The sequence below is a fragment of the Seinonella peptonophila genome, assembly GCF_900129355.1.
GTDB classification, from domain to species: Bacteria; Bacillota; Bacilli; order Thermoactinomycetales; family Thermoactinomycetaceae; genus Seinonella; species Seinonella peptonophila.
Genome location: NZ_FQVL01000010.1, coordinates 57,672 through 103,710 on the forward strand (window position 1 = coordinate 57,672; position 46,039 = coordinate 103,710).

55 protein-coding genes and 2 pseudogenes are annotated in these 46,039 nt (G+C 37.6%); 33 read left to right on the forward strand and 24 right to left on the reverse strand.

What is annotated here, in order from left to right; genetic code table 11:
* Nucleotides 1-597 precede the first annotated feature (597 nt).
* Both BUB71_RS14255 and BUB71_RS14260 read left to right on the forward strand, forming a co-directional pair.
* Complete coding sequence (locus BUB71_RS14255; protein WP_073155975.1) at nucleotides 598-996, forward strand: hypothetical protein; 399 nt, start codon at nucleotides 598-600, stop codon at nucleotides 994-996.
* A 255-nt stretch (nucleotides 997-1,251) separates the two neighbouring features.
* A complete protein-coding gene (locus tag BUB71_RS14260) occupies nucleotides 1,252-2,304 on the forward strand; it encodes a YifB family Mg chelatase-like AAA ATPase (RefSeq protein WP_073155978.1) in 1,053 nt (350 codons plus the stop codon).
* Here BUB71_RS14260 and BUB71_RS14265 read toward each other — a convergent pair.
* Nucleotides 2,288-3,838 carry a recombinase family protein gene (locus tag BUB71_RS14265; RefSeq protein WP_073155980.1) on the reverse strand — a complete coding sequence of 517 codons (1,551 nt, stop codon included), beginning with the start codon at nucleotides 3,836-3,838 and terminating at the stop codon, nucleotides 2,288-2,290. The two genes, BUB71_RS14260 and BUB71_RS14265, sit on opposite strands and share 17 nt — an antisense overlap.
* 158 nt (nucleotides 3,839-3,996) lie before the next feature.
* Here BUB71_RS14265 and BUB71_RS20305 point away from each other — a divergent pair, with 158 nt between their 5' ends.
* Entirely contained in the window at nucleotides 3,997-4,188 is a 192-nt protein-coding gene (locus BUB71_RS20305; protein WP_084731605.1) for a DUF433 domain-containing protein, read from the forward strand.
* An 81-nt stretch (nucleotides 4,189-4,269) separates the two neighbouring features.
* Here the strand turns inward: BUB71_RS20305 and BUB71_RS14275 are convergent, their stop codons facing one another.
* Complete coding sequence (locus BUB71_RS14275) at nucleotides 4,270-4,545, reverse strand: hypothetical protein (RefSeq protein ID WP_073155983.1); 276 nt, start codon at nucleotides 4,543-4,545, stop codon at nucleotides 4,270-4,272.
* 204 nt (nucleotides 4,546-4,749) lie between these two features.
* Between BUB71_RS14275 and BUB71_RS14280 the strand changes: the two genes are divergently transcribed.
* The 4 genes from BUB71_RS14280 (at nucleotide 4,750) to BUB71_RS18885 (ending at nucleotide 7,225) form a co-directional block, all read left to right on the forward strand.
* Nucleotides 4,750-5,238 carry a sigma factor-like helix-turn-helix DNA-binding protein gene (locus tag BUB71_RS14280; RefSeq protein ID WP_073155986.1) on the forward strand — a complete coding sequence of 163 codons (489 nt, stop codon included), beginning with the start codon at nucleotides 4,750-4,752 and terminating at the stop codon, nucleotides 5,236-5,238.
* 107 nt (nucleotides 5,239-5,345) lie between these two features.
* Entirely contained in the window at nucleotides 5,346-5,999 is a 654-nt protein-coding gene (locus BUB71_RS14285) for a hypothetical protein (protein ID WP_073155990.1), read from the forward strand.
* Between the two features lie 107 nt (nucleotides 6,000-6,106).
* Nucleotides 6,107-6,853 carry a hypothetical protein gene (locus BUB71_RS14290; RefSeq protein ID WP_139279121.1) on the forward strand — a complete coding sequence of 249 codons (747 nt, stop codon included), beginning with the start codon at nucleotides 6,107-6,109 and terminating at the stop codon, nucleotides 6,851-6,853.
* 231 nt (nucleotides 6,854-7,084) lie between these two features.
* A complete protein-coding gene (locus BUB71_RS18885; RefSeq protein ID WP_175552376.1) occupies nucleotides 7,085-7,225 on the forward strand; it encodes a terminase small subunit in 141 nt (46 codons plus the stop codon).
* Between the two features lie 59 nt (nucleotides 7,226-7,284).
* On the opposite strand, the gene BUB71_RS19655 is transcribed toward BUB71_RS18885, so the two are convergent.
* The gene (locus BUB71_RS19655) at nucleotides 7,285-7,425 is read right to left on the reverse strand and encodes a hypothetical protein (protein ID WP_175552377.1); all 141 of its coding nucleotides are present in this window, start codon (nucleotides 7,423-7,425) and stop codon (nucleotides 7,285-7,287) included.
* A 420-nt stretch (nucleotides 7,426-7,845) separates the two neighbouring features.
* The gene (locus BUB71_RS19180) at nucleotides 7,846-8,031 is read right to left on the reverse strand and encodes a hypothetical protein (protein WP_139279122.1); all 186 of its coding nucleotides are present in this window, start codon (nucleotides 8,029-8,031) and stop codon (nucleotides 7,846-7,848) included.
* 677 nt (nucleotides 8,032-8,708) lie between these two features.
* Between BUB71_RS19180 and BUB71_RS18890 the strand changes: the two genes are divergently transcribed.
* Complete coding sequence (locus BUB71_RS18890) at nucleotides 8,709-8,849, forward strand: terminase small subunit (RefSeq protein WP_175552378.1); 141 nt, start codon at nucleotides 8,709-8,711, stop codon at nucleotides 8,847-8,849.
* Nucleotides 8,850-8,995: 146 nt separating this feature from the next.
* Here the strand turns inward: BUB71_RS18890 and BUB71_RS19660 are convergent, their stop codons facing one another.
* Nucleotides 8,996-9,136, reverse strand: a complete 141-nt coding sequence (locus BUB71_RS19660) for a hypothetical protein (RefSeq protein ID WP_175552379.1) — start codon at nucleotides 9,134-9,136, stop codon at nucleotides 8,996-8,998.
* 713 nt (nucleotides 9,137-9,849) lie between these two features.
* On the opposite strand from BUB71_RS19660, the gene BUB71_RS18895 reads away from it, so the two are divergent.
* Together BUB71_RS18895 and BUB71_RS14320 are read left to right on the forward strand one after the other, a co-directional pair.
* Nucleotides 9,850-9,999, forward strand: a complete 150-nt coding sequence (locus tag BUB71_RS18895; protein WP_175552380.1) for a terminase small subunit — start codon at nucleotides 9,850-9,852, stop codon at nucleotides 9,997-9,999.
* A gap of 71 nt (nucleotides 10,000-10,070) precedes the next feature.
* Nucleotides 10,071-10,616: a hypothetical protein gene (locus BUB71_RS14320; protein ID WP_073156006.1), complete on the forward strand. Its 546-nt coding sequence runs from the start codon at nucleotides 10,071-10,073 to the stop codon at nucleotides 10,614-10,616.
* A gap of 59 nt (nucleotides 10,617-10,675) precedes the next feature.
* Here the strand turns inward: BUB71_RS14320 and BUB71_RS14325 are convergent, their stop codons facing one another.
* The 3 genes from BUB71_RS14325 to BUB71_RS19670 all read right to left on the reverse strand — a co-directional run bounded on the left by BUB71_RS14325 (nucleotide 10,676) and on the right by BUB71_RS19670 (nucleotide 11,397).
* Entirely contained in the window at nucleotides 10,676-10,891 is a 216-nt protein-coding gene (locus BUB71_RS14325) for a helix-turn-helix domain-containing protein (RefSeq protein WP_073156009.1), read from the reverse strand.
* A 67-nt stretch (nucleotides 10,892-10,958) separates the two neighbouring features.
* On the reverse strand, nucleotides 10,959-11,135 hold the full coding sequence (locus tag BUB71_RS19665) for a hypothetical protein (RefSeq protein WP_175552381.1): 177 nt from the start codon (nucleotides 11,133-11,135) through the stop codon (nucleotides 10,959-10,961).
* A 97-nt stretch (nucleotides 11,136-11,232) separates the two neighbouring features.
* Nucleotides 11,233-11,397, reverse strand: coding sequence for a hypothetical protein (locus BUB71_RS19670; protein WP_175552382.1), 165 nt, complete (start codon nucleotides 11,395-11,397; stop codon nucleotides 11,233-11,235).
* A 594-nt stretch (nucleotides 11,398-11,991) separates the two neighbouring features.
* Here BUB71_RS19670 and BUB71_RS14335 point away from each other — a divergent pair.
* The 7 genes and pseudogenes from BUB71_RS14335 to BUB71_RS14365 all read left to right on the forward strand — a co-directional run bounded on the left by BUB71_RS14335 (nucleotide 11,992) and on the right by BUB71_RS14365 (nucleotide 15,692).
* Nucleotides 11,992-12,312: an HNH endonuclease gene (locus tag BUB71_RS14335; RefSeq protein WP_073156016.1), complete on the forward strand. Its 321-nt coding sequence runs from the start codon at nucleotides 11,992-11,994 to the stop codon at nucleotides 12,310-12,312.
* A gap of 129 nt (nucleotides 12,313-12,441) precedes the next feature.
* Entirely contained in the window at nucleotides 12,442-12,795 is a 354-nt protein-coding gene (locus tag BUB71_RS14340) for a P27 family phage terminase small subunit (RefSeq protein WP_073156020.1), read from the forward strand.
* Nucleotides 12,776-13,468 (forward strand): annotated as a pseudogene (locus tag BUB71_RS14345) (terminase large subunit domain-containing protein); the annotation flags it as partial. The gene BUB71_RS14340 and the pseudogene BUB71_RS14345, both read left to right, overlap by 20 nt.
* Nucleotides 13,469-13,737: 269 nt before the next feature.
* Entirely contained in the window at nucleotides 13,738-14,130 is a 393-nt protein-coding gene (locus tag BUB71_RS19185) for a hypothetical protein (protein ID WP_139279123.1), read from the forward strand.
* Between the two features lie 19 nt (nucleotides 14,131-14,149).
* Nucleotides 14,150-14,548, forward strand: a complete 399-nt coding sequence (locus tag BUB71_RS14355) for a phage holin family protein (RefSeq protein WP_245815645.1) — start codon at nucleotides 14,150-14,152, stop codon at nucleotides 14,546-14,548.
* 135 nt (nucleotides 14,549-14,683) lie between these two features.
* Entirely contained in the window at nucleotides 14,684-15,313 is a 630-nt protein-coding gene (locus BUB71_RS14360) for a peptidoglycan recognition protein family protein (RefSeq protein WP_084731592.1), read from the forward strand.
* On the forward strand, nucleotides 15,300-15,692 hold the full coding sequence (locus BUB71_RS14365) for a hypothetical protein (protein ID WP_073156032.1): 393 nt from the start codon (nucleotides 15,300-15,302) through the stop codon (nucleotides 15,690-15,692). Before BUB71_RS14360 ends, BUB71_RS14365 begins: the two co-directional genes overlap by 14 nt.
* A gap of 516 nt (nucleotides 15,693-16,208) precedes the next feature.
* Here the strand turns inward: BUB71_RS14365 and BUB71_RS14370 are convergent.
* Both BUB71_RS14370 and BUB71_RS14375 read right to left on the reverse strand, forming a co-directional pair.
* Nucleotides 16,209-16,871 (reverse strand): tetratricopeptide repeat protein, encoded by a 663-nt coding sequence (locus BUB71_RS14370; protein ID WP_073156037.1) that lies wholly within the window; start codon nucleotides 16,869-16,871, stop codon nucleotides 16,209-16,211.
* 2 nt (nucleotides 16,872-16,873) lie between these two features.
* Nucleotides 16,874-17,362, reverse strand: coding sequence for a helix-turn-helix domain-containing protein (locus BUB71_RS14375; RefSeq protein WP_073156041.1), 489 nt, complete (start codon nucleotides 17,360-17,362; stop codon nucleotides 16,874-16,876).
* A gap of 177 nt (nucleotides 17,363-17,539) precedes the next feature.
* Here BUB71_RS14375 and BUB71_RS19675 point away from each other — a divergent pair, with 177 nt between their 5' ends.
* The 3 genes from BUB71_RS19675 to BUB71_RS14390 all read left to right on the forward strand — a co-directional run bounded on the left by BUB71_RS19675 (nucleotide 17,540) and on the right by BUB71_RS14390 (nucleotide 19,044).
* Complete coding sequence (locus BUB71_RS19675) at nucleotides 17,540-17,707, forward strand: hypothetical protein (RefSeq protein WP_175552383.1); 168 nt, start codon at nucleotides 17,540-17,542, stop codon at nucleotides 17,705-17,707.
* The gene (locus tag BUB71_RS14380) at nucleotides 17,704-17,913 is read left to right on the forward strand and encodes a hypothetical protein (protein WP_073156044.1); all 210 of its coding nucleotides are present in this window, start codon (nucleotides 17,704-17,706) and stop codon (nucleotides 17,911-17,913) included. Before BUB71_RS19675 ends, BUB71_RS14380 begins: the two co-directional genes overlap by 4 nt.
* Nucleotides 17,914-18,468: 555 nt before the next feature.
* Nucleotides 18,469-19,044 carry a hypothetical protein gene (locus BUB71_RS14390; RefSeq protein ID WP_073156051.1) on the forward strand — a complete coding sequence of 192 codons (576 nt, stop codon included), beginning with the start codon at nucleotides 18,469-18,471 and terminating at the stop codon, nucleotides 19,042-19,044.
* A 121-nt stretch (nucleotides 19,045-19,165) separates the two neighbouring features.
* Here the strand turns inward: BUB71_RS14390 and BUB71_RS14395 are convergent, their stop codons facing one another.
* Both BUB71_RS14395 and BUB71_RS14400 read right to left on the reverse strand, forming a co-directional pair.
* The gene (locus BUB71_RS14395) at nucleotides 19,166-19,549 is read right to left on the reverse strand and encodes a hypothetical protein (protein WP_073156055.1); all 384 of its coding nucleotides are present in this window, start codon (nucleotides 19,547-19,549) and stop codon (nucleotides 19,166-19,168) included.
* Nucleotides 19,550-19,657: 108 nt separating this feature from the next.
* Nucleotides 19,658-19,924 (reverse strand): hypothetical protein, encoded by a 267-nt coding sequence (locus BUB71_RS14400; protein ID WP_073156058.1) that lies wholly within the window; start codon nucleotides 19,922-19,924, stop codon nucleotides 19,658-19,660.
* A 232-nt stretch (nucleotides 19,925-20,156) separates the two neighbouring features.
* On the opposite strand from BUB71_RS14400, the gene BUB71_RS14405 reads away from it, so the two are divergent.
* Nucleotides 20,157-20,426, forward strand: coding sequence for a hypothetical protein (locus tag BUB71_RS14405; protein ID WP_073156062.1), 270 nt, complete (start codon nucleotides 20,157-20,159; stop codon nucleotides 20,424-20,426).
* A gap of 13 nt (nucleotides 20,427-20,439) precedes the next feature.
* On the opposite strand, the pseudogene BUB71_RS20025 reads toward BUB71_RS14405, so the two are convergent.
* Both BUB71_RS20025 and BUB71_RS14415 read right to left on the reverse strand, forming a co-directional pair.
* Nucleotides 20,440-20,619: pseudogene (locus tag BUB71_RS20025) on the reverse strand (excalibur calcium-binding domain-containing protein); the annotation flags it as partial.
* Nucleotides 20,620-21,175: 556 nt separating this feature from the next.
* Entirely contained in the window at nucleotides 21,176-21,532 is a 357-nt protein-coding gene (locus tag BUB71_RS14415; protein WP_073156065.1) for a peptidase inhibitor family I36 protein, read from the reverse strand.
* A 221-nt stretch (nucleotides 21,533-21,753) separates the two neighbouring features.
* Between BUB71_RS14415 and BUB71_RS14420 the strand changes: the two genes are divergently transcribed.
* Nucleotides 21,754-21,969, forward strand: coding sequence for a hypothetical protein (locus tag BUB71_RS14420; protein ID WP_073156069.1), 216 nt, complete (start codon nucleotides 21,754-21,756; stop codon nucleotides 21,967-21,969).
* Nucleotides 21,970-22,239: 270 nt separating this feature from the next.
* A complete protein-coding gene (locus tag BUB71_RS19195; RefSeq protein WP_139279124.1) occupies nucleotides 22,240-22,428 on the forward strand; it encodes a hypothetical protein in 189 nt (62 codons plus the stop codon).
* Between the two features lie 341 nt (nucleotides 22,429-22,769).
* Here the strand turns inward: BUB71_RS19195 and BUB71_RS19200 are convergent, their stop codons facing one another.
* A complete protein-coding gene (locus BUB71_RS19200) occupies nucleotides 22,770-23,123 on the reverse strand; it encodes a hypothetical protein (protein WP_139279125.1) in 354 nt (117 codons plus the stop codon).
* A gap of 274 nt (nucleotides 23,124-23,397) precedes the next feature.
* Nucleotides 23,398-23,754 carry a beta/gamma crystallin-related protein gene (locus BUB71_RS14430; protein WP_073156078.1) on the reverse strand — a complete coding sequence of 119 codons (357 nt, stop codon included), beginning with the start codon at nucleotides 23,752-23,754 and terminating at the stop codon, nucleotides 23,398-23,400.
* Between the two features lie 243 nt (nucleotides 23,755-23,997).
* Between BUB71_RS14430 and BUB71_RS19205 the strand changes: the two genes are divergently transcribed.
* Nucleotides 23,998-24,231 (forward strand): hypothetical protein, encoded by a 234-nt coding sequence (locus tag BUB71_RS19205; protein ID WP_139279126.1) that lies wholly within the window; start codon nucleotides 23,998-24,000, stop codon nucleotides 24,229-24,231.
* Nucleotides 24,232-24,721: 490 nt separating this feature from the next.
* Here BUB71_RS19205 and BUB71_RS14445 read toward each other — a convergent pair whose 3' ends face one another.
* Nucleotides 24,722-25,615 carry an ROK family protein gene (locus BUB71_RS14445; protein ID WP_073156091.1) on the reverse strand — a complete coding sequence of 298 codons (894 nt, stop codon included), beginning with the start codon at nucleotides 25,613-25,615 and terminating at the stop codon, nucleotides 24,722-24,724.
* A gap of 369 nt (nucleotides 25,616-25,984) precedes the next feature.
* On the opposite strand from BUB71_RS14445, the gene BUB71_RS14450 reads away from it, so the two are divergent.
* The 3 genes from BUB71_RS14450 to BUB71_RS14460 all read left to right on the forward strand — a co-directional run bounded on the left by BUB71_RS14450 (nucleotide 25,985) and on the right by BUB71_RS14460 (nucleotide 29,835).
* Nucleotides 25,985-26,413 (forward strand): reverse transcriptase domain-containing protein, encoded by a 429-nt coding sequence (locus BUB71_RS14450; RefSeq protein ID WP_073156094.1) that lies wholly within the window; start codon nucleotides 25,985-25,987, stop codon nucleotides 26,411-26,413.
* Between the two features lie 384 nt (nucleotides 26,414-26,797).
* On the forward strand, nucleotides 26,798-29,419 hold the full coding sequence (gene ppsA, locus BUB71_RS14455) for a phosphoenolpyruvate synthase (protein ID WP_073156098.1): 2,622 nt from the start codon (nucleotides 26,798-26,800) through the stop codon (nucleotides 29,417-29,419).
* Between the two features lie 164 nt (nucleotides 29,420-29,583).
* Nucleotides 29,584-29,835, forward strand: a complete 252-nt coding sequence (locus BUB71_RS14460) for a hypothetical protein (protein ID WP_073156102.1) — start codon at nucleotides 29,584-29,586, stop codon at nucleotides 29,833-29,835.
* Between the two features lie 1,300 nt (nucleotides 29,836-31,135).
* Here the strand turns inward: BUB71_RS14460 and manA are convergent.
* Together manA and BUB71_RS14480 are read right to left on the reverse strand one after the other, a co-directional pair.
* Nucleotides 31,136-32,095 carry a mannose-6-phosphate isomerase, class I gene (gene manA / locus BUB71_RS14475; protein WP_175552384.1) on the reverse strand — a complete coding sequence of 320 codons (960 nt, stop codon included), beginning with the start codon at nucleotides 32,093-32,095 and terminating at the stop codon, nucleotides 31,136-31,138.
* A 76-nt stretch (nucleotides 32,096-32,171) separates the two neighbouring features.
* On the reverse strand, nucleotides 32,172-32,882 hold the full coding sequence (locus tag BUB71_RS14480; RefSeq protein ID WP_245815646.1) for a GntR family transcriptional regulator: 711 nt from the start codon (nucleotides 32,880-32,882) through the stop codon (nucleotides 32,172-32,174).
* Between the two features lie 207 nt (nucleotides 32,883-33,089).
* Between BUB71_RS14480 and BUB71_RS14485 the strand changes: the two genes are divergently transcribed.
* The 6 genes from BUB71_RS14485 (at nucleotide 33,090) to BUB71_RS19685 (ending at nucleotide 39,778) form a co-directional block, all read left to right on the forward strand.
* A complete protein-coding gene (locus tag BUB71_RS14485; RefSeq protein ID WP_073156124.1) occupies nucleotides 33,090-34,823 on the forward strand; it encodes a class I mannose-6-phosphate isomerase in 1,734 nt (577 codons plus the stop codon).
* Between the two features lie 116 nt (nucleotides 34,824-34,939).
* The gene (locus BUB71_RS14490; protein ID WP_073156128.1) at nucleotides 34,940-37,606 is read left to right on the forward strand and encodes a glycoside hydrolase family 38 N-terminal domain-containing protein; all 2,667 of its coding nucleotides are present in this window, start codon (nucleotides 34,940-34,942) and stop codon (nucleotides 37,604-37,606) included.
* A 13-nt stretch (nucleotides 37,607-37,619) separates the two neighbouring features.
* A complete protein-coding gene (locus BUB71_RS14495; RefSeq protein ID WP_073156131.1) occupies nucleotides 37,620-37,943 on the forward strand; it encodes a PTS fructose transporter subunit IIB in 324 nt (107 codons plus the stop codon).
* Nucleotides 37,944-37,962: 19 nt separating this feature from the next.
* Nucleotides 37,963-39,009 (forward strand): PTS fructose transporter subunit IIC, encoded by a 1,047-nt coding sequence (locus tag BUB71_RS14500; protein WP_073156134.1) that lies wholly within the window; start codon nucleotides 37,963-37,965, stop codon nucleotides 39,007-39,009.
* Between the two features lie 23 nt (nucleotides 39,010-39,032).
* Complete coding sequence (locus BUB71_RS14505) at nucleotides 39,033-39,476, forward strand: PTS sugar transporter subunit IIA (protein ID WP_073156138.1); 444 nt, start codon at nucleotides 39,033-39,035, stop codon at nucleotides 39,474-39,476.
* A 164-nt stretch (nucleotides 39,477-39,640) separates the two neighbouring features.
* Complete coding sequence (locus BUB71_RS19685) at nucleotides 39,641-39,778, forward strand: hypothetical protein (RefSeq protein ID WP_175552385.1); 138 nt, start codon at nucleotides 39,641-39,643, stop codon at nucleotides 39,776-39,778.
* Between the two features lie 643 nt (nucleotides 39,779-40,421).
* Here BUB71_RS19685 and BUB71_RS14510 read toward each other — a convergent pair.
* The 5 genes from BUB71_RS14510 to BUB71_RS14530 form a co-directional block, all read right to left on the reverse strand.
* Complete coding sequence (locus BUB71_RS14510; protein ID WP_073156141.1) at nucleotides 40,422-40,844, reverse strand: hypothetical protein; 423 nt, start codon at nucleotides 40,842-40,844, stop codon at nucleotides 40,422-40,424.
* 480 nt (nucleotides 40,845-41,324) lie between these two features.
* On the reverse strand, nucleotides 41,325-43,139 hold the full coding sequence (locus tag BUB71_RS14515; RefSeq protein WP_073156145.1) for an FtsX-like permease family protein: 1,815 nt from the start codon (nucleotides 43,137-43,139) through the stop codon (nucleotides 41,325-41,327).
* On the reverse strand, nucleotides 43,136-43,885 hold the full coding sequence (locus BUB71_RS14520) for an ABC transporter ATP-binding protein (RefSeq protein ID WP_073156148.1): 750 nt from the start codon (nucleotides 43,883-43,885) through the stop codon (nucleotides 43,136-43,138). The genes BUB71_RS14515 and BUB71_RS14520 overlap by 4 nt, the downstream gene beginning before the upstream one ends.
* 96 nt (nucleotides 43,886-43,981) lie before the next feature.
* Nucleotides 43,982-44,986: a sensor histidine kinase gene (locus BUB71_RS14525; RefSeq protein WP_073156153.1), complete on the reverse strand. Its 1,005-nt coding sequence runs from the start codon at nucleotides 44,984-44,986 to the stop codon at nucleotides 43,982-43,984.
* Nucleotides 44,967-45,683 (reverse strand): response regulator transcription factor, encoded by a 717-nt coding sequence (locus BUB71_RS14530; RefSeq protein ID WP_073156156.1) that lies wholly within the window; start codon nucleotides 45,681-45,683, stop codon nucleotides 44,967-44,969. The genes BUB71_RS14525 and BUB71_RS14530 overlap by 20 nt, the downstream gene beginning before the upstream one ends.
* Between the last annotated feature and the right edge of the window lie 356 nt (nucleotides 45,684-46,039).

Consider the following 46,039-nt stretch of genomic DNA (forward strand, 5'->3'; position numbering starts at 1 on the left):
TGCGGGGATGTTTAGAACCATTTTTTTTGTTAGAATAGTTGTAGCTCTTTGAAAACTGAAGATATGGGGTTGTTGCTGGAAAGGGTCAGTAACGTAAAATCTTCAACCACCCAGCTCACCGAAGTTGCGAAAACCAAGCGAAAGTAGGGAGCATAGCAGAGCATACTTTGTTTTCACCGCTGGGACGGCGGGTAGAGCCTGCTAAGATAACTGGACGTTGGTCTGGTGTTCGCAGGAATCTACCACCTCTATAGGTGGTAGTAGTTCAAATTAGCTGCCTTTACTTCAAGAATTGAATCTTAGACTGCTATCTTTAACAATACGTTATTTAGGCTAGTTTTTAAACCAGATAAGTAAGCATGTTGAATCCACACTCTCTTTAATCAAAATATCTGCTTCTTTAAGATCCGTTTGCTTACCTTAAATCTGATTTCCTAAATGAATACTTCCCTATTCATACAATTTAGTATAAACTAAATATATAGAAGCTGGTTAAATCACTGTTAATGGTTCAATTACTCTAACCTCACCATTAAATTTATTTGACCTATTTTTTTTGTGAACGGTTACATTACAAACAACTAGGAGGAAGTCAGAATGGGATTCAAGAAGATCACAGTATTATTTTTTGGCTTGCTTTTTGCGTTGCTAGTAGTACCTTTTTCATCAGCATTTGCAGATACGACATTGCTATGGTCCGGAGGTGTAACATATAACTCCGATCTTGATGCATATATTACACCTGTAGATAGTGCGCATGCCTCAGGAACTATACAAGTATGCAATACATCTAGTTTTGGAAGATGGTTTTATATCAAGGATCATGATCCAGATGGTTCAGATGAATATTTATATGATACCATGTCGTACCTTAGCCCAGGGTATTGCGGGTTATATTATATTCAAAATTTAGTAGATGGGACGAATGGGAAAGCCGAGATTTATCTTCAAACATCTAATAGTGGTAGCTCTTTCTCCATTTCCCAATATTATTGATAACAAAAACGACCTCTGATTTATTTCAGAGGTCTTCTTTTCTATGAACGAGAAAAAATATCAACTTTTTCCAAATCGAAAACCCATCTTAGTCCTTTTTGAGAGATTTGGTGGGGCTTTGGTGTTGTTGAAAGCAAACTAAATAAAAAGGTAACTAATGATAACATCCAACTGTATTTATCATGATGTTTATGAAGGAATATGACGAATCCTCACGAATTCCTTTATTTAGACTACTTTTTTGGGGCGATGTTTTTGTATAGTTGTCTACATAGTGCTACAAGTATTGGAATTGATGGTCTATTGGTCACAGTAGAGTTAGATATAAGTAATGGTTTACCTATGTTTGAAATTGTGGGGCTTCCTGATTCAGCGGTTCGAGAGGCAAAAGAACGTGTTCGCATCGGACTTAAAAATAGTGGATTTCAGTTTCCCTTACAGCGTATTACTGTGAATCTGGCGCCAGCAGATGTCAAAAAGGAGGGAACGATTTTTGATCTAGCAATTGCATTAAGTTTATTAGGTGCAAGTGAGCAACTAGAGATCAAAAACCTTCGGAAAACACTGGTGCTAGGAGAGTTAACATTAGATGGAAGATTACGCCCATTGTCAGGCGTATTGTCTATGGTGATGGAAGGAGTGCGACAAGGATTTACAACTGTCATCCTACCAGCTGAAAATGCTGAGGAAGCAAAATTAGTAGAAACGATGAATGTGATTCCTGCCGCACATCTGAAAGATGCAGTTCGATTTGTTCAATCTGAAGATACCCCTCACTTATGTGAAGTTGCAAGCTCAACAGAAGAGATAGAATCCTCTGTTGACTTTTCTGATGTGCAAGGATATTACCCTGTAAAAAGGGCAATGGAGGTGGCTGCTGCTGGAGGACATAACATACTACTTGTTGGACCTCCAGGTTCTGGAAAAACCATGCTCTCGAAAAGAATGGCATCAATTCTACCTGAAATGAATCGAGCAGAAGCACTTGAAGTGACTAAAATATATAGCGTAGCGGGATTAACCAAAAATCGAGGTCGACTTATTACCAAAAGACCTTTTCGTTCTCCGCATCATTCAGTCTCACCAGTTGGACTAGTCGGTGGTGGGTCCATTCCCAAACCAGGAGAAATCTCATTTGCCCACCGAGGCGTCTTATTTCTAGATGAAATGCCTGAATTTTCAAAAACAGCTTTAGAAGTAATCCGCCAACCTTTAGAAGATGGTGAGGTAACCATAAGCCGCGCACGAGCCACTTATACTTATCCTGCATCGATTCTTCTGGTCGGTTCGATTAATCCGTGTCCATGAGATTATCAATTATGGCATTTTGTCCAAAAAAAAATTCTGCTTGAACCTCAGCTTCTTTTTTTCCCCGATTGTTGATAGTTGTTTTTACAACGATTTTTTTTAGCAATGACTTTATTATTTCCCGACGTTCTTCGAAAGTCAATTCATTTTTAATTTTCGTTAATAAACGTTCTGCATTTTCAACCGAATGTAAATAGCTTATCTCAGATTTTAAAGCAAACTCAATGTCATTAAGAAGGTTTTCTAATTCTTCACGTTCTTTTTCAATCTTTCCGATTTGAGATGCAACATCATCGTAAGATATGATCTTTTTGCGGAATAAATCTAATATGTCCTGTTTTTCGTAATCTTTGCTTGCTAAGTTGTTTTGGATGAGTTCTTTTTCTGAAAGTAGATTTTTTTCTTTATCTAGGTGATGTTGATTTTTGGAAGCAGCAATTATGTCCAAGGCTTCACCAGGGTTACTAATAAATTTCAATATTTGATCCCATATCAACTTTTCAATCCATGCTTGTGGGATGTTTTTAGATGGACATTTCCCAAATACCGCTGAGTTGGGTTTACTCCCACAAACATAATATGCTTTAATTGGTCTTTTGTCTGCTGGATGTTTTTTCGTTCCTGACGAGTATGCCAATCCTGTATATCTTCGACCACATGTCCCACAAAAAATTAGTCCCTTGAGTAAATATTGCCTTCTAGCGTTTCGATTAGATTCGATAAAATTATCTTTTAACACCTGTTGAGCTTTTTCCCATTGTTCTTTAGTAATTATTGCAGGCACTTCTCTCGTAATAATTTCTCTATCTTTATTTGATCGTTTTCCATAGTTATGTACTCCTTTATAAGTGGTATTCTTAATGATATTACCAATTCTTGTAGGATGCCAACGACCAGATGTTTTTTGTTTGCGTTTTCCACGAGTGATACTTCGATTGTCTTTTACATATGAGGGTGGTATGCCAAGATCGTTTAAATGTTTAGCAACTTTTATGGTAGAGTAATTTTCATCAGCTATCAATCGAAAGATCAAGCGAATTATATCTGATTCACTCATATTTCCGATTATCGGCGCATCATTAATTTCTAAAAAGCCATCATCATTTACAAAATAACCGTAGGGAACAATACCTCCGAGCCATTTACCGAGTTTGGCAGCACGATTAGCACCATGCCACATTCGATCAAGTATATTAGACCTTTCTAAATCTGCAACACCAGCCAGTACAGTTAGCAGAAATCTTCCAGATGAATCAGAAGTATCAAACGGCTCGGTCATTGATTTGATTTTTGCACCAATCTTTTCGAGATCATGAACGGCGTTTAGTATCACCCTAGTAGACCTTCCTAGACGATCCAATTTATATATTAATAATAGTTCATATACTTTATTTTTAGCGTCTTCTAATGCCTTTGAACCAGCTTCTCTTTCCTCAAAAGGTATCGTACCACTAACTCCATCATCTCTGTAAAACTCCGCTATTTCTAATTGATGTAAGTTATACAGGCGATGTGAAGGGATTGGGTATGACATGGGAATGTAAGGCGCGTAAGGACGGTTTTAAGATGCTCTATAGCTGGCTAGAGGGCAATAACGATGCTCTTGCGCTCAAAGCTGATCGGAAAGAATGGCTGGTATGTATGCCATTAACAAAACTTCAGGAGCGTTTCAGACCTATTAAACCTCATCCAATGATATCAACTAATCCGAAGATATGTTCAGGTGATCCAATTATAAAAGGAATCAGAATAAGGGTTGCTGATATCTTAAAGTTTTTGAAAACTGGATTAACAATTGAAGAGATATGCGAAGATTACAATTTAACAAATGAGCAAATACATGAAGCTATCGATTATGTTGTTTCATTCCTAGACAGAAATTAAAAGGTCAAAAAAGATCAGCATACGAATTTTCGTACGCCAACCTTTTTTGATCATGAGGACTTTCTTTGCATTGTAGGGAACTTATCTGGGGAAGCGGATTGCTCGTCTCGACTCTATCTTCTTACGCCTCTGCTCTCTATTGTAGAATCCGATAGGGACTCCAACACCAGAACCGATTATCATTCCTATGATGCAGTCTTTGATTGTACTGAAAGGTTCATCGAGGTGGATTTTGGTGGGGACCAGCATATCAACGACTGTGTAGGTCACCAAACCAACGGCGACCATTCCGAGTTCGAAGAGGATGATGGAACGGTGACGACGGAAGAAGTTGAGGATACGACGAATCCTTCCCACAGTTGCCCTCCTGAGTGGTCGAAGAATCGGCTCAACATCAACTTTTTTGATGCTGCTGCCTCGGGAAGAGGTTATTTGTTTTTGGATAACAATTGCCCTGGTTACAGTTAAAGTATAGCAAATCAATATAAATAGAAAAATCCCTCCAATAGGGAGAGATAGAATATGTCCAATTCCTATTATACCATAGGAGGGATAAGTATTATGAATCAATTAATCAAAGAGTATAAAAATTCCCTTGAGAAAGTTCGATTAGCTAAAAAGCGAGTTCAAATAAAAGAAACTGAGGAACAAAAAGAGCAATATCGATTACTTTGTAGCATGGAACGGGATTTGCTATGGTCTATTCAATGGATGGAAACTGGAAGAAGACCAGGCAATAAACGAGGGGTTGAACGTCTAGCAGCATACCAACAAGAGATATCCTTTGATCCAATTTGGATCCAAAACTATGCTTATACTTCAACTGATGGGATGGTGGGTAGTCGGATCACTCAAACGGATCGTGAAAGGATTGATGAGGCATTGAGTTCACTTTCCCCACTTGAAAGAGAGGTATACTTGATGAGTCGTGGTCGGGGGATTTCTTACTCCGAAATTGCTATGATGATGAGTGTAAAAAAGGGCACAGTTCAAAAAATGTTGGAAAGGGCAGAAAAAAACTTAAAATGTTCAAAGAAGAAAAGTGTATAATTTGAAACCATACCCCTTTTCCGTATAATTAAAAAACAAAGGGGCTGATATGTATATTTCTTAATTTTCTTTTCGATCCTGTGCTTTGGAGAACTTTATTTGTAAGTATGGTTGGTACGGCTATTGTAGGAGGAGCATTTTCTATATTTTTTAATAAGAAATTAGAATCCTATAAATTTATCCTCAATAAGCAATTAGAAACATATAAGCAAGAATGGCAAGTTAAATTTCATAGTACTAGCCTGTATTTGTCGAAAAAACAAGAGGTCTATGCAAAAATGTACTCTAAAATCACAATAACTGTAGGTAACATATTTGATTTGAGAAGGTATCCTGACGTAAAATCTTTTCAAGATTTCAGCGAAAAGGATTTAATGGAATATATAAAAGAATATGTAACTGATGGAGTTGGTAAAGACATACAAAGAGTATTTAACGAGGGTGATAAAGAAAAAGCCGAAAGATTATTTAGTATCGCCAAAAAACAAACGATGTATAGTATAGCTTATCAAAGTATCTGTGGTTGTAATAACTTTTTCCTTGAAAACGAATTGTTTTTTTCAAAAGAGACAATCGAACTAATTAGTACAATAAATTCATATCTAAAAAAACTACACTCCAATTACTATCCTGAATATTATCAACATCCTGATAGTGGGATTGATCAAAGGATACTTCGAGAGGAAAATGATTCATACAAGGAAATTTTAATTAAAAGTGTAGATGAATTAAAAACATTAATGAGAGAAGAGCTAAGTTAATCTTTGTCTTACGAATGCCACCTATTTGTAGATGGAAAAATAAATGTTTCTACTTTTATAGATGAGGGAAAATCTTGCGTTGTAAGAGTAAAGAATGTGGAGGTAACATGTTGTCTAAACAACGCAAGATTTTTAATTTGTTATGGATTATTATAGGGGCTATATTATTGATCACAATTATTTCTGTTGTTATTTATCTTTGGTTGAGTAAGAACTATAGTGGTGAAGTTGATGCTGCAATTATCAATAGTTTTGGAGTTATAGTTACATTTATTGGCACGATTGGTGTAACCGCGTATATCAATATCCAGACCCAAAAAATGCAACTTCAAGCGATTCAGATACAGAAGGATATGACCGAACAATCCAATCGTCTGACAGAAAGTTTAACAATACATCAAAGTAGGTCTGTAATAAGAGATAAGATTTTGGAGAAAAGATTTGAGAAGTATCCAGAAATTTATAAAAAAGTACAGAATATAGGTTACTTTGTTGAAATTATAGGGTTAGAACCTTCCCCAAGCGAGAAAAGATTCAAAGATTTTATATTGCATTATGAAGAGTCTAAAAAAGAGTTAGATAAACTTATGTATGATTCCTCTTCATATTATATATCGAAGGAGGTAAAGAAACTTATACGAGATGCTTTTTTTATCATGAAGGACACTGTTTATCTAGAACTTTATAAAATTTCTACAGAAAAAATTGTTTCAGTTGATGAATGTTCCGAGGATCTTTGGAAAATAAGAGAAACTTTATGGAAAACAATTGCTAAAGAGATAGACATAGAAGTAATAGAAGAAGACATTAGAATATTAGGATTTAAGGAGATGGATAAAGGTAGTGGATATTGAAATAATTAATTAGTCATGTTCAGAAAGAATTTTGCACAAAGATTGCACTTTTGGTTTAATAATCCAGTGTAATATGGTATCAAGAGTCATAGGGTTTGTACGTATGCAATAAAAGAGATAGCGACAACATACCGCTATCTCTCTTTTTTGTTGTCTTCATGGACATATTCAAACGCTTCCTGAAGGGGTACATTAAGTAATAATATATAATTTTGGAGGTGGGTGAGACATGTGAAATTAAACCCAAAACAGCGAGCATTTGCAGATTATTACATTGAGCTAGGAAATGCAGAAAAGGCAACTGTAGCAAGTAAGATTGAACGTGCTGAAAGGAAATTGATTAAATTTAAACGAAAGAATTTGGTTGGATAACGCACATCAGGTGGGGAACGTTCCCCACCTGATTTTGTGCTGTTCTTCAGCGACTCACATCACTGGTCATCAGTTGAGTCATCCCCGAACACACGGTTGTACTCAGCGTCGAACTCTGCATGTTCTTCAACAGTTGCGGTTCCACTCAGAACCTTAACCGCTAAGTAAACGCCTCTGAACCTGGGTTCTGGCTTAGTCATGATCACCTCCTCACGAAGGCTCTAGCATGGATTGTACCAGTATCTCCTCTGTTGGGGAGTCGATCCAAACCTCCAATCGAATCGACCATGTGCAATGACAACTTTATTATAACAATTTGAAAAAAATGAGTAGTATGAGGTATGAATGCCACCTATATAGAAGGGAAAATCCTTCAATAATACAATACATAGTAATCACAGGGGATTATGTAGTGTGCATATGTTTACCAAGGATCGGAGGGCATCGCCTTAAATAGTCCGGTCGGCGGATGTATGTATCCGTTTTAATAGCCGCCATTCTCAGTAGACATGACTTGTTGTCGTGTTCAATGTTTGAGAGGGCGGTTTTATTATTGTAGTTTTGAATAAATGGAAGATCTGGTGGGGATTTTCTCCCCACCAGATCTCACGGAAGCCGTGCTAGTTGCTGTTCTTGTCGGGGGGGTTGTTCTGACCGCTCAGCAGCTTGTTGACCAGATGAGCTGTCGAGATCTCCTCGTCGGAGGCAGTGCCGTCCGCGAGCCTTCGAATCAGATCATCGAGAGGCATGTCGAGGATCTCCTTCGGGGTCGGCGGCTTCTTGTTCGGCGTGTTGTCGGTGGTCACACCGATCTCCCTTCTCTCCCTATGGGAGTAGCGAAAAAAATGCTGCTGTATCTAGGTTTGATCCCTTCTCAATGCTTCTAGATACAGTATATCGGTCTAAAAATCATTATACACAAAGATACATAATGGCACTATTGAATCGATCAGGGTGCTTTTATCATCATAGATCGATGGTGTAATGGCAACACGGCAGTCTCCAAAATTGCAATCAAGGGTTCGACGGTGGTTAAATCTTAATCAATCAGGCTGTGGACTTGTTGGCTCATATTGCTTGCCATTGAATCCACAGCCTGTTTTTTCTACAATCGAGAACCGCGGGTGCAGGGAGTCAGATCGTTAGTCAGAGATGACCTGATCGCCTCCAGACTGAGACTGGTAGACCCGACCGTGCCCCGATGCTCTGGCGGTCATGGTGATCTTCTTCGGACTCTTTCCGCCAGTTGTCTGATGAATCCTGGCGTCCCCACTAAAAGTGGGATCGCTTCTCTAATGAGAGCACCTGTACGGTTTCGACTATTTAAATTATAACATATAACCCTGATTTGAAGATGATACAGTTAACATACCTCAAAGAATCATTAGAAAATACAGTTTTACTATGTCAATTAAAATAAAATAAATTAATAAACCACTCGTTTCGGTGGTTTTTATTATGTATCTGGAGGTGGGTGAGACATGTGAAATTAAACCCAAAACAGCGAGCATTTGCAGATTATTACATTGAGCTAGGAAATGCAGAAAAGGCAACTGTAGCAAGTAAGATTGAACAAGAAAAGAAAAAGCTGATAAAATTTAAGCGACAGAATTTGGTTGGATAAAGCACGCCAGATGAGGATCTCTCCCCACCTGGTTTTGTGCATGATCTCAGCCGTTTAGACCATAAATGTTGTGCCCTCTTTTCGAACCTTTGAATAGTTTTTTGACTGAGGCTAATTGGTTAGGTGTAAGACATTGTCTTTATAGGTCAGGGTCTGGCATGGATGATGGTGTAGGTAGTCCCGTTGGGTCTCTGCCAGACTTCTGTCTCGTAGAAGATTCCATCTACTACATCATGGCTCGAATCGATCAGCACATCGTTAGGATCAGGGGTGATTTCATCTTCCATCGAAGCCTACTCCTAAGGCTCTAGCAGGAATAGCAAGAAGCTCCTCTTCTGAGGAGTCGATCGAAATCTCCAATCGAATCGACTATGTGCATGAACAATTTTATTATAACAATTTGAAAAAAAATGAGTAGTATGAGGTACGAATGCCACTTATACATAGAGGGATAAAGACAAAAAACACTACATATTGATTTCGGATTTATGTATTAAGAATCAAAAAGTATAGCCTTAAATAGTCTAATCGACTGATGTTCAGTGATAGAGGTAGCACTTAACTGTTTTACCTTTATTTGATTATAGAGATGAGAAAGGTTCTCCATGTACTTCATCTAATGTATAATCTAATTTGTCCAGCAATTTTCCGATTAAAAACCTTAACCGGAAATTGCAACATGCAGGGTTCAAAAGATCTTGCCTGAGCCAAAGGAGTAAATTGTGCAGCAGGCGAAAATAGTGCCTCAAGGACCTCCGAAAAAGAAACCGAGGACGCCAGGAGTCCCGAAGCGGAAGCCGACTGATCAACCGAAGCCGCCACAGGAGCCTCCAAGAAAGTGATCTAAGAGGCAATAGTTAAAAAGAATAGAGCAGAAAGGAAGCATCGTTTATTTCCTTTCTGCTCTATTCTTTTGACATGTTCAGATTCAAAGGAAATTATCCATGATATCCGTTGAAGCGGTTTTACTTTATTATGCAATTGGAGGTGGGTGAGACATGTGAAATTAACCCCGAAACAAAAGGCATTTGCCGATTATTACATCAAGCTTGGGAATGCAGAAAAGACAACTGTTGCAAGTAAGATTGAGCGTGCTGAAAGGAAGTTATTACAATTTCGATTATCTTGTGTGCATAGTTATGGGGATTGAAAATAAGAAATGTTCCCTATATTATTTTTGCCGAACGAATAATATTAAAAACTAGCTCAAGAGGTACTTTGATGGATTTAAAAAAAGTTTTAATGTTAATACTTTTGTTTTGTGCAATAGTTATAACAGCCTCAGTAGTATATGGAGTCATATTGTTTGCAAATTCGCAGGAACAAGACCAACAATTAAAGCATCAACAACAAATAAAGCAAAAACAGGTCGAAATGAAGCAAGTGCAGGTGGAGAAAGAGATTGAAAAGGAGAAAGAGCAAGTCATAGCATATTTTGAGAAAAGTGAACAATGGGAGTCCAAAATTAGCAATGCTTCATATGCAAAAGATTCCGAAGAAATGAAGATGGTAATTGATGAGATGGATAAATATCCGGTTCCTAAACCCGTATTAGTACAATATCATGATCCATTGAAGCAGATTGCAATCAATTCAATTGAACCAATAGAGAAATACAATCAAACAGTTGGCTTAATTGGGAATGGATCTCGTGAGGTTGCATATAATTACGGTTGGTCGTTAGGTAGGTTAAGACGCCTGGGAGAAGAATATCAGGCACTGATGGAGGTAAAGAAAATAGTTAAGAATAAATACTATAATCAATAATCTATATGAGGTACGAATGCCACCTATATATAACAGGGTAGGGTAGCGGCTACTAACCGCTACCCTTTTGGTGTAAAAAGCTCATTGATCGGTGTTTCAAGTAAGATTGACAATTTGATAGCCTTGCTCATGGGAATGTCCGCTTTATTGTTGATGTACTTGTTTAACATCTGATATTTGATTCCCAGTTGTTCAGCAAGCCAATAACGGTCAATCGGTTTTCCTTGCTCTTTTCTTTTTTGCAGTATTGAGCCTATATGACAGATATAATTCATATGAATTCACTCCTAATTATGATATATTAGAGAGTAGGGATTGCGAGTCCCTACTCAAATGTCTTTCCTAGTCGTCCTTACCGTTGCGAGCGTTGGGGCGACTTTTCATATACTCATCTAGGTGGACTAGTTCATCTTTGTGTGGAATGTAGACCTTGAGTTGATCATTTCTTCCGATGAGGACAATGAACTCTTCCCCTTTCACACGCCATGTGTACATGTATGTCATACGAGGGTTATACATGGTTTCACCTCCTTTCGGTTGGTGATTTGGGTTTTATCAGCTCCTTTCAATGTGGTATATTGGTGAGTAGGGAGTGTTGGCTCCCTACTCTAAGGTGTTAGTCGTCCAATGTGATGGTTGGGCGGCTTTGCTTTACGAGTAAGTCTTTTACTAGGTAGGTTCGTCCATCTGGTAGTTTGACGTGTGGTTCAGCGTTTATAACGATGATTTCAAATTCGGTTACTTCGTCAATTAAGAAAGAATAGTAGTCGTAGACCTTCACGTGATCACCTCCTTTCATGGTGATCTTTTTTGATTTTGTTATCATCTCCCCTCGTTTTGATATATTTATTATAACACAATGTATACTTGAAGTAAATATATATATACTAAAAATATATATTATATTTCGGAGTAGGAAACAAGGTTTCGATTCCCTTTCAATATGCCAAGATAATTTATGATCTGGAACTCTTCTATGTACTACAAATATTCTTCCTTTTTCGAATAAGACTGAGAAAGGGGGGGATTATATTGTCTGATACATACACTAAAAAGAATGTACCACATTGCCCTAACTGCAATTCTCAAAGAGTGCATCATGTTTCTAAGTGGTTGTGGCTAAGCATATGGATTTGTTTCTCATTAGTCTTATTGATTGTGTATGTGGGTCTAGTACTGTTAGCACTTACACCACTGTTATGGTGGTTGATTCCAAGCTACTGGATGTGTCGTAATTGTAAGACGACCACAAAGGATAAGCAGATGGTATTTAAGGATCTAGAGTTGCCCAGGGTACAAGGGAATGATTCTAGGTTCTTTAATAGGTAGAGTAGATCACATTTATGTGGTCTAATTTTTATGGGAAGTGTGATGTATGAAACAGGTAGATTCATTCTATAGAAGAAAAGCATGGCAGCAATGCAGGATACAAGTATTACAAAGAGATCATTATCTATGCCAGGTCTGTATTATCAAGGGGATCTATACACCTGCTGATGTAGTGCACCATATCGAACACCTGAAGGATCGACCAGACAAAGCATTAGATATGAGTAACTTACAGAGTGTATGTCACACCTGTCATAATCGTTTGCATCCAGAGAAAGGAAACAAACGTTACGATGGTAGTAAAAAGAAAAAAATAAAAACGAGCGTTCGTATTATCGAATCGAAGTCAAACATCGAGAGATGGTGAGAGAAATTCGACATCCCCCCTACCCTAGATTTTAAAAAAATGCGCTCAAAGAGACCGGCGAGTGTCCTTCGTTTACAGCACGGACTATTTTTTAAACGTAAGGGGGCTTAGAAAGTGAGGTGACCATCTATGTATAAACCAAAAAAGATCATCAAAAGAAAAGAAGCAAAAGCTATGTTTAAATTGATCGTGCAGGAGTTGGAGAAAGAATCTCAGCTAAATGACAGGACCATCTTAATTGTGGATAACATTACGCTGCTGGAGCAGTTAAAGCATGAGCATGTAGATGATATAAAAGAGCGTGGAGTTGTGGAACTCTTTAAAAATGGCTCGCAAGAGATGTTCCGTGAAAATAAGTCAGTCGATAAGATTCTCAAGATTGTGGAACAGCAAAGGAAACTACAAGCAGAACTCAAACTGACACCAGCTTCAGATAAGAGAGTAGCTGAGGTGGTGACGGTGGATGAGTTCGAAGACTTCTAAACTGCTGACCACTGATTACGCAAATCAAGCTGTAACGGAGAAAATTAAAGTTTCTAATAAGGTGCTTTTAGCCTGTAAAAGACATTTAAATGATCTAAAACGATCTGAAAATGATGATTTCCCTTATATTTTCGATGAAAAACTAGCATATAGACCCATTGAATTTATCGAGAAGTTCTGTAAGCCTTCTAAGGGTAGTTTTAAGCGTCTAGACCTGCAACCATGGCAACATTTTATCATTGGTTCTTTGTATGGCTGGGTGCATAAACAAACCAGGGCTCGACGATTTAAGGAGGGTCTTATTTTTGTTGGTCGTAAGAATGGTAAATCTACTATGGTTAGTGGCCTTGCTAATTATGGATGCTCCAAAGATGGGGAAAAAGGTGCAGATGTATTTCTACTAGCCAATAGTATGAAGCAGGCAAGAGTGGTATTTGACGAGTGTAAAAAGATGATTCAGTCATCGCCGTTCTTATCAAAACACTTTCGACCACTCAGAGATGTGATTCATTTTGATCGAGCTTTTTCTAAGATTGAACCGCAAGCATCTGACAGTGAAAAGCTGGATGGACTTAACACTCACTTAGCAATCTTCGATGAGATCCACGAGTACAAAGAGTATAAGCTCATCAATGTTATTAAAAACAGCACAGGTGCCCGACAGCAGCCACTTTTCAAGCGCTTTTTGAAACACCAGTAGGTGGTTCCATTCAAAAAAATGTGCGCTTTTTTATTTACTGTTATGACGCAAATGGGAACCAACTACCTAATCAATTCCACACTGAAGCCACTCCGCAAAGCTCAAACAAATATCTACTACAATACAGGATGACATTTTCACCAGGTACTACCAGAGCGAGAGTATACTTTCAAGTCAACTATGAATCCAATGTTACTAATGCTTTTAAATTGCATTGGGTTAGAGGCTACTATGATGATTACATGCTTGCATCGAGCATGTTGATGACTCCTGTCGATGTTTATAACATAGCAGCATCGCCAGAAGTGCAGCTAATTACTTTAACTGCTCCATTCAGTGGGACGTTAAATGCAGACACGATTTATACCGGCGGTGTGGTCACATTTGATAGACCATTTGGGAGCGGAGGAGTCCAAGGAACGGATTATCAAGTTATTTGTAATCTTTCACCCTTCGATTTTCCAGATTATAATTGTGTCGCGGCTTTTCCAACTTATAGCGGTTTTACGCTCAGGATCATGCCTATTAAAAACATAGTGTCTACTGGATCTCGAAATGCTTTAACTATGCGTGGATATGCATATAAGGCAAGTTATGTTGGGAGTAAAACATCATCATCATTAACAGCTATTTAGGAAAAAGGAGATACAAATAGTGGAAAATATATTAAAAACAATGGCGGGTGTCTTTGGGGCAGTCGCTTCTTACCTATGGGGTGGGTGGGAGATAGCGGTACAAATTCTGTTTGCTTTTGTTGTTATTGATTATATTTCAGGTATATTAGCGGCAGGAATTCGAGGGGAACTATCAAGCAATTTAGGTTTTAATGGAATCGCGAAAAAAGTCGCGATTTTTATTTTTGTCACTTTAGGGCATTTAGCTGATGTTTACTTAGGGGTTGTTAATGACCTATTTCGAGATGGGGTCATTACTTTTTTTATTGCTAATGAAGCGTTGTCTATAGTAGAGAATTGTGGGCGAATGGGTTTGCCTGTACCGCCGGTTCTCCACAGGATGATCGAGGCGTTGCGAAACAAAGGGGGAAATAAATAGATGAATATCATACAGAAATTGATTCCCACTAAATATAAGCGAATTCGTCCTGGAACGAAGCGCACGCCTCTATGGGTGACCGTGCATGAAACGGATAATTAGAGCAAAGGAGCAACCGCAGCAGCACACGCAAATTTGCTTTATAACGGCAATAATGAACGAGTCGCAAGTTGGCATTACACAGTTGACGAGAGCGGTATCTATCAAAGTGTACCTGACGATGAGGTTGCTTTTCATGCTGGTGATGGAGCCAATGGAACCGGGAATCGCTATAGCATTGGTGTGGAAATATGTGTAAATCATGACGGAAATTTCATCAAAGCGAAAGAAAATGCTGCTGCGCTTGTTCGGTATCTCATGGACAAGCATAAAATCGATATTAACCATGTGGTTCCTCATAACAAATGGAGCGGAAAAAATTGTCCTCGGCATATCCGCGCAGAGGGTTGGGACAAGTTTATCAATTTAATACAAGGGTCTTCCGTGGTTTCACCTAAGCCACAGACTTACGACAAAAACGCTAACTATCACCGATTACTCAAAGTAACCTCTCCTATGATGAAAGGTGAGGACATAAAACGAGTTCAAGTTCGCTTAAAATCAAAAGTAATAGATTCCATCTATGGCCCTAATACTAGAGAGGATGTTATGAGTTGGCAACGTGTTCACGATGAGAAAGGGAATGTCGTCAAAGCAGGCAAAGGATTAGATGTTGATGGGATTGTCGGACTATTGACCTGGAATGCTTTGTTTGGAACTAATTAAACAGTGCGAAGTCGCCAAATTTATGCTTTTATTAATAGTAAGAAAAGCTCATACGCAACCGGTCGACAAGTTCGAAAGGAGAGAAGTGGATCTTCTCGATTACATCGTAATTTTTTCCAGCCTCGTCGCCTTTACCTCTGGAATCCTTTTCTCATACGAGATGGGAAGAGAAACGGGTCACAAGATACAAAAACTGCTGAATGTTCCTCCACAGCTTCCTGATATATTGGGTCTGCTATACAGTCTCATGGCTTCTGGATTAATTATCGGTGGGCTGGTCGGGAATCTCATCGGTAAAATAGTCTTCGGACTGGTTATAGGTACGATTACTGGGATTCTCATCGGTCTCATCGTTGTAAGGAATAAGTGGGGGGACTAAGATCGATTCCTAGAAACTGCTTAATTCCAAAAAAAAAGAAGATGAAGGGAAGGAAAAAATTCCAAAAGTAGCCTACCTCTGCAAGTTCGAGGGAGTGGCTGCTTTTTGGTTTTTATAGAGAAAGAAGTACTCACTTGGAAGGCGTTGTTTGGGTGATAGTAATTATTATGAGTTCTTGGATTGATTATTTGCATTTGATATAATTAAATAATAAAAAGTCCCTAGTTTTGAAACTAGGGACAAAATTTCTATAGTGATGTTCAGATATATTAATTCTTATTAATTTTCTATCCTTCTGGTTCTGAAGGACCAGCTAAATATAATGCCATATTAATCACTCCCTTCTTTTAGTTGTTTGCACAATTTATGCAATTGTTTTACATAACCCACGTATTTTTCATCTGCTTCAAGGACCTCTAAACAGGTACATATATCTGTTAGGAGGTCTTTTTCCTCATGTAAAAACTTATGTTGATTAGCTATTCTTTGACCTTTTAAAAAGTGATACAAAGCTTCTTAATATTTACCTTGTTCTAGATACCATTGACCCATCACTGAATAAGATTCTGTTTGCCTAAGCTTATTATCACTTTGTTGACTAATTTTGAGAGACTTTTTCATGTATTTTTCAGCTTGTTCAAATTTGTTTTGTTTGATTAATAGAGAGCTTAGATTTGTGTATGCAAAAGAGAGATAATTATTATTTTCTACTCTCTGTTCTATACTGAGTGCAAGGCGATAATAGACTTCAGCATCTTCGGAATTACCTAAAGAATAATATATGATTCCCATTGTTGTCCAGAGCGTAAATAAGTGATCATAGGATTGATTAACTTGGGCAATTTCTATTCCCTCTTTTGTGTATTCTAAACCTTCCTCACGCAAACCGAGATTGTTTAGTACATTACCAAACACAATATACATTTGAGTAATCACAGAGTGACGAATAGGATGAGTGTTGCTATTTTGTTGTTGTGATTGGATTATTTTATTTCTTAAATTTTTAACAGCTCTTAGTGCTTTTTCATTTTGTTTCATTTTTTCTAGGTAGATAGCTTTGTTTAAAAGTAAATAATAATAATGATCTATTCGATCACCATCTAATACAAAAGTGCCAATTCCTTTTTTGGTCCAGTTTAAAGCTGAATCGAAATCACTATTTTTATAGTATGCAATCATTCCTAGAGTGTTGTAACATATCGGGATGATTTAGAGTATTTCCACTTTTGAACATCCTGTAATAGTTCTACGGATTCTAATATGGATTCTTGTGCCTCTTTCCATTTATCCTGTGCAAAAAAACATCGACCTTTTATGTAATGCATTACCGGCAATAAGGAAGAATGTTCTAATATCATATTTTCAATGTTATTAATTTGATTTAAAGCTATAGAAGGACTGGCAAATACTATAGGTTCTATTTCGAACATTCTTTTTTCGAGAAACCTTTCTTTTTCTTCCTCTTTAGATACTATGCCAAACAGTTTTTCAGCAATATTTAATGTCTTTGCATAGTGAATATATTTATCATCAGACACTGATGGAAAGCCGTTTTCCATATTAGATAAAGTTGTTTTGCCATATCCACTTATAGGCTCCATATCGATTAAACTTTTCCCGTGAGCTTTTCTAGTTTTACGCAAGATCGCTCCTATTTTTTCTTTATTCATTCTACACTCCTTTTCTATCCAGGAAATCATTAGTATTTTTCCAGGAAATTACTCTTTCGAAGAATCAGTTAAACCGAATTGTTTAAATTTACTGGAAATATTACAAATAATACAGTGTTTGTATAACTATTCTGAGGAGACCTATAATTGAGTTAACAAAGTAAGGAGCTGTTTTTCATGGACTTGAAAGCAATTACAGAATCTTTTTTGAAAGGCAAGAAAGAATTCGAAGAGAGACAGAAAAAGTCAAACTTACTAATAGACACTGATCATGTAAATGAAAAGAAAAATATAAATGACCAGAAGGAACACCCAAGAATTGTACAGGGAGAGGATGAGAATTGAAGAGAGAACACCCGCTCATAATGATTGAGCATCACAACGCTGATGAAATGAGTGAATTAATAGAAAGTATTATGCAAGCTGGTTTTAATCTGAAATTCCGTTGCGCTTTCGATATTGGTCTGAACAATGAGCGGTATGTATATGAAGTGATCGGGAATCCGGATAGCAAACAACATCTATTACCTACTATAAGCAAACAGAATTAAATAACTATCTTGGGTGGGATGAAGCTATCAAATTCATCGGTAATCCTGCTGTGGTGTCATACCGCACTGATGAGGAAGGGGATAGTGAGACGGATCAGTTTATCTAGATGCAAACTGTTATTATCAGGAGGGTCTACTATAGACCATATCATCAATTCTGATGATATGGGTGGGAAAGTATAGATATATAGATACATGCTAATAGACACGCCATAATTGCACTACCATACCTAAGTTGTCGGCAAAGTCAACAAAGGAGGGGTGTAGAGTGGCTAAAAAATTTACTATCAAGCTACTGAAACAATCGAACGGACCAGTACATCTACCAGGCTTATCTATGATGTCAAGTGATGGTGGCGATTGCCCACGTAGCGGATGTGATGGAAAGCTTCACAAAACCCGGGATGGCTACTTGTCATGTAACGAGTGTGGATACGAAGAATACGACGGTTAATGTAAAGTGCCCCGCGAAATCGGCGGGGTTTTTCTTTTAAAGGTAATCACACAGATATGTAGAAATATGGTATATACTTTGTGGGAAAGGTAGGAGATGACATGAGAACTATTGATGCATTTTTAAAAGCTTATAAACCTGCTTTCCTGGCGATTCCAGGCACCAGATCAGTCGGCGATAAACTACCATTGTTGATAGAAACATATTCACATATATACGAAGCAGATCATAATGAATATATATTTTTTCAATCAAACGAGCTAAAACAAGACTTTGCAAGTAAAACGTGTAAAATGCAATATATATCGCTCGATTTTGAAAAGGAACTAGGGAAGGTGCTCGGATTTCCAGATAAGGCAGTAGAATTTTTTATCACTAAGAAGCAAATAAAGAGGACACTAGGAGAACATTCAGCGGAGTATCTCAAGTTAAAGGAAAAACATATAGGATTACGTTATTGTGGGGTCCAATGTGCTGCTAGTATTGATGATTTGATCGAGAATGTAGAATGGCTGTGGGAGCGTTACCCATACCAAGAAGCTATTGAAGACGGTACTTATGTAAGAGTAAGAGAAGAGAGGCTAAGGATACCACACGGTAATACAGATCAGTTAGAAATGATAAAGGAATTGGCTTTGACTGGGGAGATATCAAAAATACATACATTGGTTTCTTAAATACATATAATTGGAACGTGAGCAATCCTTACCGCTCACTTTTTTTATGGAGAAAAAGCCAACCCTCTATTGGGCTGGCTTGCCATATTTTAGTTCATCATATATGTCATAGTCAATCAACTCATCGTCCAAAGCACAATCCGGGCAGTACCCTCTTATACTTGAATTCAATTCCTTGGTCAAATTGATCCCCACAGTCTTGACAAACTGAGTCTTTAATCGTTTTGATTCCACCATTATCTAAATCTATGCTAGGTTCTTCGGTCAATGGTTCCAATTTATCGCCTTCGTATACATCGTTTTCATAATTGTCTTTAGCTATCTTATAAAGATCACCGAAGAAGCGTTCGGCTTCATCTACTAGTTCTTCATCATTCTTCCAATACCGATAAGAAATAACATGTTCAAGAATTTCGATTATGTCATTTCTCTTTAATCCAGTATCGCGTAAACCCAGAATTACGGCGGACATATCACCTTTACTTATTTCTTTATTACTCATCATAGTTGCTCTCTCCTTGATGTTATAGTAGACCCCAATTGGGGTCTACATTATGTTACAATGACTATGTGATACTTAGCCCTTCAGATGCTTGCCGGCGTTGGAGGGCTTTTACTTTTTTTCAGCTTCGAAAAAGTCAAAGATTATAAATTTTGTACCGTTACCATTACCATGATTGTTGGGTTCAATCTTAACCTTAGGTGCTATAACCTCTGGTTTTGCTTCGACGATCTCTTCACCTTCTTCACATTCAGGGCAAGTGATGTATTCCGCAACCTCATCTCGTGGGAAAGTTTTTTTAGCTATTTCATCTGCTTTTTCTGGAGCTAATCCAGTATCAATCAGCTCAAAGTACAAGTCGTAATATTTGTTATTCATTTACAACGTAACGCGGGTTTATTGTTCTTTTTCTATCGTTGCAGCATTTGCATTTGACTTCTTTTTTTTCTGATTCGAACAGCTTAAATACCTGTTTCATCACAATCATCTCCTAAATGTTTGTGTGCTCCTCTTGACACTTCTGACTATACACTATCGGAAAAATAATGTCAACACTATAGTGAAAAAAAATTCATTTTAGTGTATAGTAATTATTAAGGAGATGATACAGATGTCAAAGAATATTGATCCAAACCTATTATTTACATTTGAGCCCTTTCGAATTTGGTTTACAACTAGCCATACCACAAAGAGGAAGATGCATGTACAGAAAGAACTAGGCTTTGGAACCAAAACAATGTCTAAAATTTGGGGAGATCAGTTTCCCATGAGGTCAGATATTATTGCGAAAATTTGTTTGACATACGACTTGAAACTAGATCAAGTGATGCGGATGAGAACGAAAGATGAGATAGAGAAATTGAAAGAATCCCTAGACTGAACTAGGGATTCAATTATTTTTCGCACGCTACTCCATCATGATCTCGATCCAAGGCTGATCTGTAGCCTGGGTCTCCTTTATAGAGTGGTGCTGCACCTGCTGCTTTTGCCGCTGAGCAATTTGAATAGTAAACAGTTTTAGGGCTAGCTGTTTTTTGTTCTTTTGAAGTGGTAGGGGTAGGGCTTTTTTTCTTAACGGGAGTAGTTGGTGTAATGGTTTTTTTTATTGGGTTTGGTTTAGGAGATGGATTGGGTGGAGGGGTTTGTGTTTTTGGTTTAGTAACTATCGGTTTGGAAATAGGTTTATTCACTACGATTTTTTTAACAAGCTTGGGTTTTTTAACTGTTGGGGTGTTAGGCTGAATGCTACTTTTATCCTTATATTTGTTGGGGTCGGGGTTGAAACTATCCGTTACCCCAAAAGCAACTGCAACCATAAAAAATAAAATAATGGACATGATTAATGCGATTTTACGGGTTACTGTCCATTGTGCATCAAACTTTTTTAAAATCCAATTTAAAAGTTTTGGAAATATTATACCAATGACACTGATGAGAAATAGGATAAATAGTAGAAGGGACACCAAAGCCATAAACATAAACAAAATTAACAACTCCTATGTATTATTCTATTATTATTTAATTCGTGCGATTGTTTGAATTTAGTGTATTTTTAAATATGGATGATCAGGGTAATCTTTGCAAAAAAAAACGCCTTGTTTGGCGTTAATTGATTAGGATCTAATCTACTTATCTTATTTGAACTGAGGAAACGACATCGTTCCAGTTTCCTGAACCAAGATCACGATTTCTAAAATCAGGATAGTTGTGTCCACCTTTTAAATGCCATTTGGCACCTTTGTAGTTAATGTGTTCGAATAAGGTAACCCCGTGACCTGCTGAAACTTTAGCCGATGATGCTAGATCATTCCAGTCATTGTTAACTAGAGTGTTATCATTGGAACAAAGTTTAATGGATCGTCCTTTGTAGTTGATGTGTTCATACAAAGTAATACATGACTTCTTATGCGTAGCAAACACAGATGTAGGTACAAGTAATGCACAAACTAACATTAAAGTAGATGATAGAGCTAAAAATCTTTTCATGGTACCATCTCCTTGTAGCTTATTTGTGTTCACGTATATTATAACAAAATCTGAATATTATGAATATAACTTTGAGTTATTCTTTTATCTTATCGTATGCCTCGGAGGAAGAATAGCACGCGGAATATCAGTGGCGTTAACTGATTCTTTTGCTATACTTAGCTTAACAAAGCAATGTCCACATGCACTCTCAGTAGTGCCTGAGTCCAGGGAGACTATCAATGTCCTTCACCCGCTTCATGATGATCATCGCGGCAACTTTGGTCACGATGATGCTCGGATCCTTGATCGGGGGCCTCGTCGCTGGCTGCATCGATATCTTCGAACTGTCGTCACTCGAGTGGTCTCATCTCGACTGGTATATTAACGGGGTCTATACCGGAGGCACCTTAGGTGCCCTGATCGGGATCGTTTGTGGTATCTCCATGAAAAAGTAGCTCTCGCAAGGGCTACACGAATCCATCGGGCACATCACGAACAAAATAGTAAGAACAAAATCAGGTAGATTCGGGTCGCAGCCGAGCGATCTCCTACCTGTTTTTGTTTTCTAAAAAAGAGCACAAGCATTCTAGATTGTGAGGATGCTTTTTTTGTGCATAGAAAAAACGCCTTGTGTGGCGTTAACTTGCTTTTTTGCTATAATTAGCTTAACAAAGCAATGTCCACGCGCACTATCAGTAGTGCCTGATCTCCAAAGGGAGTGAACAATGTCCTTCGTCGGTTTCTTGAAGGCTGTCGCGACGATCCTGATCTCGACCTTGATTGGGGGTATCTTCGGCGTGCTCGTCAACCTCTCGGATGAAGTGTCCCTCGACTCAGTTCTCACTGGATTCGGCAGTGGGGGTGCCCTGGGTTTCATCGTCGGGTTCTTCATCGGACTTTTCATGAAAAAGTAACTCCCGCAAGTGGGCTACACACAAGTCTTCATAAGTAGTCAACTTAGGACAAATAGTTATCAAAGAGCTTTACAAAACAGGTAGGTGCGGGTCGCAAGATCCCCTATCTGTTTTTGCTTTCGAAAAAAGGGCAAAAGCACTCTCGCTTGTGAGGGTGCTTTTAACTTGCTTTTTTCTCATCTTGTTTAACTCTTCTCGCAGTCCACTTTTTCGTGTGTGAGAGCTTTGCAAGTAGGGGATTTGTGTAATCTAATTTTCATATAAAAACACCAACAGCCCTCTTTTCCACTTCGACGAGGTGGAAAAGAGGGCTGTTTGGTATCAGGGGTGCGTTAACCGTGTTAACGGCGACGCATCACCACCTTGATGAGGTAGAGAACACTGAGTCCGATGGCGATTCCGACATATGCACCGATGAAGCAGCCGATGATGATGTAAGCGATGCCTTCGATGATGTTCACTTCAGGCATCTTGGTGATCCTGTAGAGGCTGTAAGTGCAGCCTAGATTGATAGTCTCACTAAAGATGATGAAGAAGATGGTGCAGGTTGTGATGGATGCCTTCTGGCTGTTCCGTCCGAGTAACTTCATACTGAACGAGCGCCCAACGGCTTTACGACCGATGAGCTGACCTAGCAAGGCACCCCAAAGGACGCTGAAAACCGTGTAAGCCAGAAAGAAGTAGATGAGAGACACCTGTTTTCCCCTCTGTGTGACTGCATCCCTGCAGTTCCGAATACTGCCGATAGCCTTACTCGGTCGCCCCAAAAGGGTTTCTGCTATTGATGCACGAACGAATACTAAGGCTTATAATCAAACTAACATATTGAAAAGGGATCGTCATCAGAAACATCTTAGAGCTGAAACATTTTTTCGATGTTAATATTTTTGTGCAAAAAGACGCCTTGTGTGGCGTTTGATAAGTCAATTAAAAATGACCTCCTGAATATCAGAAGGTCATTTTTTTAAATTATCGAATTCTCAAAGAGGATACAACATCGTTCCAGCTTCCATTCCCCAGTCTTATTTTTGTGAAGTCAGAGTAATTATGTCCACCTTTTAATTTTAATTTAGCGCCTTTATAATCGATGTGTTCATATAGCGTTACGCCATCACCTTTAGAAACTTTTGCGGACGACGCAATGTCATTCCAATTATCATTTACTAGATTTTTGTCGTTCCCACAAAGCTTGATAGATTTCCCTTTGAAGTTGATGTGTTCATACAAAGTAATACATGACTTCTTATGTGTAGCAAACACAGATGTAGGTGCAAGTAATGCACAAACTAACATTAAAGTAGATGATAGAGCTAAAAATCTTTTCATGGTACCATCTCCTTGTAGCTGATTTGTGTTCATGTATATTATAACAAAATCTGAATATTATGAATATACTATTCTGACTTTTCTTTTATCTTATTGTTATAAGTTGATAGAATAATGTTATTGATATTATGCAAAGAAAAAAATGTTGAGAGTGTCGTTAATTGATTTTTTGCTATACTTAGCTTAACAAGGCAATGTCCACACGCACTCTCAGTAGTGCCTGATTTCCAAAAGGAGTGTACAATGCACAATCGTGTCATTCTGGTCTCGATCGTGACCATCACCTGGACCCTGTTTGGGTGCCTCTTCGGAGGGCTGGTAGGGTATGTGGCTTCGATCATCGGCGTGAATGACCCCAACAGCATGCCAGAGGTCATCAGAACGATCGTTTTAAGTATCTCAGTCAATGGTCTCATTGGGGGCATCGGCATCATGAGATATTCCCGCAGATACTCCATCAACTCGAACTCAAAGTAAGATCAAAAGCAGGTAGGTGTGGGTCGCAGTCAAGCGATCCCCTACCTGCTTTTGTGTGCGAAAAAGAGCAAAAAGCACTCTCGCTTGTGAGGGTGCTTTTAACTTGCTTTTTTCTCAATATCTTGTTTAACTCAATAAAAATCCCCTCACCTACCCAAGTTCCAACATATGCAGCTTTCCATATATATTCACTGCGTCTCATTTCATCCACTTCATTATTGCACAAGCTCTAATGCATACAAGATTTAAAAATTAGTAGCTATCACTATCAGGGAGTTCGAATTAAGTGATTCCGTCTGGAAAATCTAAAATATTAATCACCCTTCTGCCACAATAAGAGATCTGTCAATCATAGTTTATGTCCTATTGATTGGCGGATTTTTTGTTTAAAAACGAAAAGGGGAATTTTAGCAGATGAAGAATCTTAGTCTGCATTCACGTTTTACCACATTGAGTGACTCTTGTTGCATGTTGGGGTTTTAAATGAAAGTTACTCAAAAATTCCTGTTAACAAAGCTGACCCCGTTGTACCGGTTTGTGCACCTAAGGTGGCGAGAGCCAACGGTGTTGATTGTTGGAGATAGGAATATACATATGAGTCGATTTGTGTAGTAAGTTTTGAAAGAATGTGCGGCTGAGATTGAATGACTCCTCCACCAAGGATAATGATGTTCGGGTTGACGGTCTGAATAATGTTTGCAATACCGATAGATAAATAGTTAATGGCATCATCTATGATTTGTTTGGCTATTGGATTTCCTTCATTTGCTAGTTGGAAAACAGTCTTAGCTCCATTCGCTACTTGTAATAGTTGAACCCCTCTTTTTCCAATGGCTTGCCCACTTGCTAAGGATTCTAAACTTCCGCGGTTTAAACCTGGTAGAAGGGGTCCATTCGATGATACAATCATGTTCCCAATCTCACCCGCGCAATTTTTTGCTCCTTTGATTAGCTGTCGATTTAAGACGTATCCTCCACCAATTCCAGTACTCACAGTAATATAGAAAACACTTTCCTCATTTTTGCCTGCCCCTAGACAAGCTTCTGCTAATGCAGCGACGTTTGCGTCGTTTTCTAAATAAACGGGTAGATCAAATGATTGTTGCAAAATTTCTACCAATGGAATTGCTGACCAACCTGGAAGGTTAGGTGGATTATGGATAATTCCATTATGTAAGGGACCTGGCGATCCAATCCCGATACCACTTATGGATTCACCCTCTGTCAGCGTATCAATCATTTTTTTTAAATCCGCAATGACCGCATCAGGACCGCGTTGAGCCAGAGTAGGCTGGTTCAATTCCTTCAGTATTTTTCCTGATTGATCTATCACACAACCTCGAAGTTGCGTTCCACCCAAATCGATACCAATTGCTTTTTTCATAATCTCTTCAACCCTTTCGTTGAAATAATGTTAAATGAATCGAGATGGAAAAATTATGGTCAGTGCAGCGCTCCGATTCAAGGATTCTCCATCTTCAGAAATAGAGATTGCTAAATTGGAAGAGATTATCTAAGAATCCCTTTCATTTATGAGTGGGAATTGGTCAAGAAACTACTTATTTTTCAAGTAGAGTGATCTTTCCGATAAAGACGCCACTGTTCAAAAGAGGCTTTACCAGTTTTCATATGTTATATCAGGGAGAAGATGAGAGGTGGTTTTGCAGCTCTTATTGATTCTTAGAAATGAAAGAAACAATCTACTCTGTTTTTCCAGCTGTCTAAACTTATCAAGTCCATCGGGTAATATAATATGATCGTCTTTGAAAAAAGGATATCTTTCTCCTTTTACAAAAAGTTCTTCAATCGTGTTCATCCTGACAAATTGATGGGTTTAGTCGCCCAAAAAGTCAAAGACAAAAGTATTCTTAAGATTATACATAACTATCTCAATGATGGGGTCATAATAAATGGAGTAAAAGTGAGAAATGAAGAGGGGGTTACACAAGGAGTCCTTCTAAGTCCGCTTCTTTTCAACATCATGCTCGAACAGCTTGATCGATTACTGGAAAAGCGTGGACACAAGTTCTTCCGCTATGCGGACGACTTCAACATCTATGTAAAATCAGAGAAAGCAGGCAATCACTTCATGCAATCCATGACCTCGTTCATAAACATGACAACATCGACATGTGACAAGGTTGTCATGTTCGGGTTATTTTGGTACTATAGAAAGAAATAACAATTATTTTCTGAAATACTATCGAGATATTTGGAGGTGGATAAATTTATCTTATTCTTTCACTCAACTAATATCAATGACCTGATCCTACAACCATTATGAAGTTTAAATCTTTTGAAGATCTAATCTCCCTATAAAAGAAGGAACTAAGCATGCAAAAGATACTTTTTTATAATTTGAGTGATAGTAAGATACAGAAAATCTTTGATGCCGCAGTACAAGCATTTTAAACCCGTCGTAATTCAGATTGTCAAAATTGCAAAACTACAAAGAGGTAGTTTCTATCAATATTTTAACGATAAAGATGATATCTACCTTTATGTACTTTGAACTATTACCACCTGTAATAGAAAAGAAAATTGCCATTTTTAGGAGAGATATAGTATGAGTTCCTATGTGCTTCATTTTCAAGAGATCGAAAAATCTCAACTTTTGCTGGTAGGAGGGAAAGGGTTAAATTTAGGGGAATTATCAAGAATTCAAGGAATCCAAGTGCCGGAAGGATTTTGTGTTACGACCAAGGCATATCAAAGAGTGATCGAACAAAACAAAGAGTTTCAGGGATTGTTGAATCAATTAGCACTTCTAAAAATAGAAGATCAGGATAAAATCAGTGAAATTAGCGGTAGGATCCGAGAAACCATTGAAAATATAGAAATTCCTTCAGAAATTACTAAAGCTGTTGTACAATATCTATCGCAGTTTGGTGAAGAACATGCTTATGCTGTACGTTCCAGTGCAACGGCTGAAGATTTACCAACAGCCTCCTTTGCCGGTCAGCAAGATACGTATTTGAACATCATCGGGGGAGAGGCAATTTTGCGACATATCAGTAAATGTTGGGCTTCCCTCTTTACGGATCGCGCTGTTATCTACCGAATGCAAAATGAATTTGACCACAATCTAGTTCGCCTATCTGTTGTCGTCCAACGTATGGTTTTTCCACAGGCTTCCGGGATTCTATTCACTGCTGATCCTATTACTTTCAACCGAAAGATACTATCCATTGATGCCAGTTTTGGACTTGGTGAAGCGCTTGTCTCTGGCTTGGTGTCTGCTGATAATTATAAGGTGAGAGAGGGGAAAATTATTGAGAAAACAATCTCTCCCAAGAAATTGGCCATTTATGCATTAAAAGAAGGTGGAACGGTCGAGCAGAAGATAGAGAATGATCAACAGAATTTGCAAACACTGACAGATAAACAGATTTTACAACTGGAATACTTAGGTAGAAAAATAGAGTCTTATTTTGGTTGTCCACAGGATATTGAATGGTGTATGGATGGAGATGAATTCTATATTGTACAAAGTCGTCCTGTTACCACATTATACCCTGTTCCAGAAGTGAGCGATGGAAAAACACATATTTTTTTATCTTATGGCCATAAGCAAATGATGACCGAAGCGATTAAACCATTAGGTATTTCATTCCTTGAATTTTTAGGTGGTAATATTCCATTTCGAAAAGTGGGTGGAAGGTTGTTTGTGGATATCACACACGAACTGGCCTCATCGATATGGCAAAGAATATTACCTAATACGTTGGGGCAAAGCGATCCATTAGTGAAAAGCGCTCTCTTAAATTTAATCAAAAGGGATGATCTTATAAAATCATTGCCTCAAGGTAAAAAGGCTTTCACACAGATGGATGGACTATCATGGAATCTTCCTTATCATGCGATAAAAATTTATCAACAAAACGATCCAACGATCATTCAACAAATTATTTCACAAAATGAGATATCTATTAATGATCTTCGGCAAAGAATTTCAAAAGTATCAGGAGAGGATTTGTTTGCATTTATTTTAGAAGATCATAAACAGCTAAAAAAAATCTTGGCTGATCCACAAAGTATGGGAATACTCATGATTGGATTTTACGCCACTTATTGGATTAATAATAAAATGGAAAAATGGTTGGGGGAAAAGAATGCAGCAGATATACTCTCACAATCGGTTCCCAATAATATCACTTCCGAAATGGGTCTTGAACTTTTGGATGTAGCAGATGTAGTACGACAATATCCGGAAGTGATTGAATATTTCCATCACCCTAATGATGAGACATTTTTTGAAGACTTGACAAAATTAAAAGGCGGTTCTGCTGTCAGTGAAGCTATCCGTATGTATCTTGAAAAATATGGTGTACGTTGTGTTGGAGAGATTGATATCACTAGAACTCGTTGGGCAGAACAACCAACTGCGCTCATCCCTATGATCCTTAATAATATCAGGAATTTTAAGCCTAATTCACGGGAAATCAAATTTGAACAAGGACGATTGGAAGCTGAGAAAAAAGAACAAGATCTTTTAATACGTTTAGAGCAATTACCTTCTGGAAAGCAAAAGGTTAGGAAAACAAAAAAGATGATTAGTATATTGCGTAATTTTGCCGGATATCGAGAATATCCCAAATATAACTACATCAGGCGTTACTATATTTATAAACAAGCATTGCTAAAAGAGGCTATTACACTTGTACAAAAGGGAGTGATCCAAAAAAGAGAAGATATTTACTATCTATCCTTTGAAGAACTGCGAGAAGTTGTTCGTACTAACCAATTGAACTACACAATCATAAATGAGCGAAGAGAAGAATTTAAAAGCTATAAAAATTTGACACCACCAAGAATAATGACATCCGAGGGAGAAATTATAGTTGGCAAGTACAGTACAGAGAATATTCCTTCTGATGCTCTAGCAGGTATACCAGCTTCATCTGGGATTGTCGAAGGTCGTGCTCGTGTTGTTTTAACAATGAAAGACGCCGAGTTTGCAGATGGTGATATCCTAGTCACTGCTTACACTGATCCCAGTTGGACACCTCTGTTTCTGTCCATCAAGGGATTAGTAACAGAAGTTGGAGGAGTAGGAACTCATGGTTCCGTCATCGCACGTGAATATGGTATTCCTGCTGTTGTAGGAGTGGATAATGTTACAAAACTGATAAAAGACGGACAACGGATTCGTGTAAATGGAACAGAAGGATATATAGAAATCTTGTAACTTGGAAGTCGGGTAACAGGTCTGTGTTGCCACACACATCGATCCCTAAGAACAGTATGTGACAGTTTCCCTTCAGCGAAAACTGTTAAAATACGCTTGATTATATACCATGCAGTATGGTATTTCAGAGTTAGTCATTTGTTTTCGATCGTTGGAGTAGAACAATGGATATGTTCTTTGCCTTCATCATTCTTGCTGGTCTGCTGGCAGTTATGTGGAAGGGAGACGAGATGGTCGCTAAGAAGGTTTTCATACGAGTAACCCAAGTCACTAGAATTCGCTTCCGTGACCCAGGTGATTTCTGTAAAAGGGATATGTTGATAAGAGGATTCATGTCCAAGTTCACCAAGCTTGTTGGTATCCCCTTGATGATGTTCGCCTTCTCAGCATGTAGAGAAGGCGAGGGTTTTGGGTGACAGAGAAAAAAGTACTCAACCAGTTTCTCTTGATCCCCACAGACGAAACTCTAGTATGTGCCTGACACAAACAAGTGAATCACCCTCTGTTTCTGCTACGTGGGAGTATACCAGAAGTGGAAACGACAGCAATCCTGATCAACGGGCGGTAGTAGCTTTGGAGCGGCTACCGCCGAAAAATTATATGAAGCAAGCAAGTGGCTGATGCATTAAGCACTGACCATTGAGGAGTTTATGTTATTTTTTTATACTCCAGCAATAGCAAGTAGGATACAACTAAGTCTCCTGCTAACAATGGAGTCGATGAGATCGAAATCATAATAAAGGAGTACATATGAAGATGAAAAGTTGATCGATGCCTAGGTGAAACGTTATGAACAAAGATGAAAGCTATACTGCCTGCATGACTGACTGAGTGTGGGATAACCCTGAATAAAGATGTAATCATCTATAATAGCAAAGAGGGGTACAAAAAGGGAAAGGGTAGGGTATGTTGTAAGAAATTGGTTCCATCTAAAGTATATACAATATTTTGTTTAATAAATATGGATATTTGGTAGTGTACATGCTTATTAAACAAATATGAATAGATCTTTAACTCCCGCCCCCACATCCACCTCCACATCCAGAGCCACATGATCCTCCAGAGCCACCTGACCCTCCACTGCATGATTTATTGTTATATTTGTTAGCTCTATAACTTGACCACTCATTGCCATTACCATTATCCAAATCGTTACAGTCACAATCCCTGAATAAAAATATAAAAAATACAATGACAATGAATAAGATTAACAAGTTGCCCATGAAATGCCACCTCTCTTCGGTGACAAAATAGATGATCTATTTGCATAATTATATCATATCTATTCAACACACATTATATCTTTGCGAGCGTGAAAACCCCTAGCTTAGCTACGGGGATGAAAAGCAAGTTCGGACAGGGGAGGATTTTATCCCTTCCCAAGTCTGACGGTTTTTAGAATATGGAGTTTACAAATACGTATTCGATTGGTGTTATTTAGGTGTCGAATCAACCGAAAGTGAAATTCAATCAAGTAAGCTGATCGATGAGAATGAGGGATCAAAGCTGTGAGGCATATAGTGTAAACGGGGTTTTTCTTCGATGGAAGAGATTATCTAAGAATCCCTTTCATTTATGGGTAGGGAGTGGTCAAGAAACTACTAATTTTTCAAGTAAGAGTGATCTTTCCGATAAAGACTCCACTGTTCAAAAGTGGAGTCTTTACTGTTTTCATATTTTATATCATTAGGAAGAAGATGAGAGGTTTTGCAGCTCTTATTGATCCTTAGAAATGAAAGAAACAATCCACTCTGTATTTCCACTTGTCTGATACTCACCAAGTCCAAAAGGTAATATAATATGATCGCCTTTGAAAAAAGGATATCTTTCTCCTTTTACAAAAAACTCGCCTTCTCCATTGAGAACACTGATGATTTGAAAGTTCTTATCTTGTATAAATGATGTATTTCCTTCAGTCTTCCATCTTTGTACTGTGAAAAATTGGTTTTCAATATATGTAATAATTTCCGTTGATTGATGAACATGAGTTATAGGTTGGATAAAAATGTCTTGGTGAGGAAAATTGATCACCTCTAATGCTTTGTTTATATGTAATTCTCTAATATTCCCGTGTTCATCTACACGTTCATAATCATAGACACGATACGTAAGATCGGAATTTTGCTGTGTTTCTAATACTAAAGTCCCTTTGCACAATGCATGAAGTGTACCACTTGGTACATAAAAAAAGTCTCCTGGTTTTATTTTTAATCGCCGAAACAATGTATCTCGATCTTTACTGAGATATTTCTGTTGAAATTCTTCTTTTGATTGGGCTGTATGTCCGTATACAATTTCTGCATCTTTCTCGCAATCTATAATATACCAACATTCCGTTTTACCAGATCTTTCAGCCTCAACTTTTTGAGCGTAAGTATCATCCGGATGAACCTGAATGGATAAATCCTGATCAGCATCTAAAATTTTTGTTAAAAGTGGAAATACCTCTCCCTTGGTATGACCAAAGAGATGCCGTTGATTTTCCCAGAGTACATTTAAATCTAATCCACCATAGATTCCATTTTTCACAGTGCTCTTTCCGTGTGGATGAGCAGAAATTCCCCAACATTCACCCGTTTGATCTGATGGGATATCATATAAAAATTGATCTCTTAATCTCGTTCCTCCCCAGATGCGTTTTTTCATTACAGGTTGTAAAAACAAAGGGTAACTCAATTTCTCCACCACCATGGATATTTTTTAGCTGTCATTTCATTTACAAGAATTGTACGGAAGATCGATTGATAAGCTGTTAGAGGGAAAAATCTAAATAGTATTTATATAAATTCCCAACATAATAACACTCTGTGTATTCATAAAAGTTTTCACTCTTACAGGAGGTGTATCGAGTTCTTTTTAGAACAGGGGTATTTTCTTTTATTTTCAAGGCTGTTTTAATCTCATGATTTGGCAATATCGCTTCGACAACTTCTCTTTCTTGATTTACACTGATGCCAAGTTGATTTAAATAAGCATAAAAGGAGCCATAGTAAAGTTTTGGATTTAGAGAAAAATGTTCTTCAAATTTAATGTGGGTGACAAAATAAGCAAAAGTTTTATCATCATCGCCTCGAATTCTACGAATGATAAGTACTTTATCCCCTACTTCGATGTTGAGGTACATGGCAAGCTTTTTATTTGCCCGGGTTACTTCTAACTCAACATTGAGTGTACGCGCTTGTTTCCCAATTTCTTTCATTTCTTCTGTGAAACCTTTGACGAGCGTGTAATTGTCCGCAGTATCTTCAAATGGTGTGACGAAAGTCCCTTTAGGACGTTCCCGATAAAGAAGCTTTTCCTTCACTAATTCATCAATTGCTTTTCTGATTGTGATTCTACTGACATTATATATATCACAAAGATCTTTTTCTGTTGGTATTCGCTCTCCTTCTTTCCATTTTCCAATTTTTATATTGTCTCTTAGGTGTTCAGCGATTTGAACATAGAGAGGAATGTTACTCAATGTATATAACCTCCCATTAACTTTGGTAGCTATTGTTATAACATTATAGCACATTCTCTACTCGTTTTATACAATTGAGTTCGCATCAAAAACGTTATTATATAGGGGTATTTTTAAGCTGTATAAAAAAATATTGGAAGTGTTCGCTCCTTGCTGGTACAATATTGTTATATAGTAATAATAATATAATGATAAGGAGGATGTTACGTGGCATATGATTTGTATCCGGAAATTTATATCAAAGGAGAGACAAAAGCCTACGTAGGATATGATGAGATTGCAAATAAAATACAATCCGATATTGATAAAAATGCAGCTAGAGTGATTACGATTGAATGTTATCCAGGAACCGATGAAAATGCTTTGCGATCAAACCTCGTAGACAAATTAAACCCCGATATTGTCATACATTCGAATGAAATTTTTTTCTCAAGTTCTGAGATTACTGATATGATTCATCACAATCTAACCGATGACAGGGTATTTGGCATCATGAGTCATCATCATTTTACAGACTTTATCGATCGAAATCGGCTTGAACAAATAAAAAAATATTTAGCTGACCATGAGGGAAAGCAAATTGTTATCTATGGTGTGGGTGCTTCATTCATTTCGAAAGCAGATGTTTTGATCTATGTAAGTCTGTCTCGATCAGGGATTTTAAGTAGATTGGAACAAAAAAATGTAAGCAATTGGAAAGCAGACAATGCAGAAGAAGATACACTAAGAAAAGTGAAACGTGCTTACTTTTTTGAATGGCAGGTCGCAGATCGGCTGAAGAAAAGTCTGTTTGATCAGATTGATTATTTACTAGATGGGAACCAAATAAACAATCCAAAGATGGTTTCAGGTCAAAACTATCAAAAAGCACTAAGTCAAATAGTCCAAGCTCCTTTTCGATTAGTTCCTTTCTTTGTTCCAGGTGTTTGGGGAGGTAATTGGATGCAGAATCGGTTTCATGTAGGAAAAGACAAAATCAATTTGGCTTGGTGTTTTGATGGTGTACCTGAGGAAAATAGCCTGTATCTTGTATTTGACGGAACGCGATTAGAAGTACCGGCAATGGATGTCGTTTATCAACAACCAAGTGCTTTGCTTGGGGAAAGAGTTTATGGCAGATTTGGTACTGATTTTCCTATTCGATTTGATTATTTGGATACGATGAATGGTGAGAATCTTAGCTTGCAAGTACATCCGCAAGTAGAGTATGCACAACAAAAGTTTGGTCTGCATTACACGCAGGATGAAAGTTACTATATTATGGAAGCTGCAGACGACGCAGTTGTTTATTTAGGAGTAAAGAATGGGGTGAGTAAAGAAGAGTTGATTCATGAGTTGAAGCAGTCTCAAGAAGAAGGGACGATGTTCCCAGACGAAAAGTACATTTATAGGAGAAATGCTAAGAAACATGATCATTTTTCCATTCCAGCTGGAACAATCCATTGCAGTGGCAAAAATAGTGTCGTTTTAGAAATTAGTTCAACACCAAACCGATTTACATTCAAGCTTTGGGATTGGGGGAGAGTAGATCTAGATGGATTGCCTCGTCCCATTCATTTAGACCATGGAGCAAATAATATTCGCATGGATCGAGATGAAACTTGGGTGGAAAGAGAAATTTGTAATCCCATCGAATTGGTCAATGAGGAAGATGGCTTGCGTGAAGAGAGAACAGGCCTACACTTAACAGAACCTATTGAAACAAGACGCCATTGGTTTTCAAAAGAGGTAATCCATGAAACAAATGGTAGTGTCAATGTATTAAATTTGGTTGAAGGTGAAGAGATTATCGTCAAAAGTATAGATGAGTCATTTGACCCTTTTATTGTTCACTATGGGGAAACGTTTATCGTACCAGAGCTGGTAAAAAAATATATAATTGCTCCCCACGGACCGAGTGAAGGAAAAACAGTAGCTACAATCAAGGCGTTTATACGGTAATTAGAAATCTAGACATTGCAATTTTTGGATACTTCCGTTCTATGATTGAATGTTATATGATCATAATGATATAATAATAGTCAATCGCTACGGGTAAAGGAGGACGATCGTACGTTATGAAAAAAATCGCCAATAGTATTCACCATACACATTGGGATCCCATTTGGTATTTTACAGCACAGGATGCTTTCGTGCAGTTCTCTTACAATATGAAAGAACTTTTATCAGCATTTGATGAAGGATTGGTTAAGGACTTTTTTCTAGATGGACAAACCGCTGCTATCGACGAATACTTGGAGACGCATCCAGAAGATCGAGAACGAGTAAAGAAGCTGATTGAAGAGAAGAAATTATTTATTGGTCCGTTTCATTCACAACTTGATTGTTTTATCTCAAGTGGTGAATCTGTTGTCAACAATTTACGCTTGGGCATATCAAGCGCAAACAAACTTGGCGGAGTATCAAAAATCGCCTATTTGCCGGATTCGTTTGGTCACTCTTATGATTTCCCTAAAATCTTTAATCAAATGGGGATATATGACTTTGTCATTACTAGAGGAGTGGGTGATGAGTATGACTTAGGTAGCGAATTTTACATGACTTCAAATGATGGAAGTAGCCTCTTAGTCTGTACGATGCTCTCTGGGTACGGTTATGGGACCTATGCGTTTAAAGCAGGAACTTTGTTTTCAGAGGAAGCGGTTGATTATAACAAAATTGATGTAAAGTCTTTGATTGACCGTTTGATAGAAAAATCTACCGTTCCTAAAGAATTTGTTTTCCCATTAGGATTTGATCAAAATCCTGCGATTTTAAATATTGAAGAGCAAATAGAAAAGTACAATTCTGTATCAGAGGAAATTGAATTTCGTTTAACCACGTGGGAAGAGTACATGAAGAAAGTTAGAGAAAAGGGAGTAAACATTAAAACTCATCAATCAGAGTTGTTTTCAACACAATATCACAGAGTACACAAATCGATTTTTTCAGCACGCTCAGACATTAAATCTCTGCAAGATAAAGCAGAACGCATTTTGACTTTTGAAGTGCAACCACTGATGTCCATGCTTGATAGTTTAGGGATCGAATATGATAAGAGTATTATTGATAAAGCATGGGAAACCTTGGTGAGGTGTCAAACACATTCGTCCGCAACATTAACTGATGAGACAAATGAATATATTAAAGTTGAAAGTAACAATGCAGTGAACATTGCAACCGCGACCAAAGTCTATTTAATGAAAGTTGTTTCTATCTCTATTCCAACCAAAGATTCTCGCATTATGCCTTTGGTTGTATACAATACGCTACCATATGTCCGTGATGTGAATATAAAGTTAAACATTTTCACTAAAAACGAAGACTTTAAATTAGTTCTAAACGAAAAAGAATTGGACTATACAGTGGTAGACTGTCAAAAAATTTATGGCGGTGTGTTACGAAAAGATCCAAGTTTGTTGCTAGATGAGGAGTATTTCTACAAGACAACAGTGATTGTCCAACTAAAAAACTTTAAAGGGATTTCGTATCAAACGATTTACGTTCATGACTATGAAATCGCTTCCAAACAAAAAGTGAAACCTGCTCAAAATATCATTGAAAATACAAGATATAAAATTGTATTAAATGAGACTGGAATTCAAATTACAGATAAAAAACTAGGCAAAACTTTCGACAAAGCGATTTATATTGATGAATCTGGCGATGAAGGAGATAACTACGATTACTCTTATCCTGACCCAGAAGATGACATGGTGATCCATCACTTTTTTGAAACAGGAAGTTGTTCTGCTTACAATGCAGACGGGATATGTGAAATGACGATTGAAGGACAGTTTGATGTTCCATCTGATTTGGAAAGTAGAAGGAAGAAAAAATTAAACAGTCTGTTGAAATATACATTAAACATCAGGTTAAAAGAAGATAGCGATGTTATTGAACTGAGTGGTTCATTCAAAAATGCAGCTAAAAATCATCGGGTAAGAATTGTTTATTCTACAGACTTTTCCAATACTTATTCTTATGCTGGAACTCAGTACGGTTATATCAAACGGGCGACTGAACCAGAAGAATTAAAAGTTTGGAAACAGGAAAATTGGTTTGAAGAACCTAGTCCCACCAATCCCTTGTTGAATCATGTTTCTGCTGTTGGTAATGAGTATGTGTTAAGTGCATTTACGCGTAGTGTGAAAGAATACGAGTTCATAGGAGAAGGAAAGAAAGATGTTGCTTTGACAATTTTTCGGTCGGTGGGTCATCTTGGTCTTCCTGACTTAAATCGGCGACCGGGTCGTCCGAGCGGACTTGATTATATGGTATTCGATACACCAGAAAGCCAATTGCTGGGTGAAATCAAATTTGAAATTGGAGTATCTTTCTATTCGGAGTTCGATGCTAATGTAGTAATGAATGATTACATCAAATATGCGACGGATGTGATCTATTATCAAAATCAGCAGTTTGAAAAAGCGGTATTTCCATTGGCATATTTCCCAACAAATCCTTTAAGATTCCCAGTTCCAGACACATACCACTTTTTTTCATTAGATGAGAGCGATGCTTCTTTTGGAACGGTCGTCAAATCGGCTGACAACTCTGGTTACGTAGTACGGATTTACAATAATGAAAATCAAGCAGTGGCGGCTGGAAATCTGAATTTGGATATTGATTATGAAAACATTTACAACACAAATTTGCTTGAAAGTGAAGTCGAAGAAACTTCTAGTGAACTGGGGGTTCTAAAACCTGGGGAGCTGAGAAATATTAAAATTATAAAGTCATAGGAGGAGAATCATCATGCAAAAAATTGTTGGTGTAACAGCTTGTCCAGCTGGAATTGCACATACGTACATGGCTGCAGAAAGTATAGAACAAGCAGCCAAAAAACTAGGGTACGAAATCAAAATGGAGACAAATGGCGCTTCTGGAGTAGAAAATCGCTTGACTGAAAAGGATATCGAAGAAGCTGTAGCAGTCATTATTGCGGCAGATACCAGTGTGGAAATGAAAAGATTTCATGGCAAACCGCTAATCGAAGTATCTGTTGGGGAAGCAATCAGAAAAGCTGACATCATTATGAACCAAGTTAAAAGTGGGGATATAGAGATTTACCAATCATAATTGTATGGGAGAGGTTAATATGTCAAAGGGCTCGCAAATATATAAACACATTATGACAGGTGTCTCCTATTTTTTACCTTTTGTTATCGCTGGCGGTATGTTGATGTCTTTAGCCTTTTTAATTGATGCTGGCAATGTTGGTACTAAAACCTATGGTTCAACCATTCCTTTGGCAGCATGGTTACTCGAAACTGGTAAAATTGCTTTTTCCTTAATGTTACCAATATTGGCTGGTTTCGTTGCTTTTTCCATAGCTGATCGCCCCGGAATACTTCCGGGGATCGTTGCTGGCATGGTTGCACAAAGTGGTGGATCTGGTTTTATCGGGGCGATTTTGGGAGGATTTGTAGCAGGTTATATTATATATTTATTAAAAAAATTGACCTCAAATATACCCAGAACCTTTGAAGCGACTAAAACACTTATCATCTTTCCTGTCATTGGTTTGCTCCTGACTGCAGGTGTGATGATTGCTGTAAATGCTGTCGTGGAACCTTTAAATCAATTCTTGACAGGTGCTTTAAAAGATTTAAGTGGGACAAGTTCTATTCTATTAGGAGCAGTTATTGGTGGAATGCTTGCCTTTGACATGGGGGGACCCGTAAATAAAACGGCATACCTCTTTTCTGTAGCTTCACTTACAGGAGCTGATGGATCTGCCACTTCCTCGATCGTTATGGCTGCTGCAGCTTGTAGTGGTATGACAATCAGTATGAGTTGTGCACTGGCTACCACATTATTTCCTAAAAAATTTAATGACAATTTAAAAGGGGCGGGGAAAGCTGCCTATGTTATGGGGGCTAGTTACATCGCTGAAGGGGCGATCCCGTTCGTTATTGCAAAACCGAAACAGATTCTACCTTCTATTATTACAGGCGCAGCAGTTGCTGGCGCATTAGTTTCCGCTTTTGGTGTTAAGATGTCTGCTCCAATAGGGGGTATCTTCACGATTCCGTTAACGAGTAACATCCCATTGTACATTTTGTCGTTTATCATTGGCACACTGGTTTCTACATTGATGATCGGGTTTTTGACTAAAAAAGAAGAGCCAGTTGAACAAACTTAATGTATGAGGAGAGGAGGAAACCAATGGACCTGATAAATCAACATCTCATCAAGATAAACACAACATTGAACACGAAAAGCGAGATTTTTGAAACCGTTTGCAAACTTTTGGAAGCTGATAACCGATTATTAGATAGACAATTGTTTTTAAATGACCTTTATGAAAGAGAAGGAGCAGGAGCAACAGCGCCAGGGTATTCATTTGCTATACCTCATGCTAAATCAAAAGGGGTTAAAACAGCATCACTGGTTTTTATTCATTTAGAAAATGAGATAGGTTGGACAAAATCAGAGAAAGTCAAATATATCTTTGCCATTGCTGTTCCCTATGAAGAGGCAAAGGATGAACATTTAAATATCCTTGCTATGCTGGCAAGAAAAATGATGAATGAAGATTTTCGGAAAGAGTTAAATGCTGCGAAAACCAAGGAAGAGTATTATAGACTTTTAACTGCTTCAAATGTATAAGTGAAAGATTATAATATGAATGTTATGGTATTCACTAATTGTTGGTCTTTATTTCGTCATAACATGTAATCTATTTCGTGACCTGAAGTTCGGGTCACTTTTTTTGTGATACAGCTTAATTTAAGGGTTGTCTTTATCTAAATTCTCAAAAGGTGTGATTTAATTTGAAGAAATTTAACTTACTACAAAAGAATATTCTGTTGACTGGTGGTGACCTGACAATCGAAATACCACTACTTTTAAAGGCATTTATACCGTTAGCGGATACGATCTTACGGATTCTGACAAGCTCATATACTTAAACAGTAATAAAGACGATGTACTGTTTGATTTACGCTTGTTTGAAGTAAAAGAGAAACATTTGACAAATCCGAATGATGATGAAGTTCCTGATGGCGATTTAAAACGAAATTTATTTATGGAAGGTATACAAGACATTCGTTTTCACTTGAGATAGAACTAGAAAATTATGTAGTTGATTTTTCGAAATTTGACTATGAGTGGAAATTTGAACAAAGCGATAATGACTTAAAAACCCAAAGGATTGAGGGGCCACTTGACTTGGAAATAGTCGCTCGAATGTATCTTTTATCTATATTAGCCCAGAGGGTGAGTCGGGGAAATCGTCAAAAGTTTCAATGAATATATAGGATTAATTACTAAGTGCTCATATTGGAGTGATATTTTGAAATTTTCTGGTGGAGCAAATAGCAATAGAAAAGGTTATGGCGACCAAATACCCACTTCCAAAGGATATTTGGTCGATATTTGTTAAGAGACTTGCTCATATTGTGAAATCCAAATGGGATAAATTGAACCAGTAAAACAGACGCAGACAATCTATTTTTTCATCCAATCTCAGATGATGGAGATTGGATGAAGAGGTTGAGAAAAAAACGAAATTCATTGACACAAACGTTAAAGATATACTGATGTAATTCTCTATTATTTCGCAAATGTTTCGACACGAATAGAGGAGGTATAATTATTAAAATTGAAGTCTCTTAACTTGGGTATCTTGTCTCCACATTTGACTTCGAAATAATTACCCTTGTGATTAGGGAGGTCAAAAAGTGTAAGCAGTGAAGATAGATCAGTATCCTTAGAACAAATTACTTTTAGGGACGAGATGTTGTTATTTAGGCTTACTTTTGTTCCCCGATAATTTACCTCCGCTAAGTCATAGAACTGATCATCACAAACACTGTGCGTCAAACCTTTAAAATTGGGCTTTTCATAAAGTTCATAACAGAGAGCATCTGAAGAACTTGTTTTTTGTAGTTGTTCCTCATCGGCAAATGCAAAACTTGGTATCGAAATAATTAGTAATGCTGCCAAAAAAATAAATGAAAAATTCTTTTTAATCAAAACAATCAGATCCTTTCACTTATATTGTATAAAGCTGTTCCAACTGTAAGATTTCCATTTCTGCCCTCCTTTTTGTCTACACTATAGGAAATCTTGTGATTCTACAATCGATTTATCTATTAATTACCTGTGATTTTGTTTAGCTTCCTTACTCCAGTCTTACAAGTTTGTAAGATTGGATAAAAATGTTTATCAACCTGTCTGATTAACAGCCTTTGTCGGAAAGCTGAAATTTTGATCGATAGGCCAAGCAAGTCAGGCTAAGATTTGAAGTCTAACCGGTATAGTCGGACTACTCACAATTGAAATCTCAAAAAATAAGACATTACTCATATGCTGGAAAATCTGATTTTTATGTGACAGGTTTAATTAAACCTTAATTTGAAAAGGAACAAGGCACTTCTAAAAGGATTTCAGAAATGCTCTTGACCAATGTTTATCAAATGAGTGTTTATAGAGGCTGAAAGGTTTGTGGTAGTTTTATTCAAATGATAAATAGGAACGCAATGTATGAGTAAATAGCCTTTTTCCCATTAGATAGCAAATCAGTTGAATCAATCCGATGAAACAGATTGAAAAAATTATCATTTGGATTGAAAGAAGACTGCTGAACAGTGAGCAGAGAAGAAGTGTACCTAAGATATTGGGTATAAACGTCCAATAGAACAGTTGACTGGAAATGATTTGTTGTACTTCGCTCATCGATAATCCTAACGCATACATTTTGCGCCATTGGTCCAATTCGTTCATTAAACGGGCATACAGATGAAAGTATAAAAAGCTGTTAGTAGCGAAGAGGAGCAACATGATCACCACAAGATACGGAACAATAGTTAAGGAAATACCTGCCTCCCTTCCACGATTGATGACATCCCAATCTGTTTTCGTCTCTTGTTCAATCTCTTTCGCCACTTTTAATTCTAAATATCCAGGTGGTTGATTCATCCAGTTAGCCACATAATAACCGATTGAGCGATCGATTTTGTTTGTTTTCTTGAAATGGAGCAGTTTATCAAACTGATCATTAGAAACAACAACGATATTATCATAAATCTTTCGATGGATCACTTGGTGAATTCGATATTTAGTGTTACTCTGCGGCAAGCGGATCATTTGCCCCTTTTTATTTAGTTCCTTTGTGATCAGTATCGCTTCATTTTCAGCTAAAGGAGAAGTTGGTTGAAGTCCTATAGTTTGACTTAACTTCTGATAGTCTGAATATCGGATTACTTGGTAACCTAACGAAAGAAAGGAAAAGTCGATTTTTTTGTACTGTATGTTGTGTTTGCTCAGTTGTTTCTCAATGATTTTTCCTACTTTATTAACATGAGCAGGTTTGTCTGAGATGATGTTATCAGTCCGGTATGTGAATAGTTGAGATGTCGATGGTAATGAAAGCTGATAAGACATAGAAAAGCTAATACTGATTAAAGAAATGATTAGAATACTGATTGCAAGAGTCGCCCGTTTACTCAATTGAAGTTGATTTTGATTTCGCAGCAAAAAAAATGTTGGGTTCTTCTTAAATTTTGTGATAAGTAGTAAAAAACCATTCCCGCAATAGTGTAATAAAAGGAAAAGACTCATGATGATCATCAGTCCATTGATGATATATCCGGGGAGCAATATAGTCATAGTTGAATAATCATGCATTGATAGCCAAATAAGAAAGATACTTACAATCAGTCCAAAGATCGTCATCCATTTATTGGATGAAATTGGTTGAGAGAATCGACTCAACAGAGTAAGTGTACGATTGTATCGGACAAAGATTAGCGTCAGAAGGCAATTGATCAGAAACCCTCCACTAAAAATGAGACTTGTTCTGAGGATTGTATTTGTTGGGAAATAAAAAGCTGGAATGGGCAGATCTGCTAATAGACTGGTAATGATGAGGAATAGCTTGGAAAAGAGAATGCCGATCCCAATGCCTACTAGGATTGATAGTAATCCTAGGATGATATTTTCTGAGATAATCATCCAATTGATTTGCCCTCTCGTCGCACCAAATACATGATAGAGACTAAACTCTTGTTTGCGAAATTGCAGAAACAGACTCATGGAAGAGAAGAGAAAGAGAATCGCAAATATTATCACGATATATGAAGTGAAAGAGAATAAAAAGAGAGGACCATAGTCGCCTACTACCATTTGATGAAAAGGATTTTGAGGATGCTCAACATACATATCAAATAGGAAAAAAATCGATATAAAGCTGACACTGCTTAGAAAGTACATCAGATAGGAACGGGTTTGATAACGAAGGTTTGCTATGGCAAGCGTCAGCAGATTCATTCGATATTCCCCCCGAGTAGAGAGAGATAGTTAAGGATGTTTTGGAAGAACGCTTGTTGCAGTTCATTAGCATATAGTTCGTTATGGAAAATCCCATCTTTTAGAAAGATCACGCGATCGCAGTAACTAGCTACAACTGGATCATGTGTAACGAGTAATAAGGTTGTCTGCTCCGTCTGCTTTAGCTCTTGTAGTAGTTTCATCACCTGTTGTGAACTTTGTGCATCGAGGTTACCAGTTGGTTCGTCTGCTAAGACAAGAGTGGGTTGATGGATGAGTGCTCTAGCAATGGCAACTCGTTGCGCTTGTCCTCCTGAGAGTTCATAAATCTTTTTATCAAGCAAGCTTTCCAATTGCAGTTTCTCGGTGACTGTAGCTAAGCGTTGGTTCTGTTCTGTAGCTGAAACCTTTTGTAGCACCAGTGGAAAGATGATATTTTGACTAACAGTAAGCGTATCGAGTAACTGAAAATCTTGAAAGATAAAGCCAAGCTGTCTTCGTCGAAAATCTGTTCGTTTTTTATGTGACAGTTGAGTCAGCTCCATTTCTGAAAACCAGATTTTCCCTGATGTTGGTTTATCGATTGTAGAGAGCTGATTGAGTAGGGTCGTTTTCCCGCTTCCAGACGGGCCCATGATACCTACCATCTCCCCTAGTTGGACAGAAAAATTGATCCCATTTAAGACTCGATTCGATGACTGTTTTCCATACACTTTGCATAACTGTTCTACTTGTATGAGAGTCATGTTGATTTCCTCCTTCTTTTTCTATCACTGTAATGGAAAACAAATCAGCGTACAATCGATTTTGATGTTCGCATTCTGCTAATCAAGTAAGTTGACTTACAGTAACCTTACTTTTTTGTAAGGATGAATAGAGCTAGCAAACTGCAAACAGATATTCGTTCCTTTTCCTGGTTCAGAAGTGAGTGAAATGGAATGGCCTAATTTTTTGCAAATTTCCTTAACCAAAAATAGACCCATTCCTGTTGATTCTCGTTGCTTGCGCCCATTTTCTCCAGTAAAGTAACGGTTAAATACACGGGGAATGTCCTGTTTGGGAATGCCGATCCCCTCATCTTTAATGAATAGCTGAATGTTGCTTCCCACTTCTTGTGCAACAAATTCGACAAATTGCCCTTTGCCACTTGAATATCGAATAGCATTTGAAATCAGTTGTTTACAGATGAAGTTTAGCCATTTTTCATCCGAGTAAATGAAGCAGTCTTCGGGAACTTGTACTTTAGGGCGAATCTTATGTTTGATAAACATTCTTCGATTTTCATACACACAGCGCTGTATCATTGTTTGTAAATGTAGCTTTTTTACTTGAAAATCTTTTTCAAAATCGTTTAACCGTGAAATATATAAAATGAGTTCAAGACCATCAGCAATTTGATCGATTTCATGTCGAATCTCGTCAAGAAGTGGATCAGGATTTTCCTGTAAGACGAGATTGATGATAGAAATAGGAGTTTTCATTTGATGAACCCATTGATTGATAAAAGCAAGATGGTCGTCGACTTTTTTTTGCGTTTGGAGAAGTTGATCTTGATATAACTGGTATTGTTTATGTACCAACTGATGCACGGCATGAGATAATGGCGAATGATCGAGCATCTGAATCGATTCATCCAAGGACTTAGGCAAATGTGTGAGTTGAGCATACATTTTTCGATGAAAAAAATAGCGAATCAGTAAATAGAGTAAAAGAAAAAAAAGACTGATCATGCCAGCGTAGGCTAATCGCCACAAGTTTTGTTGATCCCAAAGAAGCGTTAATAAAGTTGCTGTTTGCAATAGATAGATAAAAATGAGTGGCAATTGTTCACGTTGGAGAAGTTTCATCGAAATCACTCCAATTTGGTTTCAATCGGTAGCCCACGCCTCGAACTGTTTCAATCGTATTTGTTAGTCCGATGGAGCCTAATTTTTTCCGGACTCGTGTGATGTAAACATTTAATGTGTTTTCATCAACAAATTCTTGATCTTTCCATAGCCGTTCTAACAAATAATTTCGGCTGACCACTCTTTTGGGACTGTTCATCAGTGCTTCAAGTAAGAGTGCCTCTTTGCGGTTCAATCCGATTTTGGCTGTTCTCCATTGTAATTCGAGTTGTTCAATTAAGAGAATCAGACCTTGGCACTCGATGGTACGCTCCTGGTTAGGCATTGCATAGGAACCATATACTCTACGCAGTAAACTGCGAATCTTTGCAATGACCACATCATAGTCAAATGGTTTTGTAATATAGTCATCCGCACCGTTCTCAAGTGCCATCACCTGATCCATCGTCCCTTCACGTGCAGAGATAAATAAAATAGGGCAATTTGACCGAAAACGAATCTGACGACACCAGTAAAAACCATCATAATATGGGAGATTGACATCAAGTAAAACCAAATCCGGTTGTACTTCTTGAAAAGTGCAGATTACATCTTTAAAATCTTCTGGAAGATAGGTGGTATAGCCATAACGGTGTAAATATATTTGCAGATGTTGTGCTAGATGTTGATCGTCTTCAATGATTAATAGAGTTGACATATAAATCCCTTCTTTGAGTAGTATTATTTTTGTAAAAAAAGCGATATGAAAAAGAAATCGAATATTCATCGATTATGAAAATTAATTTTATGAATACAAGACAGCCACCTATGGTCAACTGATAGTCAAGGGAATAGGCTTTTATCCAAATATAGTAATTAATTGCAATTTTAGTGTACTTCCAATGATAAAAAGTGTCTATAGAATGGATTTATTAGTTCGTTTTTATATTATATAGAGGTTGTTGCATTAATCGAAAATAAAATAGAAAAATCCGCCAAAATGTGGTTAGATGAAAGCTCTCACACAACCATCATCCACAAAGGGCGGATCATCATGAGTGTAGCACGACTTTC

Bases quoted from the DNA above. Each gene is read 5' to 3' on its own strand.
- BUB71_RS14370 (WP_073156037.1), bottom strand. From the start codon at position 16,871: ATGATTGCATACTATAAAAATAGTGATTTCGATTCAGCTTTAAACTGG.
- BUB71_RS14500 (WP_073156134.1), top strand. From the start codon at position 37,963: ATGTCAAAGGGCTCGCAAATATATAAACACATTATGACAGGTGTCTCC.
- BUB71_RS14420 (WP_073156069.1), top strand. From the start codon at position 21,754: ATGTCCTTCACCCGCTTCATGATGATCATCGCGGCAACTTTGGTCACG.
- BUB71_RS14390 (WP_073156051.1), top strand. From the start codon at position 18,469: ATGAGAACTATTGATGCATTTTTAAAAGCTTATAAACCTGCTTTCCTG.
- BUB71_RS14460 (WP_073156102.1), top strand. From the start codon at position 29,584: ATGGATATGTTCTTTGCCTTCATCATTCTTGCTGGTCTGCTGGCAGTT.
- BUB71_RS14340 (WP_073156020.1), top strand. From the start codon at position 12,442: ATGTATAAACCAAAAAAGATCATCAAAAGAAAAGAAGCAAAAGCTATG.
- BUB71_RS14405 (WP_073156062.1), top strand. From the start codon at position 20,157: ATGTCAAAGAATATTGATCCAAACCTATTATTTACATTTGAGCCCTTT.
- BUB71_RS19205 (WP_139279126.1), top strand. From the start codon at position 23,998: ATGCACAATCGTGTCATTCTGGTCTCGATCGTGACCATCACCTGGACC.
- BUB71_RS14415 (WP_073156065.1), bottom strand. From the start codon at position 21,532: ATGAAAAGATTTTTAGCTCTATCATCTACTTTAATGTTAGTTTGTGCA.
- BUB71_RS20305 (WP_084731605.1), top strand. From the start codon at position 3,997: ATGATATCAACTAATCCGAAGATATGTTCAGGTGATCCAATTATAAAA.
- BUB71_RS14280 (WP_073155986.1), top strand. From the start codon at position 4,750: ATGAATCAATTAATCAAAGAGTATAAAAATTCCCTTGAGAAAGTTCGA.
- BUB71_RS14430 (WP_073156078.1), bottom strand. From the start codon at position 23,754: ATGAAAAGATTTTTAGCTCTATCATCTACTTTAATGTTAGTTTGTGCA.
- BUB71_RS14495 (WP_073156131.1), top strand. From the start codon at position 37,620: ATGCAAAAAATTGTTGGTGTAACAGCTTGTCCAGCTGGAATTGCACAT.
- BUB71_RS14255 (WP_073155975.1), top strand. From the start codon at position 598: ATGGGATTCAAGAAGATCACAGTATTATTTTTTGGCTTGCTTTTTGCG.
- BUB71_RS19185 (WP_139279123.1), top strand. From the start codon at position 13,738: ATGCTTGCATCGAGCATGTTGATGACTCCTGTCGATGTTTATAACATA.
- BUB71_RS14400 (WP_073156058.1), bottom strand. From the start codon at position 19,924: ATGAATAACAAATATTACGACTTGTACTTTGAGCTGATTGATACTGGA.
- BUB71_RS14335 (WP_073156016.1), top strand. From the start codon at position 11,992: ATGAAACAGGTAGATTCATTCTATAGAAGAAAAGCATGGCAGCAATGC.
- BUB71_RS14525 (WP_073156153.1), bottom strand. From the start codon at position 44,986: ATGAAACTTCTCCAACGTGAACAATTGCCACTCATTTTTATCTATCTA.
- BUB71_RS14450 (WP_073156094.1), top strand. From the start codon at position 25,985: ATGATCGTCTTTGAAAAAAGGATATCTTTCTCCTTTTACAAAAAGTTC.
- BUB71_RS14395 (WP_073156055.1), bottom strand. From the start codon at position 19,549: ATGATGAGTAATAAAGAAATAAGTAAAGGTGATATGTCCGCCGTAATT.
- ppsA (WP_073156098.1), top strand. From the start codon at position 26,798: ATGAGTTCCTATGTGCTTCATTTTCAAGAGATCGAAAAATCTCAACTT.
- BUB71_RS14265 (WP_073155980.1), bottom strand. From the start codon at position 3,838: ATGTCATACCCAATCCCTTCACATCGCCTGTATAACTTACATCAATTA.
- BUB71_RS14490 (WP_073156128.1), top strand. From the start codon at position 34,940: ATGAAAAAAATCGCCAATAGTATTCACCATACACATTGGGATCCCATT.
- BUB71_RS14520 (WP_073156148.1), bottom strand. From the start codon at position 43,885: ATGACTCTCATACAAGTAGAACAGTTATGCAAAGTGTATGGAAAACAG.
- BUB71_RS14320 (WP_073156006.1), top strand. From the start codon at position 10,071: ATGGATTTAAAAAAAGTTTTAATGTTAATACTTTTGTTTTGTGCAATA.
- BUB71_RS19655 (WP_175552377.1), bottom strand. From the start codon at position 7,425: ATGACTAAGCCAGAACCCAGGTTCAGAGGCGTTTACTTAGCGGTTAAG.
- BUB71_RS14290 (WP_139279121.1), top strand. From the start codon at position 6,107: ATGTTGTCTAAACAACGCAAGATTTTTAATTTGTTATGGATTATTATA.
- BUB71_RS19660 (WP_175552379.1), bottom strand. From the start codon at position 9,136: ATGGAAGATGAAATCACCCCTGATCCTAACGATGTGCTGATCGATTCG.
- BUB71_RS19675 (WP_175552383.1), top strand. From the start codon at position 17,540: ATGGACTTGAAAGCAATTACAGAATCTTTTTTGAAAGGCAAGAAAGAA.
- BUB71_RS14375 (WP_073156041.1), bottom strand. From the start codon at position 17,362: ATGAATAAAGAAAAAATAGGAGCGATCTTGCGTAAAACTAGAAAAGCT.
- BUB71_RS19195 (WP_139279124.1), top strand. From the start codon at position 22,240: ATGTCCTTCGTCGGTTTCTTGAAGGCTGTCGCGACGATCCTGATCTCG.
- BUB71_RS14505 (WP_073156138.1), top strand. From the start codon at position 39,033: ATGGACCTGATAAATCAACATCTCATCAAGATAAACACAACATTGAAC.
- BUB71_RS14285 (WP_073155990.1), top strand. From the start codon at position 5,346: ATGGTTGGTACGGCTATTGTAGGAGGAGCATTTTCTATATTTTTTAAT.
- BUB71_RS19665 (WP_175552381.1), bottom strand. From the start codon at position 11,135: ATGTATAACCCTCGTATGACATACATGTACACATGGCGTGTGAAAGGG.
- BUB71_RS14325 (WP_073156009.1), bottom strand. From the start codon at position 10,891: ATGAATTATATCTGTCATATAGGCTCAATACTGCAAAAAAGAAAAGAG.
- BUB71_RS14515 (WP_073156145.1), bottom strand. From the start codon at position 43,139: ATGAATCTGCTGACGCTTGCCATAGCAAACCTTCGTTATCAAACCCGT.
- BUB71_RS14445 (WP_073156091.1), bottom strand. From the start codon at position 25,615: ATGAAAAAAGCAATTGGTATCGATTTGGGTGGAACGCAACTTCGAGGT.
- BUB71_RS14530 (WP_073156156.1), bottom strand. From the start codon at position 45,683: ATGTCAACTCTATTAATCATTGAAGACGATCAACATCTAGCACAACAT.